Source organism: Streptococcus sp. HMSC066F10 (assembly GCF_001813805.1).
In the GTDB taxonomy this organism is placed as follows: Bacteria; Bacillota; Bacilli; order Lactobacillales; family Streptococcaceae; genus Streptococcus; species Streptococcus vaginalis.
This window is the reverse complement of the sequence record NZ_KV813957.1, coordinates 1-57,671: the sequence shown is the minus strand read 5'-3', so window position 1 is coordinate 57,671 and position 57,671 is coordinate 1. Positions and strand designations below refer to the sequence as shown.

40 protein-coding genes and 2 pseudogenes (1 of these 42 running past the window's edge) are annotated in these 57,671 nt (G+C 35.3%); 39 read left to right on the top strand and 3 right to left on the bottom strand.

The genetic code is table 11. The features are described 5' to 3' along the window. The 9 genes from HMPREF2933_RS01365 to HMPREF2933_RS01325 form a co-directional block, all read left to right on the top strand. Nucleotides 1–305, top strand: partial view of a DNA cytosine methyltransferase gene (locus HMPREF2933_RS01365; RefSeq protein ID WP_198429532.1) — the 3' end only. 643 nt of this gene lie to the left of the window's left edge; only the last 305 of its 948 coding nucleotides appear in the window; its start codon lies beyond the left edge, outside the window; its stop codon occupies nt 303–305. Nucleotides 306–314: 9 nt separating this feature from the next. Next, nucleotides 315–8,666 carry a helicase-related protein gene (locus HMPREF2933_RS01360; protein WP_070672351.1) on the top strand — a complete coding sequence of 2,784 codons (8,352 nt, stop codon included), beginning with the start codon at nt 315–317 and terminating at the stop codon, nt 8,664–8,666. Nucleotides 8,667–8,718: 52 nt separating this feature from the next. After that, a complete protein-coding gene (locus tag HMPREF2933_RS01355) occupies nt 8,719–9,378 on the top strand; it encodes a hypothetical protein (protein ID WP_003038737.1) in 660 nt (219 codons plus the stop codon). 128 nt (nt 9,379–9,506) lie between these two features. After that, nucleotides 9,507–9,725 (top strand): helix-turn-helix domain-containing protein, encoded by a 219-nt coding sequence (locus HMPREF2933_RS01350; protein ID WP_003038755.1) that lies wholly within the window; start codon nt 9,507–9,509, stop codon nt 9,723–9,725. After that, a complete protein-coding gene (locus HMPREF2933_RS01345) occupies nt 9,726–11,903 on the top strand; it encodes a type I restriction-modification system subunit M (protein ID WP_070672348.1) in 2,178 nt (725 codons plus the stop codon). Continuing rightward, complete coding sequence (locus HMPREF2933_RS01340; RefSeq protein WP_003038758.1) at nt 11,896–13,257, top strand: restriction endonuclease subunit S; 1,362 nt, start codon at nt 11,896–11,898, stop codon at nt 13,255–13,257. The genes HMPREF2933_RS01345 and HMPREF2933_RS01340 overlap by 8 nt, the downstream gene beginning before the upstream one ends. Further along, nucleotides 13,247–16,165 (top strand): type I restriction endonuclease subunit R, encoded by a 2,919-nt coding sequence (locus HMPREF2933_RS01335; RefSeq protein WP_003038777.1) that lies wholly within the window; start codon nt 13,247–13,249, stop codon nt 16,163–16,165. Before HMPREF2933_RS01340 ends, HMPREF2933_RS01335 begins: the two co-directional genes overlap by 11 nt. A gap of 14 nt (nt 16,166–16,179) precedes the next feature. Next, nucleotides 16,180–17,454 carry an AbiJ-related protein gene (locus HMPREF2933_RS01330; protein ID WP_003038725.1) on the top strand — a complete coding sequence of 425 codons (1,275 nt, stop codon included), beginning with the start codon at nt 16,180–16,182 and terminating at the stop codon, nt 17,452–17,454. Between the two features lie 17 nt (nt 17,455–17,471). After that, the gene (locus tag HMPREF2933_RS01325) at nt 17,472–20,009 is read left to right on the top strand and encodes a DEAD/DEAH box helicase (RefSeq protein ID WP_003038719.1); all 2,538 of its coding nucleotides are present in this window, start codon (nt 17,472–17,474) and stop codon (nt 20,007–20,009) included. 16 nt (nt 20,010–20,025) lie between these two features. Here HMPREF2933_RS01325 and HMPREF2933_RS01320 read toward each other — a convergent pair whose 3' ends face one another. After that, on the bottom strand, nt 20,026–21,357 hold the full coding sequence (locus tag HMPREF2933_RS01320) for a relaxase/mobilization nuclease domain-containing protein (RefSeq protein WP_003038708.1): 1,332 nt from the start codon (nt 21,355–21,357) through the stop codon (nt 20,026–20,028). Further along, entirely contained in the window at nt 21,358–21,717 is a 360-nt protein-coding gene (locus HMPREF2933_RS01315; RefSeq protein WP_000013548.1) for a plasmid mobilization protein, read from the bottom strand. Nucleotides 21,718–22,015: 298 nt separating this feature from the next. Here HMPREF2933_RS01315 and HMPREF2933_RS01310 point away from each other — a divergent pair, with 298 nt between their 5' ends. The 29 genes and pseudogenes from HMPREF2933_RS01310 to HMPREF2933_RS01170 all read left to right on the top strand — a co-directional run bounded on the left by HMPREF2933_RS01310 (nt 22,016) and on the right by HMPREF2933_RS01170 (nt 53,829). Next, the gene (locus HMPREF2933_RS01310) at nt 22,016–22,588 is read left to right on the top strand and encodes a TetR/AcrR family transcriptional regulator (RefSeq protein ID WP_000079884.1); all 573 of its coding nucleotides are present in this window, start codon (nt 22,016–22,018) and stop codon (nt 22,586–22,588) included. Between the two features lie 50 nt (nt 22,589–22,638). After that, a complete protein-coding gene (locus tag HMPREF2933_RS01305) occupies nt 22,639–23,157 on the top strand; it encodes a ClbS/DfsB family four-helix bundle protein (protein WP_000708365.1) in 519 nt (172 codons plus the stop codon). Between the two features lie 140 nt (nt 23,158–23,297). Beyond that, nucleotides 23,298–25,037 carry an ABC transporter ATP-binding protein gene (locus tag HMPREF2933_RS01300; RefSeq protein ID WP_001114254.1) on the top strand — a complete coding sequence of 580 codons (1,740 nt, stop codon included), beginning with the start codon at nt 23,298–23,300 and terminating at the stop codon, nt 25,035–25,037. Beyond that, entirely contained in the window at nt 25,030–26,739 is a 1,710-nt protein-coding gene (locus HMPREF2933_RS01295) for an ABC transporter ATP-binding protein (RefSeq protein ID WP_070672344.1), read from the top strand. The genes HMPREF2933_RS01300 and HMPREF2933_RS01295 overlap by 8 nt, the downstream gene beginning before the upstream one ends. Before the next feature lie 2 nt (nt 26,740–26,741). Next, the gene (locus HMPREF2933_RS01290; RefSeq protein WP_070672341.1) at nt 26,742–28,247 is read left to right on the top strand and encodes an ABC transporter ATP-binding protein; all 1,506 of its coding nucleotides are present in this window, start codon (nt 26,742–26,744) and stop codon (nt 28,245–28,247) included. A 1-nt stretch (nt 28,248) separates the two neighbouring features. Then, the gene (locus HMPREF2933_RS01285; protein ID WP_025194627.1) at nt 28,249–28,953 is read left to right on the top strand and encodes an energy-coupling factor transporter transmembrane component T; all 705 of its coding nucleotides are present in this window, start codon (nt 28,249–28,251) and stop codon (nt 28,951–28,953) included. A 10-nt stretch (nt 28,954–28,963) separates the two neighbouring features. Beyond that, entirely contained in the window at nt 28,964–29,548 is a 585-nt protein-coding gene (locus HMPREF2933_RS01280) for an MptD family putative ECF transporter S component (RefSeq protein ID WP_000791747.1), read from the top strand. 250 nt (nt 29,549–29,798) lie between these two features. Then, nucleotides 29,799–30,215 (top strand): sigma factor-like helix-turn-helix DNA-binding protein, encoded by a 417-nt coding sequence (locus tag HMPREF2933_RS01275; RefSeq protein WP_070672338.1) that lies wholly within the window; start codon nt 29,799–29,801, stop codon nt 30,213–30,215. A gap of 452 nt (nt 30,216–30,667) precedes the next feature. Next, complete coding sequence (locus tag HMPREF2933_RS10065) at nt 30,668–30,823, top strand: hypothetical protein (RefSeq protein ID WP_001044199.1); 156 nt, start codon at nt 30,668–30,670, stop codon at nt 30,821–30,823. Between the two features lie 98 nt (nt 30,824–30,921). Further along, entirely contained in the window at nt 30,922–32,586 is a 1,665-nt protein-coding gene (locus HMPREF2933_RS01270; RefSeq protein WP_001246228.1) for a recombinase family protein, read from the top strand. Then, nucleotides 32,586–34,253, top strand: coding sequence for a recombinase family protein (locus tag HMPREF2933_RS01265; RefSeq protein WP_000124684.1), 1,668 nt, complete (start codon nt 32,586–32,588; stop codon nt 34,251–34,253). The genes HMPREF2933_RS01270 and HMPREF2933_RS01265 overlap by 1 nt, the downstream gene beginning before the upstream one ends. Continuing rightward, nucleotides 34,246–35,739 (top strand): recombinase family protein, encoded by a 1,494-nt coding sequence (locus tag HMPREF2933_RS01260; protein ID WP_000034166.1) that lies wholly within the window; start codon nt 34,246–34,248, stop codon nt 35,737–35,739. Before HMPREF2933_RS01265 ends, HMPREF2933_RS01260 begins: the two co-directional genes overlap by 8 nt. 72 nt (nt 35,740–35,811) lie before the next feature. Beyond that, nucleotides 35,812–40,518 carry an SNF2-related protein gene (locus tag HMPREF2933_RS01255; protein WP_236002977.1) on the top strand — a complete coding sequence of 1,569 codons (4,707 nt, stop codon included), beginning with the start codon at nt 35,812–35,814 and terminating at the stop codon, nt 40,516–40,518. A 69-nt stretch (nt 40,519–40,587) separates the two neighbouring features. Beyond that, the gene (locus HMPREF2933_RS01250; protein ID WP_024052552.1) at nt 40,588–40,887 is read left to right on the top strand and encodes a DUF5962 family protein; all 300 of its coding nucleotides are present in this window, start codon (nt 40,588–40,590) and stop codon (nt 40,885–40,887) included. Between the two features lie 15 nt (nt 40,888–40,902). Next, on the top strand, nt 40,903–41,193 hold the full coding sequence (locus HMPREF2933_RS01245) for a DUF5966 family protein (RefSeq protein ID WP_024052551.1): 291 nt from the start codon (nt 40,903–40,905) through the stop codon (nt 41,191–41,193). A 95-nt stretch (nt 41,194–41,288) separates the two neighbouring features. Continuing rightward, nucleotides 41,289–41,927, top strand: coding sequence for a hypothetical protein (locus HMPREF2933_RS01240; protein WP_024052550.1), 639 nt, complete (start codon nt 41,289–41,291; stop codon nt 41,925–41,927). Nucleotides 41,928–41,965: 38 nt separating this feature from the next. After that, a pseudogene (locus tag HMPREF2933_RS01235) lies at nt 41,966–42,382 on the top strand (DNA primase); the annotation flags it as partial. Nucleotides 42,383–42,695: 313 nt separating this feature from the next. Next, nucleotides 42,696–43,451, top strand: a complete 756-nt coding sequence (locus tag HMPREF2933_RS01230) for a DeoR/GlpR family DNA-binding transcription regulator (protein WP_024052547.1) — start codon at nt 42,696–42,698, stop codon at nt 43,449–43,451. A gap of 199 nt (nt 43,452–43,650) precedes the next feature. After that, the gene (lacA, locus tag HMPREF2933_RS01225; RefSeq protein WP_024052546.1) at nt 43,651–44,076 is read left to right on the top strand and encodes a galactose-6-phosphate isomerase subunit LacA; all 426 of its coding nucleotides are present in this window, start codon (nt 43,651–43,653) and stop codon (nt 44,074–44,076) included. Nucleotides 44,077–44,094: 18 nt separating this feature from the next. Further along, entirely contained in the window at nt 44,095–44,610 is a 516-nt protein-coding gene (gene lacB / locus HMPREF2933_RS01220; protein ID WP_024052545.1) for a galactose-6-phosphate isomerase subunit LacB, read from the top strand. Nucleotides 44,611–44,622: 12 nt separating this feature from the next. Then, nucleotides 44,623–45,552, top strand: a complete 930-nt coding sequence (locus HMPREF2933_RS01215; RefSeq protein WP_024052544.1) for a tagatose-6-phosphate kinase — start codon at nt 44,623–44,625, stop codon at nt 45,550–45,552. Nucleotides 45,553–45,555: 3 nt separating this feature from the next. Next, nucleotides 45,556–46,536, top strand: a complete 981-nt coding sequence (lacD, locus tag HMPREF2933_RS01210) for a tagatose-bisphosphate aldolase (RefSeq protein WP_024052543.1) — start codon at nt 45,556–45,558, stop codon at nt 46,534–46,536. A gap of 391 nt (nt 46,537–46,927) precedes the next feature. Further along, nucleotides 46,928–47,761: a PRD domain-containing protein gene (locus HMPREF2933_RS01205; RefSeq protein ID WP_024052542.1), complete on the top strand. Its 834-nt coding sequence runs from the start codon at nt 46,928–46,930 to the stop codon at nt 47,759–47,761. Nucleotides 47,762–47,781: 20 nt separating this feature from the next. Continuing rightward, complete coding sequence (locus HMPREF2933_RS01200) at nt 47,782–48,099, top strand: PTS lactose/cellobiose transporter subunit IIA (protein WP_024052541.1); 318 nt, start codon at nt 47,782–47,784, stop codon at nt 48,097–48,099. Next, nucleotides 48,099–49,805, top strand: coding sequence for a lactose-specific PTS transporter subunit EIIC (locus tag HMPREF2933_RS01195; RefSeq protein ID WP_024052540.1), 1,707 nt, complete (start codon nt 48,099–48,101; stop codon nt 49,803–49,805). Before HMPREF2933_RS01200 ends, HMPREF2933_RS01195 begins: the two co-directional genes overlap by 1 nt. A gap of 95 nt (nt 49,806–49,900) precedes the next feature. Beyond that, nucleotides 49,901–51,307: a 6-phospho-beta-galactosidase gene (gene lacG, locus HMPREF2933_RS01190; protein ID WP_003068615.1), complete on the top strand. Its 1,407-nt coding sequence runs from the start codon at nt 49,901–49,903 to the stop codon at nt 51,305–51,307. 96 nt (nt 51,308–51,403) lie between these two features. Beyond that, nucleotides 51,404–52,297 (top strand): aldose 1-epimerase family protein, encoded by an 894-nt coding sequence (locus tag HMPREF2933_RS01185; protein WP_024052539.1) that lies wholly within the window; start codon nt 51,404–51,406, stop codon nt 52,295–52,297. A 224-nt stretch (nt 52,298–52,521) separates the two neighbouring features. Next, a pseudogene (locus HMPREF2933_RS01180) lies at nt 52,522–52,665 on the top strand (helix-turn-helix domain-containing protein); the annotation flags it as partial. 58 nt (nt 52,666–52,723) lie between these two features. Beyond that, nucleotides 52,724–53,829 (top strand): IS3 family transposase gene (locus HMPREF2933_RS01170; RefSeq protein ID WP_118138810.1). Its coding sequence is split into 2 segments (ribosomal slippage): nt 52,724–53,000 and nt 53,000–53,829, totalling 1,107 coding nucleotides; the frame shifts between segments, so codons are not numbered across the junction. 42 nt (nt 53,830–53,871) lie between these two features. Here HMPREF2933_RS01170 and HMPREF2933_RS10545 read toward each other — a convergent pair. Further along, complete coding sequence (locus tag HMPREF2933_RS10545) at nt 53,872–54,210, bottom strand: N-6 DNA methylase (protein ID WP_286048960.1); 339 nt, start codon at nt 54,208–54,210, stop codon at nt 53,872–53,874. A 367-nt stretch (nt 54,211–54,577) separates the two neighbouring features. Between HMPREF2933_RS10545 and HMPREF2933_RS01160 the strand changes: the two genes are divergently transcribed. Further along, complete coding sequence (locus HMPREF2933_RS01160; protein WP_070672332.1) at nt 54,578–57,556, top strand: SHIRT domain-containing protein; 2,979 nt, start codon at nt 54,578–54,580, stop codon at nt 57,554–57,556. The last annotated feature ends 115 nt before the right edge of the window (nt 57,557–57,671 follow it).

The following is a 57,671-nucleotide window of genomic DNA, read 5'->3' as shown; positions in this document are numbered from 1 at the left end:
AGCCTAAGAATAATAATTTTAGAGGAAGACTTAAAGTGATAGATAAGTTTGCCTACACAATTTCCACCAAGCAAGTGCGTATTCCTAATTCAGGAATTATTGATTTAAGTAATGGCAAATATAGATATTTAACTGAGCGAGAATGCTTTAGACTTATGGGTTTTGATGATGAAGACTTTAATAAACTCAAAGCTATATATCCAGGAAGAAAAGGTAAATTATCGTCAATACTTTATAAACAAGCTGGAAATAGCATTGTCGTAAATGTGTTAGAAGCAATATTAAAAGAAATTTTGAAGAACTAGGAGGTAAAGATGAGAACAAATGATTTTTACAATATTATCGAGCTTGTAAAAAGAGATGTTTTAGATAGTGAAAATGAGTATCTGAAACTCTTAAAAGTCATTGGAAATAACCAAAGATACGACTTTTTAAGTCAACTTAGTATCTATGATAAAAATCCCAATGCAACTGCTTGTGCAAGCTTTGATATGTGGAGGGAAAGATTTAATCGCACCGTTATGCGAGGACAAAAGGGTATTCCAATCCTAAGTGAAACCTATCCATTTCAAAAGGTTGGATATATCTTTGATATTAGTCAGACAGTATCTATGGATAGAGGCGTAAATGAGGTAAAACTATGGGCGTTTGATAGAGAAAAACATGAAGAAGCACTAAAAGATATGCTTACTCTTCGTGGCTTTGAAGCAAGTGATAAGTTATCTGAAAATATCTACTCACTTAGCAGAGTTTATGCAGATGACAGCATCTATGAGCTTTGTAATAACTTGAGAATTTCTGATGAAGATAGAAACTCATTTGTAAACTTTATGAGAAATTCTATTAGCTTTGCAATTTCAAATAGATTTAACATGGATTATCCTATTCCAATGGATAACTTACAAGAAAATTTTAAGTACTTAGATAGAATTTCTTTAATGAGTGTTGGTAACTGTATTTCCAATGCTTGTAGTAATATTATTGAAGCTACAATTGTAAGAACAAGAAATTTATCTGTCAATCAAGACCTGACAAAGAGTATAGGTGCCGATTATAATAAGATTAACGAAAATAATAATGAATTAGGAGGTATAAAAAATGCTATTCGATCAAATGACCAAAGAGATGATGATACAAGAAACCGAGTTCTTGGAAATGGAAAATACGGACGAGATAATTTCAAAAATCAAGGAGAAGACCTTGAACAATCTGGAAAACGAGAAGAGCTTCATGGAAAAATTTCCAAATCCGACTTACGCAGTGATGAGACTGGACTTTCTTACAGAAACGAGCGAGGAGAAACACTATCAAATGCTAATAGACCTTTACAAAGAGAAGAAATTACTAATGCATCTAATGGAAGTACAGAAAAGAGCAATCCACTTTATGAGAGAGGAAAAACCGAAGATGATGGAAGCTTGGAAGATAACGGACGAGAATCATCCAGAGTACAAGGCGATGATTTCAGCCCTAAAAGAGATGGTGATAAAGGAAATAGTAGAAGCATAGAAAACAGCATAGAAGATATGAATGAGGAAGCAGAAAATGCTTCCTTTTTCTATTCTAAGGAAGATCCATATAATCTAATGACTGATGAAATGCTTGAGCGTGTTCCTGAACTTTATGAACAGGAAAAAATAAGCCTTGCCGAAAAAGAAGTTCATGCAGCATATATTATTCCATTTAGAAGTAACTGGACTTGGTATATGACAGAGTATGATAGAGAAAGTGGCGATGCCTTTGGGCTTGTTTTAGGAATAGAGCCTGAATGGGGATATTTTAATATCAATGAGCTTAAAGAGCTAAATGCTCAAAGACTAATTTTAGAGGATTTTCCAAAAACTTTTAGAGAACTTAAATACACAGAACTTAAAAAACAGATGGATGAACAAGAGCTTCAGATGGTTTTTAATGGTGAACTTAGCTTTGAAGATGATGTAATTCATAAAGAAATTAACAACGAAGTTATAGAGGAATTTGAAGAAGAATTAAGCCCTAATTTTGCCGAAGAAGTCGGATCTATAATGGAAGAGTACGAGGTATCAAGAGATATTGCAATCAGTAGACTTACCACAAGCAAATTAGAAGAAGCACTTCAAGGCACAAATATTAAGCTAAGCGATTTTAATTCTGAACAGTTAGAAGAGATTATGAGTGCCATTAAAGAATATGACTTTTATGGAAATGAGATTACAGAAATTGCAGATCCAAAGCTTCCTGTTTGGAAGATGGAACAGTTAAAATGGCTGATTGATGACTGGAACAAAGATACAAACGGTGTTACATCAGAAAAGATAAAGTATCTAAAAGACCTAGATATTAAACTTGCAAAATTCAATGTACTAAAAGGTTATCTAATAAATGACGATGTAAGCATAAGTCAAATTGAAGAATTTAAGGACAATATCGACTTTGTTACGATGAGCGAGTTTGTTGATAGCCTTAAAGAATATTCATATAACAATCAAAATGAAAAAGTGGCAATTAAGGTGGGTAACGAATTTATCCTTGCAAGTAAACAAGATAGCTTAGAGATTAGCCTTGAGGATACTGGAAGAAAAGTAGTAGTTGATGGAGTAGAATATTCACTTAATCGAGGAGTAGATTTTGAAGAAAGCACAAAGGTTGATACTTTGATTGATAGTGGAAAATATGAAGCATATAAGATTGCTGATTATGTTGTGGAAGCTACTCAAGTTGAAGCAAAACAAGAGACACTTTTTGATTACCTTAATCCAGAAGAAGATAAAGAAAAATCATTAGACTTATCTGTTGGGAAAATGGTCTACATAGATCATGAGGCATATAAGATTGATGATGAAGTGAGCTTTAATGAGATTCTAAAAAAGAATGATTTAAGACTTGCACCACTTAGAAAAGGTAACTTTATGATGCCGATTGTGAGTTTTGCTGATGATAAGGAGCTTTTAGAAAAAATCTCTTTTGATAGACCAAAACTTATGGTTGGAGATGAAGTTCAATATAAGAATAAGGATTTTACCATTACAAGATTTGATGACATGGGAAAGGGTCTAAAGACAGTAACCATAAAGGATAATGTGGAATATCTTGGAGGAATGATTACGGGTTCAGAAGTTATTCCGTATAGATTAGAAAGTGATTTAGAAAGACTTTTTGGACTTGAGGAAAAGAAACAAGAGAAAGTATCAAACTTTAGAATTAAAGAAGATATTCTCCCTGATAAACTTGCTCCAAGTGAAAGGTTAAACAATAATCTTGAAGCCATTGCAATGCTCAACAGGATAGAAAAAGGTGAAAGGGATTTAGATGTTACAGCACAGGAAACTTTGGCTAAATATGTTGGGTGGGGTGGACTTGCTGATGTCTTTGATGAAAGTAAAGACGGTCAATGGAAAGAAGCAAGAGCTTTCTTAAAAGAAAATTTATCCTCATCAGAATATGAGGCTGCTAAGGAATCTACCTTAACAGCTTTTTATACGCCTAAAATTGTAATTGATGGAGTATATAGTACGCTTTCAGAAATGGGATTTAAGAATGGAAATATTTTAGAACCATCGATGGGCGTAGGTAATTTTATCGGTAATCTTCCAGATGAAATGAGCAAGTCAAAGTTTTATGGAGTTGAGCTTGATTCTGTTAGTGGTAGAATTGCAAAACTTCTTTATCCTGAAAGTGATGTGCAAGTGAAAGGATTTGAAGAGACAAGTTTTTCAAATAACTTCTTTGATGTGGCAATTGGTAATGTTCCGTTTGGCGAATTTAAGGTTAATGATAGGGAATACAATCGTAATAACTTTCTAATTCATGACTATTTCTTTGCTAAATCTATTGATAAGGTGAGAAATGGTGGTGTTATAGCCTTCATCACATCATCTGGAACAATGGACAAGAAAGACGAAAGTATCCGTAAATATATAAATGCAAGAGCAGAGTTTTTAGGTGCAATAAGACTTCCTAACGATACCTTTAAGGGTGTTGCCGGAACTGAGGTGACAAGCGATATTATTTTCCTGAAGAAAAGAGATAGTGTACTTGAGCGTGACGATGACTGGGTTCATTTAGCAGAAGATGAAAATGGCTTAACTTACAATAAATACTTTGTAGACCATCCTGAACAAGTATTAGGTTCTATGCGTGAAGTTAGTGGTAGATTTGGAAAGACTTTAACTTGTGAGCCGATAGCCTTTTTAGGACAAGAGAATAATATGGAGTCTCTTAAAGACCGTATTGAAATAGCAGGTGAAAGAATATCAAAAGATGCGAAGTATGAAGAGATAGAGCTACTAGATGATGAAGTAACCTCAATACCCGCAACCGATGATGTAAAAAACTTCTCTTATACCTTGATTGATGATGAGGTATATTACAGAGAAAATTCACTTTTCATTAAGAGAGAAGTATCAGACAAAAACAAGGAAAAGATTAAGAATTATCTCGAATTAAATGACGCACTAAAGGATGTGATATACAAGCAAAAAGAAGACTTTAGTGAAGCTGAAATCAAAGAATCTCAGGATAAATTAAACGCTGTTTATGATAACTTTTCTAAGAAACATGGTTTTGTTAATAATTTAAGTAACACCAGAGCTTTAAGAGAGGATAGTAACTTCCCACTGGTATCTTCTATCGAGATACTTGATGAAGAAGAAAACTTCAAGGCAAAAGGCGATATTTTTTCTAAACGAACTATCACAAAAGCGAAAGTTATTGACCATGTAGATAATTCACTTGAAGCATTGGTACTATCTATTTCACAAAAAGGTTATGTAGATTTTGATTACATGACAAATCTTACGGATAAGGATAGAAACACTCTTATAGAAGAACTTAGAGGAGAAATCTTTTTAAACATTAGGGAAGAGAATGTTAGTTTTAATCAGAAGCTTTCTTTTGACTTGGAAGATGGTGATTTACCATTTGCTTGTAGCGAAGAGACTAACTCCTTTAAGTATACCTATGTAACGAAAGATGAATACTTAAGTGGCAACATTAGAGAAAAGATTGAAATTGTAGATAGTTATATCAATAGGTTGCGACAAGCAGAACGAATGCTTCCAGAAGAAAGTGAAAACGAAAGGGAAACACTTGTAAATGAACTAAGCAGACTGGAATATCAAAAAGCAGAACTTCAAAGAGTAATGCCAAAGGAACTTGAAGCAAGTGAAATTAATGTAAGGCTTGGTGCAACATGGATTCCAACTAAGGATATTGAAAGATTCATATTTGAAACATTAAAGACTCCAGGATATGCAAGATGGGATATTAAAGTTAAATTTTCACATTTAACCAGTGAATGGAATGTTGAGGGAAAGAGCAAAGATAGAGGAAATGACCTTGCTGAAATGACCTATGGAACAAGTAGAGTGAGTGCCTACAAGCTGATTGAAGATGCTCTAAACCTAAAAGAAACAAAAGTCTTTGACCAATTAGTAAATCCAGATGGTTCAAAGACTTCGGTACTAAATAAAAAAGAAACCATGCTTGCAGGACAGAAACAAGAGCTTATCAAGGAAGAGTTTAAGAACTGGATATTTAACGATGTAGATAGAAGAACAAGACTTGTTAAAGTATATAACGAGAGATTTAATTCTATTCGTAATCGTGAGTATGACGGTTCTAACTTAAGCTTTGATGGAATGAGTACAGATATTACACTTCGTAATCATCAAAAAAATGCCATTGCAAGAATTTTATATGGTGGCAACAGCTTACTTGCCCATGTAGTAGGAGCCGGCAAAACCTTTGAAATGGTAGCAAGCTCTATGGAAGCAAAAAAACTTGGAATGTGTACTAAGTCCTTATTTGTAGTTCCTAATCACTTAACAGGACAAATTGGTAGAGAGTTTATGCAGCTATATCCGTCAGCAAATATTATGGTTGCTGATAAAAAAGACTTTGAACCGAAAAACAGAAAGAGATTTATTGGAAAGATTGCCACAGGCGAATACGATGCTGTCATTATTGGTCATAGTCAGTTTGAAAAAATTCCAATGTCTAAGGAATATCAACAAAAGCACATTCAAGACCAAATCGATGAGATTATCAATTATGTAGAAGAGTATAAGCATGACAGAAATCAAAACTTTACAGTAAAGGAACTTCAAAAGACGAGAAAAAAATTAGAAGCAAGACTTGAAAAATTAAACGATGATTTTAAGAAAGATGATGTTATTACTTTTGAAGAGCTAGGAGTAGATAAGCTGATCGTTGATGAGGCACATAACTATAAGAACCTATATCTTTATACAAAAATGAGAAATGTTGCAGGTATCGGACAATCTGAAGCTTTTAAGTCCTCAGATATGTTTATGAAATGCCGATACATGGATGAAATGACTGGTGGAAAAGGAATTGTCTTTGCGACAGGCACTCCAGTATCAAACTCAATGACAGAGCTTTATACTATGCAAAGATATTTACAGTACGACACTTTAAAAAAGAATGGACTAGAGCATTTTGATTCCTGGGCTTCAACTTTTGGAGAAACACAATCTGCTTTTGAATTATCTCCTGAGGGGACAGGCTACAGAGTAAAAACAAGATTTTCAAAATTCTATAACCTACCTGAGCTTATGAGTATGTTTAAGGAAGTAGCGGATATTCAAACTGCAGATATGCTCAATCTTCCTGTTCCAGAAGCTCATTTTAAAGTCATTAAAACTGAACCAAGTGAAGAGCAAAAAGAAATACTAAAGAGTTTATCTGAAAGGGCAGATAAGGTGCGTAATAAGTCCGTAGAGCCTGAAGAAGATAATATGCTTAAAATCACTAATGATGGTAAGAAACTTGCATTAGATCAGCGTTTAATCAATCCATTACTTCCAGATGATGAAAACTCAAAGGTGAATGTATGTGTTAAAAATGTATTTTCTATTTGGGATAAGACAAAAGAAGAAAAATCAACACAGCTTCTATTTTCAGATATGTCTACACCAAAAGGTGATGGCAGCTTTAATATCTATGATGATATTAGAGATAAACTTGTAGATTTAGGAATACCAAAGGAAGAAATTGCTTTTATCCATGAAGCTAATACCGATAAGCAAAAAGATGAACTCTTTGCAAAGGTAAGAAAAGGAGAAATTCGTATTTTAATGGGTTCTACTCAGAAAATGGGTGCTGGTACAAATGTGCAAAATAAACTAATTGCAATGCATGATTTAGACGTACCATGGAGACCTGCTGACCTTGAACAGAGAAGTGGTAGAATTGTTCGTCAAGGTAATGAAAACAAGGAAGTTAGTATCTATCGTTATGTTACGGAGAATACATTTGATTCGTACCTTTGGCAGACAATAGAGAATAAGCAAAAATTTATTTCACAGATTATGACTTCAAAGACACCTGTTCGTGTGGCGGAAGATGTGGACGAAAGCTCCCTTAACTATGCTGAGATTAAGGCACTTGCTACTGGTGATCCAAAGATAAAAGAAAAGATGGATTTGGATAATGAAGTCACGAAACTTAAAATGCTTGAAGCAAACTATAAGTCCAATCGATATAGATTAGAGGATAAGGTTGCAAAGACATATCCTGAAGAAATAGCAAGGACTGAAAATCTAATTGAAGCAGTGAAAAAGGATATAGAAAATGCCCAGCCACAAGGAAGTGGTGAAAATAAATTCACCTCTATCACGATTAATGGCGAGATAATTCAAGATAAAAAGATAGCTGGAGAAAAGCTCTTAGAAGCGATTAAAGGTGTAAAAATTAATGAAAGTAAGGTTATAGGACAGTACCGAAATATGGACTTAGAGGTAAGTTATAACTTCTTTACAAATGAGCATAATTTCACTTTAAAAGGGGCTACAAACCATTCAGGAGAACTAGGTACAAGTGCAGATGGTAATATCACAAGACTTGATAATGCTATTGATAAAATGCCAGAAAGGTTAAATCGTCTTGAAGAAAAACTCATTAGCACAAAGGAACAACTGGAAAATGCAAAAGAAGAATTAACAAAGCCTTTTGAAAAAGCAGATGAGCTAAAGACAAAAGTATTAAGACTTGCAGAATTAAACAAGCTACTTGATATGGGAGAAGTAGAAGAAAAAGAAAATCCTAATCCATTACTTGAAGATGTAAAAAGGGCTATTGTAGATTTTTGCAAAAGGGAATATGAAGATGATAGTTATACCTATGAAAATTTTAATAATCTCTTTCCTGACCTTGCTCATATTGGAATTGCATATACTACTACACCAGATGAAAAGCATGAAATTCAATATGAAATTAGCTTAGAAGACTTTACAGCTACTCAATATATCAATGGAGAACCAGTTACAAAGATTGATTATCTCAAAGACCTTGGAAGTGAAGAAAAGGCATTGGAATTTCTAAAACAAGAAATGGAATATGGAGACTTTGGAGAGTTTGTATCTATTGATGATAATGACCTTAAAAAAGCATTAGGTCTTGAAAGAGATGACAATGGTAATATATATGATCCGCTTGCAAAAGATTTGGACAATGATGGTGTGCCAGATAGATACGATAATGACTTTAGAGATAGTGACTATTTTGAAACTACTTATGATGTAGAGGATAATATTCACACAAGGGCAGAAAGTAAAGAAAATGTATCTGAAAAGCCGTCTATCTTAGGGCAAATTAAGTCATATCAGTCACAAGAAAAACAAGCAGAAACACGAGAAAATAAATCAAAAGAGCATGATGAACGTTAAGGGGCTTATTACAAGCTCCTTTTTACTTTTGTAGAAACTATGGAGGTATATTATGAACTACAAAGAAATGAGAAATACACTAGAACAAATGGCAAACGAAAATCACGAAGATTTTGCAAAGGCACTAATTAGTTTTGAGAAAGGAATCAATGATAAAGATGCCTTGGACAAGTTATACCAGGAGTATATGGATAATGACAGCATGAGCTTACTTAATGATGAGTTTGATTATTTGATTGATGAACTTAGAGAAAATGGACAGATTAAAGATACTGCAGCAATCGAAAAAGAAGATAATGACCTTGTAAACATTGTTGGAAATATCGTAGGTGAAGTAGATGTTGTAGAAAGAGAAAATAAGAATGGCGAAGTCTTTAAAGTAGTTAATTTCTCTGTTGCATCTAAAGATGATGATGGAAGCAAGACGTACACAAACTGCTCGGCTTATGGAGATAAAGTAGAAATTCCAAAGGACTTTAAACAAGGCGATTTCGTAAAACTATTTGGTCAGCTTAGAACTTCTATTGATGATAATGGCAAGGAATATAGCAATGTTAGAATCCTATCTTCAAAGCTCTTAAAAGCAAAAGAACAGATGAAGAACCAGGAAGAAAAGAAAGAATCTGTTCTTGGAGCGATTAAGAAATATAAGGCTGAAGAGAAGGCTAAGCCAACAGAGAAAAAAGAAACTTTAAAAGAAACTGAAAGATAAGATGTGTCGGTGTGGTCTTCGGACTGCACCGATTATTTTTTTGTCTTTTTGTGTATAGCAACAGTTTGTTATTTGTGATATAATTTATGTATAAAAAATCCAAGTTTATGGAATAAGGAGAAATAATAATGAAATTTAACTACAATGGTCTTTGGAAAGTATTGATAGATAAGAATATGAAGAAAAAAGATTTAATTGATAGAACAGGTATATCTCCAACGACAATATCTAAGATGGTTAGAGGAGAAGCAGTTTCGTTATCTGTAATAGGAAAAATTTGTGAAGAGCTTGGAACAGATATTGGAGATTTAATTCATATTGAAAAAGGTATCGAGGAGGATAAATAAATGCAAAGTACATATAATGCACTTGAATATAATAAGTTAATTAGTTTTATTTGGTCTGTAGCAGATGATTGCCTTAGAGATGTTTATGTAAGAGGAAAGTATAGAGATGTAATCCTTCCGATGACTGTAATAAGACGATTCGATTCTATCATTGAGCCAGAAAAAGCAAATATAATGAAAGTTAAGGAAATGGCGGAGAAACAAGGCTGGGATGTTGCAAAAACATTAGATACAGCAGTGGGGTTGCCATTTTATAATACATCTAATTTTTGCTTAAAAGACTTGAAGCATGAGACTAACAGACAGAATTTGAAAAAGAATTTCGAAGAATATTTAAATGGCTTTTCAGAGAATGTAAAAGAGATTCTTCAAAAGTTTGATTTTAATAACCAGCTAACTAAGATGACTGATGCTGGTATTTTGGGCTCTGTAATCGAAAAATTTACATCAAGTGAATTGAATTTAAGTCCTTATGATGAGAAAAACTCGAACGGTGAAATAATCAAAAAAGGCTTAGATAATCATGCTATGGGAACACTGTTTGAAGAGATTATTAGAAAATTTAATGAAGAAAATAATGAAGAAGCGGGAGAACACTTCACGCCTCGTGATGTAATTGAGTTGATGGCGGATATTACTATGTATCCTATAATGGATAAGATTAAGGATGGGACTTACTCAATCTATGATGGTGCATGTGGTACTCTTGGTATGGGAACTGTAGCAGAGGAAAGATTGAAAGACTTCGCAAAAGAAAACGGAAAAGAAGTATCTATCCATTTAATTGGACAAGAAGTCAATCCTGAAACATACGCAATTTCTAAGGCAGATTTGCTTATTAAAGGTGGAGATACAGACTCAAATAATGTTCATTATGGTTCAACTCTATCTGAAGACAAGACATCTGGTCAGCATTTTGATTTTATGCTATCCAATCCTCCATATGGCAAATCATGGAAAACGGATTTAGCAATTTTGGGAATTGGAGAAGACAAGGATTTAAAGAAAAATATAATTGATAAGCGATTTGTTAGAAATTATAAGGAACAAAATGATTTTAGAATGATTCCTGATGTAAGTGACGGGCAATTGCTTTTCTTATTGAACAATATTTCGAAGATGAAAGAAACTGAATTAGGCTCACGCATTGTTGAAGTTCATAATGGTTCGGCTCTTTTTACTGGTGATGCAGGAAATGGTGCAAGTAATGCTAGAAGATTTATGATTGAAGAAGATCTCATAGAAGCTATTATCCAGTTACCAGAAAATATGTTTTATAACACAGGAATAACTACTTATATATGGGTGTTGTCTAATAGGAAAGAAGAAAGAAGAAAAGGCAAAATCCAATTAATTAATGCTAATGGTATAAAAACATCATTAAGAAAAAATATGGGAAAGAAAAACTGTGAGTTCTCTGAGGCTGATAGAAGATTCATTCTAAATGAATATCTAAAGTTTGAAGAAAATGAGTATTCCAAAATATTTTCTAATGAGGAATTTGGATATTTTAAAGTTACTGTTGAACGTCCATTAAGACAAGCAGTTTTATGCAATTATGAAAATATAAATGAAGTAGAGAAAGAACTTGAAAAAATTGGAGCAACTACAGGAAAAATAGATAAAAAGCTGATTGCTGAAAGTTTTGTAAAAGGAACTGCTGGTTCTATCAAAGAGCTTGAAAAGAAAGAAAATATAAAAGCATATTTAGAAGTACTTAGAGAAATGGAAAGTTCTGAAAAGTATTTAGATTATGAGGCTTTTGAAAAAGCTTTTAATAAGAATTTGAAAAACAAAAATATAAAAGGTGCTAGTTTTAGTAAACTTGTATCTACGGGACTATTAGCAAATATGATTATTAGAGATGAGGAAGCTGAAGTGCAAACTGATTCCAAAGGTAATTTAATTGTAGATCCTGAATTAAGAGACACGGAAAGCATCCCTATGACATTTGTAGGTGGAATTGATGAGTTTATAAGGCAAGAGGTCTTACCTTATCATGAAGATGCCTTTGTTGATGAAAGTAAGACGCAGATAGGATATGAAATTAACTTTACTAAGTACTTTTACAAAGCCAAGAAACTTGAAAGTGTGGAGGATATTGTTTGTCGCATTAAGGAATTAGAAAAAAGGTCAGACGGAATGATGGCAACTGTATTGGAGGGTCTCTATGAATAAGTATGAGAGATATAGAGATACTGGGCTAATATGGATAAATAAAGTTCCTAAAAAATGGAATCTACAAAAAATTAATGCAGTTTTTGATGAGAGAAGAGAAAAAGTATCAGATAAAGATTATGTAGCACTTTCTGTTACAAAAAATGGAATATTTAAGCAACTAGATAATGTAGCTAAAACAATAGACGGTGACAATAGAAAAAAAGTGAAAATTAATGATTTTGTTATAAATAGCAGGTCTGATAGGAAAGGATCATCAGGATTAAGCAGATTTGATGGGTCTGTTTCTTTAATAAATACTGTTTTAAAGATAAAGAAAGAGTATCCACGATATATGCACTATTTGTTGAAATCTGTTCCGTTCCAAGAAGAATTTTATAGAAATGGAAAGGGTATTGTAGCAGATTTATGGAGTACAAACTTTCAGTCAATGAAAAGTATTATTTTACCAATACCTCCAATTGAAGAACAAGTTCAAATTGCAAACTATCTTGATTGGAAAATCAATGAGATAAATAGGTTAATTCAAATAGAAAAGGAGAAGATAAAAGAGTTAGAAACATTAAGATTTAATGTTATTTCCGAATTTGTATTAAGAGGAATTGGTACGCAGAATTATAAAAAGAGTAGTATAAACTGGCTAGATGAAATCCCAAGTCATTGGAATGAGGTATCAATTAGATGGTGTGTAAATATTATTAGAGGTAATTCAACCTTTACAAAAGATGATTTGCAGAATAGAGGAAAATATGTTGGATTACAATATGGAAAAGTTTATAAAACCGAGATAATAGATTCAGAGTTTGATTTTTATGTTAGTGATAAATTTTATAAACCTGCTCAAGTTGTAAATAGGAATGACATTATCATAGTGTCCACTTCAGAGACAGTGGAAGACTTAGGACATACATCATTTTACGATAGAGATGATATTGGACTTATTGGTGGAGAACAAATATTATTAAAACCATCAAACAATATTAATTCTAAATATCTCTTCTATTTATCTAAAATTTTCCGAATGCAGTTGCAATTATGTGCTACAGGAATAAAGGTTTACAGATTTAAAATTAGCGATTTGAAACAAATATATGTACCTTTGCCACCAATGAAAGAACAAGAAAAAATAGTTTCAAATATAGAATTAAAGCTGGAACAAATAGATGAAAGAGTGAAGAATAATTATGCTTTTATTAAGGAGTTAGAGTTACTTAAACAGTCACTAATATCAGAAGTTGTAACAGGTAAAATTGATGTTAGAAATATTGATATTCCTGAATATGAAAAAGTAACTATTATAGAGGATGAAATAGAAGAATTTGATGAAGTAGGTGGTGAAGAAGATGGGAATTAGAGATACAAAGATGGAAGCTGAACTTGAAAATAATATCATTGAGTATCTTACGAGAGAGCAAAAGTATGGTGCTTATCAGTATATTACTCCAGATGAAATGAAACTTTCATATAATCGAAAGTATGCCTTTGATGAAATACGATTACTAACATTCATAAAGGAATCACAACCAGGAGAATTCGATATACTTAGATTAGATACAGAAGACGGAAAGGATAAGTTTTTTAAACAGCTTGATGTATCTATAAAGCAAAAGGGAATTGTGGCTGTTTTAAAAAATGGAATAAAATGTTATCCGTCTTCCGGAACAATTATCTTTTATCACGCTTTGGATCCCAAAAGACCGAGTTCGTATGATGAATTTAGGGAAAATATTTTTACAGTTACGAATCAACTGACATATTCTGATAAAAATAGAGGTTTAGAGCTTGATTTAGCTATTTTTGTAAATGGTCTGCCTATTGTAACAATGGAACTTAAGAGTAGAGCTTCCAGTACTGGTTGGACATATAAAGATGCTGAGGAACAATATAAGAATGATAGAGATCCAAAGGAAACGCTATTTAGCTTTAAGAGGTGCATTGCACATCTTGCCGTAGATGAAAATTTTATCTCATTTACAACAAGATTAGATGGTAAAAATACAAGATTTATGCCATTTAATAAAGGCACCATTGATGGTGGCTCTGGCAATCCTATTAATCCAGATGGAACAATGACGGATTATTTATGGAAAAACTTTTTAGACAAAGAAATTTTAACAAGCTTAATTAGGGATTTTGCTTATATTTCAGTAGATAAAGTTAAGAAAAGCGAGACATTAATTTTCCCTAGATATCATCAATATAGGGTTGTAACTAGGCTTGTAGATGATGTACAGAAAAATGGAGTTGGAAATAGATACCTAATTCAGCATAGTGCAGGTAGTGGTAAGAGTAATTCTATAACATGGCTTGCGTATCGCTTAGTTGAGGTGGATTATAATAACCAAAAGGCGTTTGATTCGGTAATAGTTGTTACGGATAGGTTGAATTTAGATAAACAGATAAATGACAATATCAGGAAGTTTATAGATGAGAAGAGCGTTGTAGGTCATGCTAATTCTTCAACAGATTTGAAGAACCTACTAGTTGATGGCAAGAAAATCATTATTACTACAGTACAGAAATTCCCTTATTTGCTTGAAAAAATAGGTACTGATTTAAAGGGTAAGAATTTTGCTATTATTATTGACGAAGCTCACTCTTCTCAAAGTGGTCGTGCAGCAGCTTCATTAAATATGGCGGTATCAGGAAGTCTGAGTAACGATGATGAATTTGAAATTGAAGATAAACTGAACGAATTTATTGAAGCTAGAAAGATGCCTGAAAATGCTAGTTTCTTTGCATTTACTGCTACACCTAAAGCGAAAACAATTCAAATGTTTGGAAATGTATTTGACCTGTATTCTATGAAACAAGCTATTGAAGAAGGGTTTATTCTTGATGTACTAAAGAATTATACACATTATGAAAACTACTATAAGATTTATAAAACTATAGAGGATAATCCAAACTTTGATAAAAAGAAGGCTCAAAAGAAAATTAGAAATTTTGTTGAAGGACAGGAATTTCCAATAAGAGAAAAAGCTGAGGTTATGGTAAATCATTTCCTTACAAATACAGTAAATAAGATCAATGGTAAAGCTAAAGCTATGATTATAACTCAAAGTATTTTAAGAGCTATTGAGTATTATTACATAGTTAGTGAATTATTAAATAACTCTAATACAGGGTATGAAGCTTTAGTTGCATTTTCTGGTGAGAAGGAATACAAGGGAAAAGTAGTGACAGAAGCCAGCTTGAATGGTTTTTCCGATAAAGAGACACCAGAAAAATTTAAGCAAGATAAATACAAGTTCTTAATTGTTGCTGACAAATATCAAACTGGATATGATGAACCACTTCTACATACTATGTATGTAGATAAAGTTTTGAATGATGTTAAAGCAGTACAAACATTGTCGAGACTAAATAGAAGTGCAAAATATAAGATCGATACTTGTGTAATTGATTTTGCTAATGAGCCAGAACATATACTAGAAGCATTCCAACCATACTACAAGGAAACAAAATTGGAAGGAGAAACAGATCCTAATAAATTAAACAATTTGCTTTCTATGCTTGATAGTAAGTATATATATGAAGAAGATGAGGTTGATAGGCTTGTTGATTTATTCTTAAAGAATAGTCCTAGAAGTTTTATAGACAGCATTGTCGATAAATCTGTAGAAAGATATAAAGTTTTAAGTGAGGAAGAACAAGTAGAGTTCAAGAGTGGAGTCAAATCCTTTATAAGGACATATAACTTCTTGGCTTCCATTTTACCTATTGGACAAGTTGATTGGGAAAAGAAAGTTATTTTCTTTGAACAGTTGATTCATAGATTGCCTACACCAGAAGGTGAGGATTTATCTGAGGGAATTCTAGAATCAGTGGATCTTGAAAGCTATAGGCTAGAAAAGAAAAATACAATAGATATTATCCTAGAAGATGAGGATGGCATTGTTGAAGGTCTTGGTATTAGTGCTGGTAAAAAGAATGAAGTTGAATTAGATTCTTTGGAAAATATTGTCTCTACTTTCAATGACATTTTTGGAAATATTGATTGGCAAGACAAAGACAATGTTGCAAGACAAATTAAAGAGTTGCCAGAGATGGTAATGAAGAACGAAAAGTTCAAAAATGCTCTAAAAAATTCAGATATTGAAAATATCAAGAGGGAATATCGCTCAGCACTGAAAGAAGTTTTCAGAATTATAATGGTCGATAACATGGAACTTTTTGGGCAATGGACAAATAATTCGAACTTTAGTAAATGGCTAAACGATACGATTTTTGATGAGATTATGAAGAAAAATAAAAGGTAAAGGTGGCGATTAATTTGGGTAGTATATCAGGAGTTACTAGAAGAGATATTATTGATTTGTTTAAAAACGGAATAACAGAAGATAATTGGCTAACAGAAGAAACTATATATTACCCTTATTATGGTCGCTTTGATATCGTAGATTTTCTCAAAAGATTGTATAAGCTAGATACTTGGAAAAGTGGAGATTCTAGACTAAAAAATGCAGAGCAAGAAATTACGATGCATACACGTAATGGCGATTATCCAGATGATTGGATTTTTGATGATGAAAGGTTTCACTTACTTGATGGTGAAGATAGTGTTTTATTGGGCTTTCTCTGTGAAGTTTTTCACCCTGAAGTAAGAGATGAAAATAAAGAATGGAAGAAATATTTAGAAAGAATAAATAGTCTGTTACGTGAAGATGGATACGAACTAATTGCTTCTAGTAGGCTTTCTGGGAGAGATGTCTTCACCTGGAGAGTATATATTAAGAAGCCAGATATGTATATTCCTTTTTCTGAAAGAAATAAGTCATTGATAGTAGGTAGAAAAATAAATTTTAAACTTCCTAATGCAGTGAGACATCAGCTTTTTAAGGTGATGGATGAGTATGATGAAATATTTTACTTAACTGATGAAACCAATTGGAATTATACAAAATATAGTAGTGATTATGTTTTAGAAGATATTAATAAATTTTATGTACCAAAACATTATGTTGATAGTAATCTTGCTGAAATAAAAAAGTTTAAGGATTTTCAAGAAGGCACTTCTCCATTCGTAATTTTTGATGTTATTGAAAGTTTTAATAGGCATACTACAAATTCAGAAGGATTTGAAAATGAAATTAATTCTATTTTTAATTTGAATAATATTAATGTAGAACTTAGAAGAGGTGAGATACATTCTTCTACTAATAAGACATTATCATTAGATCCTTCTGTAAAAATTAATGAAATAGGCATAGAAGAGTTAATTAGAGCTGCAGAAGATTTATATAGAAAAGGTAAATACTCGTATGCTGTTGAAAAGATTTGGGATGCTTTTGAAAGGATTAAAACGTACTATTATCCTGAATTAGATAAAAAGAAATCAGCAAATAAGATAATTGATGAACTAAGTAATGGGAATGACAGCATTAAAAGTATGTTTCAAGCTGAATTTAAATATTTAACAGATATTGGTAATTCGTATCGCATAAGACATCATGAAAAAAACAAAATAGATATTACCGAAGATTTACACTATGAATATTTTTATAAGAGGTGTTTAGCTTTAATATCAGTTTTAGTAAAAAAAATATAATAAACGTGAGGTAAAAGATGGTTGATTTCAAAAAGAAGGTTGCTTTAAAAAGTAAAGCGAAAGTTACAAATCCAATTGATTTATATAATACTCTTGATAGAAAGAGTATTGCTGGGCCGCTTCGACCTGTTCAAGAATATGTTTTAAATGAATGGTACGATAATAGAAGAAATGAAAGAGATTTAATTGTTAAACTTCATACAGGCGAAGGGAAAACCTTGATAGGTTTGCTAATATTACAATCATCAATTAACATAGGTGAAGGACCATGTATATATGTTTGCCCTAATATATATTTGGTACGACAAGTGTGTGCTGAAGCTAATAAATTTGGTATTCCCTTTTGTGAGATAGAACAAAATAATGTTTTACCAAATGAATTTTTATCGGGTGAGAAAATTTTAATAACACATGCACATAAAATATTTAATGGAAAGTCAATTTTTGGAATAGGAAATAAATGTGTTAATGCAGGAACGATTATTCTGGATGATTCTCATGCTTGTATAGATGTATTAAAAGATGCATTTACTATTACTATCGGGAAAAAAGAAAAAGAGAATGTATATAACAAGATATTAACATTATTTTCAGAAGATTTAATAGAGCAGGGGGAGGGAAGTTTCTTAGATATCAAATCTGGTGAATATGAAACATTCATGACTGTTCCATATTGGGCATGGATTAATAAAAAATCAGAAATTCTAAAAATACTTTCAGATGAGTCAGCAAGTGATGAAATCAAATTTGCTTGGCCGCTAATGAAAGATAAAATAATAGAGTATTCATGTTTTATATCTGGTAATAAAATTGAAATAACTCCATATAATGTTAGTGTAGAGCAATTTCGAACATTTTCATCAGCGAAACGAAGAATATTAATGTCTGCAACAACACAAGAAGATATATTTTTTGTAAAAGGGCTTGATTTCTCTACTAATGCTGTTGCAAATCCAATTAAATATCCAAAATCACGATGGTCTGGAGAAAAAATGGTTTTAATGCCGTCGTTGATAGATGAAGAATGTGATAGAGATTTAGTTGCCACACAATTTGCTGCACTGACGAATGCACCTTTTGGTGTTGTAGCAATCGTACCGAATACAAAAAGGGCAGTATATTATGAAAATATTGGGGCAATTTTCCCCAAAAATAATAAAGAATTATTCGAAGTTATTGATGACTTGAGAAAAGGAAAATTTAGTAATACTGTAGTTATAAATAACAGGTATGATGGTATTGATTTACCTGATGAAAGTTGTAGAGTTTTGGTAATAGATTCGTTGCCTTATTTGAATAGCTATTTTGATAAATACGAAGAGAAATGCTGCCCAAATAGTGAAATAATAAATAAAAAAATTGCTCAAAAAATAGAGCAAGGTATAGGTAGAGCGGTTCGTGGTGAAAAAGATTATTGTGCAATTATCGTAATTGGTTCAGATATTGAAAAATTTATGCGAGGTATTTTAACGAGAAAATATTTTTCGTCTCAAACACAAAAACAAATTGAAATTGGTTTTGAAGTTGCTAAAATGGCAAAAGAAGAGATTTTGCAGGATGATCCTTCAATGAAACAAATATTTTCTTTGATAAAGCAAATATTAAATAGAGATGAGGGTTGGAAAGAATATTATGCTAGCGAAATGAATGAAATCGAAGATGGGGTTTTAGATACTTCGATTTATGAAAGATATGCTGCAGAGACTAAATTAGAAAAACTATTTTCTGATGGAGAATATGAAAAAGCATCTGAAGAAACGCAGAAGTTTATTGATAAGTTTATACATGATGACTTAGAGAGAGGTTGGTATCTAGAACAGAAGGCAAGATACACTTTCATGTACTCTCAAGAAGAATCAGCTCATTTACAAAAAGTTGCATTCCAAAAAAACTCTCAATTGTTAAAACCTAACAGTGGAATAATTTATGATAAAGTTTCATTTTTAAATGAGAATCGACTAATTAGATTTAGAAAATATATTAGTAAATTTAACGATTTCGATGAGTTTAGTCTACATTTAAACGAAGTGTTAAATAACTTTTCATTTGGAATAGATGCCGATAAATTTGAATCTGCATTAAAAAGCATAGGAGAAATGCTAGGATACATTAGTCAACGTCCAGATCAAGAGATAAGAAAAGGACCAGATAACTTGTGGTGTGCCTCAAATAAAAAATATGCGATTTTTGAATGTAAAAGTGAAGTAGATGAAAATCGTGGTGCAATAAAAAAATCTGAGGCTGGGCAATTTAATAATCATTGTGGTTGGTTTAAAACGGAATATGATGAATATGTTGATGTATTGCGTGTTATTGTCATTCCTACAAAAAAACTTGCCCGTGATGCAGATTTTACAGATGAAGTTTTTGTTATGAGGAAGAATGGGGTGAAGAAGTTAAAAGATAACATTAAAAACTTTATGAAAGAGATAAAGAAATATGAAATCGAATCAATTACTGATACAAAATTGCAAAAATACTTTGATATGTACAATCTTAATATCGATAATTTTATTGGTAATTATGTTGAAGAGATTTATCATCTAGAAAAGTAAAGAGAGGTAGTTTTACTTATCTCTCCATCTCCTTACCCATATATTTCTCATAATTTTTTCTGATTTGATAAAGTTCTTTCATATCGGATTTTGTAGAAGAATACTCTTGCATAAGGGTATTCTTTTTTTCGTGTAGTGAATCCAACGTTGCTAAAATATCCTTAGAATTTGGAAGTTTAGAATAAGATTTTTTGAGGTCTGAAAGGGCGTTCTGGTACAAGGTAATCTCAGCTTTATGCTCGTCAAAAAATGCCTTATCAGATGGCTCTTTCTTATATTCCTGATAGATTTGGCGATAAATTTTGACAGTATGAACCTGCTCCATAGTTGAAGATAGAGCAGAAATCTTGCTATCTAAGATCTTGATTTCATCTTGCAGATTTTGCCTTTTATCAGCACTTTCCTTAATAAAATCATCAAGCTGAGAAATGGACTTAAAGCCTTTTTCACGCATTAAAACCACCATATTGGTAGCTACTTGAAGGTTGTGTTTAGTAGCCCAATATTCATATCCCTTGCTTGATTTGACCTTTTCATTATTAGCAATATCAATGATATTTCCTACACGCTTTTTGACAGTATAGGTTTTTTGATTAGCATTCTTTGTAATACGCTCTTTTAATTTATCTTCAGTATAATCATCTCCAATAGTCTTTGCTCTTGTAAATCTTTCTTTGTCCTTGTGCTTAAATGCAATGTGTTTTCCATATTTGATCTCATAATTAAGGGCAGCCATTCTCTTTATAAAATCATCCCAATCTTTGGATTTTTTAATAGCTCTATCTATATCAAATTGAAGCTTACTTTTCCAAGAAGTACCTTTCTTAAATTGGTCATTTTCATACCATGACTTACCATTTGTTTTATATTTCTTTCTATAAGTTTCATAGAACTCATCAATAACAGATAGATTATTTTCTTTGCATAGTTTATCGCTTTGATACCTAATTTGATGATAGCTTCTCTTGTTGGACTGGTAGCACTTGCCTGTAACCATATTTACATTATTGAATATGATGTGATTGTGGATATGCCCTTTATCTATATGAGTAGATAGTACAAATTCGTATTCGTCCTTTAATATCTTTTTACACAGTTCAAGACCGATTTGATGTGCCATTTCGGGCGTCGCTTCACCGGGTAGAAAAGATTGAATAAGGTGTCTTGCAAGTACAGAACCACTTACTTTGTTATCTTCTCTTGTCTTTAAAAAAGATGTATGAGCAGTAGAAGCAAAGCAGTTGTGAGTGCTTACTAAAATCTTTTCATCGGTTTTATCTTCGTTGGTAATATAATCAATAGCAAGATTAAGTGTAGATTTTATAGGATGAATTTTTGTAATTGCCACTTATATGCCATCTCCTTTGTTAGTAGTTTTATTAAGTAGTAGGGAATGTATTTGCCATATTTCTTTTGATAGATGTTCAATTTGGGATTGCATATCTTTGATGTCATCGCTATAGATAACACCAGTCGAATTAACTCGTTTAGCAATTTGGTTTACACTACTTGCGTATCGAAAAAGTAATCCTTGTATTTCCCTAAAGGGTTGTAAATCGACAACATAAATATCTGATTCAGATACCACTTTTCTTAGAAAATGGTTCATAGTTTTACACTTTGCCATCTTCATTTTCTTTTCAAAAAGAGCTTTTTCATCTTCTGTTAAGTTTATTTTCATCTGTACATTTCTAAGTCTATTTGCCATTCATATAACTTCCTTTCTTAAAGTATTTGGGGTCTTAGGGTTCTCCCTAACAAGTTAAAATTGATAAAAAAAGAAGCAACTCCACGAGGGGCTGCTTCATCGATTTTTCGTAAGTGGGTACACACTTACTGTGCTTGCTACATAAGAATAAATTAGATAGCAAGCGTTAAGCAAGTTTTGAATTTGTTATTAAATTATACCATAAGGACGCCATAATTTCCACATGTATCTTGACAAATATTGAATTTTGATTTATTATTAAATATATATTCAGTATTGGAATAGAAAGAGGTGTGCTATGGCACAAGTATTAAAAGAAGAAGTTAGAAATAGAATACTCGAAGCAGCAGAAAAAGTATTTTATAAAAAGGATTATAGAGGTGCCAAATTAACAGAAATTGCAAAAGAAGCAGATATTCCTGTGGCACTAATTTATACCTATTTCAAAAATAAGGCAGTTTTGTTTGATGCAGTAGTAAGTTCTGTTTATATAAACTTCGAGTCAGCTTTTAATGAGGAAGAATCTTTGGAAAAAGGTTCTGCTTCTGAAAGGTTTGATGAAGTTGGAGAAAATTATATTCATGAACTTTTAAAAGATCGTAAGAAGTTAATTATTTTAATGGATAAAAGCTCAGGTACAAAGCATACAGAAGCAAAACAAAAACTCATATCGCAAATGCAGGTTCATATTGAAGTAAGTTTAAAAAGACAATCGAAACAGGAATATGATCCAATGCTTGCCCATATTTTAGCCAGTAACTTTACAGAGGGACTTCTTGAAATAGCAAGGCATTATCAAAGTGAAAAGTGGGCAAAAGATATGCTAAAACTTATTGCAAAGTGTTATTACAAGGGAGTGGAATCATTGTAAGTTGATTTGATATTTAAATGCGATAAATTTAAATTTTTGGAGGAGATATTTTGAAGATATATAAAGATAAAGAAGAACTGAAATCTGAGATAAATAAAAGTTTTGAAAAGTATATTTCTGAATTTGATATTATTCCTGAATCTCTCAAAGATAAGAGAGTCCCTGAAGTTGACAGAACACCAGCAGAAAATCTTGCTTATCAACTCGGATGGACAACATTAGTTTTGAAATGGGAAAAAGATGAGAAAAACGGTTTTGAAGTAAAGACACCGTCGGATATGTTTAAATGGAATCAACTTGGAGAATTATATCAGTGGTTTACCGATACTTATGCTCATTTATCGATAGAAGAATTAAAGAAACGATTGAAAGAAAATATTATATCTATCTATACAATGATTGATACACTAAGTGAAGAAGAATTATTTCAACCGCATATGAGAAAATGGGCTGATGAAGCTACTAAAACAGCGACATGGGAAGTTTATAAGTTTATTCATGTTAATACGGTTGCCCCTTTTGGAACGTTTAGAACTAAGATTAGAAAATGGAAAAAGATTGTGCTATAATTTTTGATTTGCTGATACAGTAATTTAAAAAAATATAGTGATCGGATAAAATAGACTTTGCGTAATCAGCAAAGTCTTACTTTAAACCTTAATACTGAATTAAAATTCAATATTATTCAATTTTGAAAGGAGAGTTGTTCATGCCGGAAAAAGAATTAAGAAAAAAAGTGATTGGGAAAAACGGTTTATCCAATTCACTTCTTGCTTTAAAAATAGTATTTGATTTGATACCACAAATCTTACTCGTATATTTGATTAGTTCTTTAATTACAAACAATATTAACGAAGGTAATTTAAAGTATATATTTTTGGGAATCTTTATATCGTTTGTATTAAAAGGAGTGTTTTATTATTTTGCAACAAAGGTTGCCCATGAGAAAGCATACGAAAAATTAACAGAACTTAGGTTAGATATTATCGGTCATCTGAAAAAACTAAGTTTGGGATTCTTTAAAGAACATAATACAGGAGAGCTTACCAACATTGTCCAACATGATGTAGAACAAGTGGAAGTATATCTTGCTCATGGTCTCCCTGAAATAATGTCAGTTACACTTCTGCCTACCATTATTTTTGTAGCTATGATTTTTGTGGATTGGCGTCTTGCTCTTGGGATGATTGCCGGAGTTCCACTCATGTATTTGGTAAAAGTTCTTTCACAGAAAACAATGGATAAAAACTTTGCGATTTACTTCAATCATGAAAACAGAATGAGAGAAGAGCTAATGGAATATGTAAAAAATATTTCTGTGATTAAGGCTTTTGCTAAAGAAGAGGAAATTAGTGAAAGAACATTAAAAACGGCAAGAGAATATATTTACTGGGTTAAAAAGAGCATGGGGATGGTTACAATTCCAATGGGACTCATTGACATATTTATGGAAATTGGAGTGGTTATTGTCATGATTTTGGGAAGCATATTTCTTTATCATGGAAATATTACAACGCCTAATTTTATCCTTGCCATTATTTTATCGTCTGCTTTTACTGCTTCTATAAGTAAGACAGCTACATTGCAACATTTTTCTATTGTGTTTAAGGAAGCGTTAAAGGCGATAGGGAAAGTATTAACAGTTCCACTTCCAAACAAAAAGACAGAACAAGGTTTAGAATTTGGAAACATAGAATTTAAAGATGTGAATTTTGCATACGGAAAAGATAGCTTTGAGCTTAAAAATATCAATTTGAATTTTAAGAAAAATAGTTTGAATGCCTTTGTAGGAGCAAGCGGTTGTGGAAAGAGTACGGTATCTAATTTGCTTATGGGATTTTGGGATGCAGATGAAGGACAAATACTGATAAATGGAAAAGATATAAAAGAATATAGTCAAGAAAATATCTCAATGCTGATTGGTAGTGTGCAACAAGAAGTTATCCTTTTTGACTTAAGTATTTTTGAAAATATAGCAATTGGAAAACTAAATGCAACAAAAGAAGAAGTCATAGAAGCTGCTAAAAAAGCAAGATGCCATAATTTTATTTCAGCATTGCCAAATGGATATGAAACACGAGTAGGTGAAATGGGAGTTAAGTTATCCGGTGGAGAAAAACAAAGAATCTCTATAGCAAGAATGATACTGAAAAATGCACCGATTTTAATATTAGATGAAGCAATGGCGGCTGTTGATAGTGAAAATGAAAGACTTATCGGCGAAGCAATTGACGATTTAAGCAAGGATAAAACCATCATTACAATTGCTCATCATCTAAATACGATTAGAGATTCAGACCAAATTATTGTTATGGATAAGGGTGTTGTTCTTGATGCAGGAAGCCATGAAGAGCTGATGAAAAGATGTGATTTTTATAAGGATATGGTTGAAGCACAGAACAAGGTAGATAGATGGAATTTGAAAGAGGTGGTAACAGAAAATGTTTAGAGAAATGTTAAAACTACTTACAAAAACTGGCAAGAGAGATTTGATTATATCGAGTGTATTCTTTGCCCTTTATGGACTAAGCTCCATAGCTATGATTGTGATCGTATTTTCTATACTGTTCCAAATATTCGATGGAACGAGCTTAGCAAGTCTATATAAATATTTTATTGCGATTGGATTACTTGTAGTGTTCAAAGGTATTTGTAATATGGTTGCAGATATGAAAAAGCATAGTGCAGGTTTTGATATTGTTCAGCAAATCAGAGAACGCATGATTATCAAATTAAAAAAATTCAGCTTAGGATTTTATACCAACGAAAGACTGGGCGAGATCAATACAATTTTACACAAAGATGTTGATAATATGTCCCTTGTTGTAGGACACATGTGGTCAAGAATGTTTGGTGATTTTTTGATAGGTGCAGTCGTATTTGTTGGTCTTGCAAGTATTGATTTCAAACTTGCTATTATTATGGCTGTATCTGTTCCGATTGCACTTATCTTTCTATATCTGACAATTAAGCAATCTGAAAAAATAGAAAATCAGAACAACTCAGCACTTCTTGATATGGTTAGCTTATTTGTTGAATATGTTAGAGGAATTCCTGTACTAAAGAGTTTTTCAAACAATAAGAGCTTAGATAATGAGCTTATGAACAAAACGAAAAAGTTCGGAGAAACAAGTAAAGCAGCTTCAAGATTCAAGGCAAAACAGTTATCTATATTTGGTTTTTTACTGGATATTGGATATTTAGTTCTTTTAATTGTAGGAGCAATACTTGTTATAAAGGGAAATCTCGATGTGCTTAATTTTATTATCTTTGCGGTAATTTCAAAAGAGTTTTATAAGCCGTTCGCTTCTATGGAACAACACTATATGTACTATGTTTCGGCGGTAGATAGTTACGAAAGACTTTCAAGAATTTTATATGCAGATGTAATCCCGGATAAAGTGAATGGAATTGTTCCGAAAGATAATGATATAGCTTTTGAAAACATAGATTTTTCCTATGAAAAAGATGAATTTAAAATGGAAAAATTGAGTTTTTCTATTGCTGAAAAAACAATGACAGCCTTAGTTGGAGAATCAGGTAGTGGAAAGACTACTATAACAAACTTACTTCTAAGATTTTATGATGTGCATAAAGGGAAAATTACACTCGGAGGAACTGATATAAGGGATATTCCTTATGATGAGCTTTTGGATCGTATCAGTATTGTCATGCAAAATGTTCAACTATTCGATAACACGATTGAAGAAAATATTAGAGTAGGTAAAAAAGGAGCTACAAAAGAGGAAATCATTAAAGCTGCAAAGAAGGCAAGGATACATGATTTCATTATGAGCTTACCAAAAGGTTATGAAACTGATATTGGCGAAAATGGAGGAATTTTATCAGGTGGACAAAGACAAAGAATATCTATTGCAAGAGCTTTTCTAAAAGATGCACCGATTTTAATTCTTGATGAAATGACAAGTAATGTTGATCCTGTAAACGAATCTTTGATACAGGATGCTATTACAGAACTTGCAAAGAATAGAACTGTACTTGTAGTGGCTCATCATTTAAAAACAATTCAAAAAGCTGACCAAATTCTCGTATTTCAAAAAGGAAATTTACTTGAAAAAGGAAAGCATGGCGAACTTCTTGCAAAAAATGGTTACTACACAAAATTATGGAAAGCTCAGTATGAGGTATAACCATGATTTTGCTAAAAAATGTTTATTATGAATGGGAAGATGGACGAACTGCTTTAAAAAATGTCAATCTTGAAATTAGAAAAGGTGAATTTGTTTTAATTTCAGGGAAAAGTGGAAGTGGTAAAAGTACTCTTGGAAGTGTGATGAATGGTCTTATTCCACATTATTACAAAGGCAAAATGAAAGGGGAAGCCTTTGCGTCCGGAAAAGATATAAGCAAATTATCGCTTCATGAAATAGGGCATATTGTAGGGACTGTATTTCAAGATCCAAGAAGTCAATTTTTTACGACAACGACAGATGAAGAAATAGCTTTTGGGCTTCAAACCATTTGCAAATCAAGAGATGAAATAAAACAGAGAGTAGAAGAAGTATATGCAGAACTGGATATTGAGGAACTGAAAGGAAAATCTGTTTTTGAATTATCAAGCGGACAGAAACAAAAGATAGCTATTGCAAGTATCTATGCGATGAATCCGAAAGTTTTAATTTTAGATGAACCTTCAGCAAATTTGGATATGAAAGCAACATTTGACCTATTTTTAATTTTGGAAAAATTAAAGAAAAAAGGAACAACAGTTGTTCTAATTGAACATCGTTTGTACTATGTAAAATCTTTATTTGACCGTTTTCTTTTGGTGAAAGATGGAGAAATTGCACTGGACTTGAGTCGGGAAGAAGTTATTCATCTTGAAGGGGAGTTTTGGGATGAGAATGGACTAAGAACTCTTGAATTAGAAGAATATAGAATAAGTGAGAAGAAAGACTCATATCAATTAAATGATGAAAGTATAAACGGAAAAGGCTTGAGATTTTGCTATCCGAATGTAGCTAAGGATGTAAAGAAGCAAAAACAGTACATTTTAAATCATCTTGATTTTAATATGGAGTGCGGAATAGCCATTGGTCTTATCGGCTTAAATGGTACCGGAAAAACTACCTTTGCAAGAGTGATTTCAGGACTTGAGAAGATAAAAGAGGGGAAGATATGGACGGGGAAAGATAATTCGCTTAATCATAAAGATTTAATGGATATGTCATATTTTGTCTTTCAAGATTCAGACTATCAGTTGTTTTCGGAAAGTGTACTTGATGAAATGCTGCTTGGTATTTCAAGTAAAGATAAAAAAGAAAATACTCAAAAGGCAAAGTCTATTTTGAATGTACTTGGCTTAGATAAATACATTGATAAGCATCCGTTTGCTTTATCAAGAGGAGAAAAACAAAGACTCACAATAGCTTGTGGAATGATGAAACAGGCAAAAGTTTTTATCTATGATGAACCAACATCAGGTTGTGATAAAGACTCAATGCTTTCAGTGGCAAAATTAATTGAAGAACAATTAAAAAATGGAACAACAGTTTTGGTGATAAGTCATGATTTTGAGTTTTTAGCGAACACAGTGAGTAAGCTCTGGGTAATGGGAGATGGAAAAATAGAAAGTGTTTTGAATATGAGTGAAAGTAATAAAATTCTCATATTGGACAAGATGAGAGGAGGTAGATAACTTGATGGATAGAAAAACAGTCGATCCGAGAATAAAACTTACTCTACTTCCAATTGTTGGATTTACGAGCTTTTTTATAAGCGATACAATTCTACTTTTCGGACTGATTCTCTTTGCCTTTTTTCTGTATGTATACAGCAGTATGTGGAAAAGAGCATTACGCTTTATTTTGTTTTTTGTGATTTTATACTGCATAGAGTTATGGCTTGGAAAGTTTTGTGAAGCAAGTATCGTATTTGCAATATATATGTTTATTTACTTTGCATCAAGGATGACCTTAATTGCTATGTTTGGTGGATATATAACAAAGACTACAAGTGTAAGTGAAATGCTTGAAGCATTAAATAGAATGAAAGTACCAAGAAGCATTGGTATACCTTTTAGTGTTTTGCTTAGGTTTGTACCAACTATAAAAATAGAACTCAAGGCATTAAAAGAGAATATGAAGATTCGAGGAATCGTAACAAGTAGATTTTTCCCCTTGCTACATCCAATTAAATATATTGAATATACGCTTGTTCCGCTTTTAATGAGAATGATTAAGATTTCAGATGAACTGTCAGCTTCAGCACTCATTAGAGGACTTGATAGTGATGAGAACAGGGTTACATTAACAAAATTGAGGTTTAGAACAACGGATTTGTTGATTGGACTATTAGGAGCTTTGATGATTGCTCTTGTGATAGTAATACAGAAAATTTATTAGGAGGACTTTTATGAAAAACAAATTAAATGGTCGTGATTTTATTACAATCGGAATCTTTAATGCAATTGGAATTGTCATATACATGGCGGTTGCATTTGCTATGGCAACAACAGTGATTGGAGGATTTATTGCTTCAGGAGTTAGCTTTATGGTAGCTGCTACCGTTTATATCCTTATGGCTTTGAAAGTTAAAAAGAAGGGCGTATTTACAATATCAGGAACGCTTCTTGGTTTAATTGCATTGTCAGGAGGACATTTGCCTCATGCAGTCTTTGCTGTAATCGGTGGAATTATATGTGATTTGATTATAGGAAATTATGAGAGCAAGGGACGAATGATTATTGGATATGGGATATTTGCATTAGCGGATTTTTTAGGGACAGTAATTCCTGTGATTTTATTCGGAACAGCTTCTTTTGTGGAAAGAGCATCAAAATGGAAAATGAGTGAAGCACAAATAAATGAAGCATTATCTTATTTCAAAGTTTCATGGGCAGTAGGCTTTGCCTTGATAACATTTGTTCTTGCTTGCATAGGAGCATTCGTTGCAACAAAGATACTCAAAAAGCATTTTGAAAAAGCAGGAGTGATTTAATCAATCTTTATTTGTGAGGGAAAAATGGATTAAATAATGGAGGTAATTGCTATGTATTATTTAGGGTCTGTTATTCATATAGAAAAAAACAATAGACCTTTTTGATACTGGTAATTATCATAAAAAATCAAATTTAAAATATAGAGAAAGAGCAAGTTTCTTTCATTTCAGAGGACTTATTATGCCTATGTGCAGGAGTCCTCCTTTTTTGTCTAAAAACGCAGACAAAAAAAGAAATGGAGGGAATAAAATGCCAAAAGAATATTACCTTTATGTCAACGGACAAAGGGTTAAAGTCAGCGAGCAGATATATAAAGTCTACTGGCGAGAAAAAGAACACGAAAAGTATTTAGAGCAGGTGGACAAGAAAAACCACTTGCTCTTTTTTTCATCATTGGATCATGACGGACACTTTGTAGATAATATTATTGATGAAAATGTTGATGTAGAAAAGATTGTTGAAACACAGATGATGATTGAAGCAGTCAGAAATGCTATATCAAGGCTCAATGCAGAAGAAAGAGATATTATTGAACGCTTGTATTTCAATGATGAAACTTTATCAAGTGTCGCAACTGAAAAGAAAGTGAGCTATCAAGCTATACAGTGGAGAAAAAACAATATCTTGAAGAAGTTAAAGAAACTTTTGGAAGAGCTATTGGGTTAAGTACCTTGTAGTATGGGGCAGATTTTCCTTTATAAAGTGAAGGGAGATCTGTCCTCTTTAATTTTTTAGAAGATAGGAAATAAAATTCAAGATATTTAAAAGGAATTCTCTCTCTTACAGCCATTAGGCAATCGTTCTTTGACAACTGAATAGACCAAGGTGGGACGTTATCCATTTGTGGAGAATTATGACCTACGCCAAGACTTTTCTGCTGAGAAATTGGTTTAAATGAATACTGGTAAGTGCCAAGGATAAAAGAAAAAGAGCGATAAATAGGAATACATAAAGGATAGGTGTGGCAATCTATCTCTGTGATGCAAATGGTGATAATGATACTTCAATAGTTTAAGCCGGCTCGTCTTAATAAGGGGCGGTGGTGAGATTCCAATGTAGCAGCCAATGCACCTACCAATGTCAAAAAACTTATTACAAAAAATAGTGAGGTTAAGACTATGAATAAAACAAAAGAAGTTAAACAAGATAAGGATAAAAAGCAAATAGCAGATGATTATTCTAAGAAAATAACCTACTCTACAAGCGAAAATGAAAAGCTTGATTTACTTGATATTGTTGAGATGTATCTATGTAAAGCCTGTGTCAGGATTTGAGGGGCTGACAAAGAGAAATAGGGTGCGGTAAAATATAGGTGGTAGAAGTAATCTTCCGAAATGACTATTTGCCAAAATATCATTTTAGGAGGATTGTTATGAGAAATACTGCGTGTATGTATCTTCGTCTTTCAAGAGAAGATGGAGATAGTAATGAAAGCAACTCTATTTCAAATCAAAGACAAATAATCAAATCTTACGCTAAAGAAAAGGACATTGAATTATCCTATGAATATGTAGATGATGGATATAGTGGTTCTAATTTTGAGCGACCAAATTTTAAGAATATGATTGATGACCTGAATAAAGGAAAGTTTTCTATCATTATGGTAAAAGACTTATCTCGTTTTGGCAGAGATTATATTGAGTCTGGGAAGTATCTGCAAAAGATATTTCCTGAAAAAGGTATTCGCTTCATATCTGTAAATGATAACTATGATAGTGATAATGCGGATGTTAGCGATACACATTTAATACTTCCGATTAGAAATTTTATCAATGACAGTTACTGTCGAGATATTTCTATGAAAGTGAAATCATCAAAAGAGGTGAAAAGGAAGAATGGCGAGTTTATTGGGTCATTTGCTCCTTTTGGATATAAGAAAGATGATAAGAATAAACATCAGCTTGTAGTTGATACAGAAGTCGCTCATATTATTGAGCGAATATTTAATATGAAAATAGAGGGTTATTCCTCAAAGGCTATAGCCGACTTTCTAAACAGTATTGGAACAGTTACACCATCAAAGCACAAAGAAAATAATGGTGATAATTTCAATACTGGTTTTGTTGTGAAAAAAGCAAAGTGGGATGCTAAGATGGTAAACCGTATTATTTCAAATAAGGTTTATATTGGTGTCCTGGAACAAGGGAAAACCACAAAGTTAAATTATAAATCAAAGCATGAAGTAGATGTTTCAAAAGAAGACTGGATTGCAATAGAAAATGCTCATGAAAGCATAGTATCAAAATCCATTTTTGCACTTGCAAACAAAATGCTACTTCGTGATGTGAAACAATCTAAAGATAAGCCATATATATTATCAGGTATGCTTTATTGTAAAGACTGTGGAAGTCCTATGATCAGGAGAAAAGTAAGAGATAAGATTTTCTACATTTGCTCTGAATATAATAATGCTGGAGAGTGTTCAAGGCATAGCATAAAAGAAGATTATGTTACCCACGCAACTATTCATGCATTAAATGAATATCTATCTAAGTACAATGAGCTACTTAAAAAAGTTAGCGAAATAGATGTTTCAAAGTTTACATTAAAGGTTGATTTTGAGTCATTAAATGCAGAAAAAATGAAGTATGAAAGACTTAGACAATCTCTTTACATGGATTTAGAAGAAGAACTTATTACGACTGAAGAATTTGAACGATTTAGAAAAAATTATCTTATCAAGATTAGAGAAATTGAGAAACAAATTATTACAAAGCAAAATATCGTAGATGAACTGAAAATGAAGATAAACGATAAAGGTAGTTTCGTTTCTGAGATAGTTCCTAATCCTGGAAGCGATGAATTGAATCGATTGTCTTTAGTGTCTTTTATAGATCGTATTGAGATAGGAGAGGATAATGCAATTAACTTTGTCTTCAACAATATTGAAACAGTAAATCTACTTCAAGCAATTGTGTATAGTGATAAGGCTAAAGCTAAGGATACACATAAGGCAAGATTAATATCAATGGGCAAGTTATTTGGTGAGCAGTTAGAAAGAGTTGAACCTAAGCTTGCAGTTGGAGGTGTTTGTTAATGGCAAGGACTTCCAAAAGATATATAAGAAAAAACGAAGAACAAGCACAAAAAGTATTTTATAAAGCTGGAGTATATACAAGATTATCCAGTGAAAGAAAAGAAGAATGGCGTGAGAAATCATCGTCTATCGAAACACAGGTGCTTTGTTGTAAAGAGTATGCTTTAAAGGAAAATATCAAAGTCGTAAATATCTACACAGACTATGAATACAGTGGAACAAATTTTGAAAGACCACAGTTTCAGGAGATGATGCAAGATATTCGTGAAAGAAGAATTAATTGTATTATCATAAGGGACTTATCGAGACTTGGAAGAGAATATCTTGAGATGGGAAGACTCATAGACAAGGTATTTCCATTCTTGGGAGTAAGATTTATTTCTGTTAATGATAAGGTTGATACTGTTAAGGATTTAGATTCTAAGAAATCATTTGAAGTAACTCTAAAGAATATCGTCAATGATATGTATGCTAAAGATATTTCGGTGAAGATAAAGACAAGTAAGCACAATAGGGCAAGAAACGGATACTTTATTGGTTCTGTTCCGCCTTATGGATATAAGGTAGTAAAATTAAAAGAGGGACAGAAATTAGAAGTTGATGAGAATGTTAGATTCATCGTTGAAGAAATGTTCCGATTGACACTTGAGGGAAAAAGCCAATATGAGGTTGCAAAACACTTTAATACAAAGGGTTATGCGACGGGAATGGTCTATTACAAAACAGGTAGAATTTATAGACAAGATGGCGATCCACAGTGGAATAAAGCTACTATTTCAAAAATGCTTACTAATAGAGCATACACAGGAACTTTAGTGCAAGGTGTTAAGCAACAAAATCTTGCAAAAGGAATGAAGCAACAATATGTAGATAAAAGTCAGCATATTATATATGAAAATGCTCATGAACCTATTATCTCAAAAGAGGACTTTGAAAAAGTGCTACAAAGGCGAGCAGATAGATTAAAGAATAATGCTTTTGGTGCAGAAATGCATAACTTTGAAAGAGATTATGAGAACAGATATAAAGGACTGATTTTCAATAATGCAACAGGCAAGGAGCTTTATCGAAGAACCAGAATTTACGGGATAAACCATGATAGGCTTCACTACTCTTTTCAAAATGATACTTGTACAGGCAAGATAGATAACGAAGTAAGAGTATTTATTATGGAAAGAGACTTAGATAAAGCAATGTCAGAAAAGGTAGCAGAGTTTATTACTAAGGCTACAAGCAAGACAAAGCTAATAGAAAGAGTTTCCATAAAGTTTGACGAAAATATTGATGAATTAAACAAGGATATTTTCAAATTGAAAGCCAAGATTGAAAAAGAGGAGATTCTAATTCAAAAAGCTTATGAAGAATATAGCTTAGGCAAGATTGATAGGGAAATATATAGCCTTAAAAGAGAGATTGCTCTTAGCCATATTGCAACAATCAATAATGAAGTTATTGCCATTGAAAAGGTTGTAAAAGACCTTGAAAGGGATAAGAAAACATCTATTAAGTGGATTAAGGATGTGTTTACGGCAAAAAAGGTTGAAAAATTACCAGCTGATTTAATTCATAGCTTAGTGGAAAAGATAATTGTCTATGGCAATCATAACTTTGAAATAATCTTTAAATTTAATATGGATAGTTTGATGGGAGGTGTGGAAGATGAGTAAAATTGCACTCTATATCAGATTATCTGTAGAAGATCAGATGAAGAAAGATGAGAGCGAAAGTATTATAAATCAAAGGTATTTCCTGAACGATTTTCTTGATAGAAATGACGAATTTAAAAGCTTCAAAAGAGAAGAATATGTTGACGATGGATATACAGGGACAAATGAGAAAAGACCATCTTTTCAAAGAATGCTTGAAGAAGTTAAGCATGGTAAAATCAATGCCATAATTGTAAAAGACTTGTCGAGGTTTATGAGAGATTATATTACCCTTGGTGATTATCTGGAGAATATATTCCCGTTTCTTGGTATTAGGTTTATTGCGATTAATGATGGCTATGATAGTGATAAGGAAAAAGGAAATGGAACAGATCTTGATATTCAGTTTAAGGGTTTGTTATATGACTTCTATACAAAAGATATTTCGCAAAAAGTAAAGACAGTTACTACTGAACTTAAAAAGCAAGGAAAGTTTCTTGCTTGGAGTCCACCATTTGGTTATATGAAAGATCCAGATGATAAGCACAACATCATTATTGATAATAAGACAGCTTGGATTGTGAGGAAGGTATATGACTTAGCACTTACAGGACTTGCATCAAGAAAGATTGCAGCAGTTATGAATGAAGAGAATATACCAACACCAAACGAGCGTAAAAAAGAACTTACCAACATGGATTATGAATATAACATAGTGTCATCAGATACAAGAGATGCACCAACATGGACAAATGGTACAGTGGTAGATATTTTATCCAATGAAAATTACACAGGCACTTATGTCTTCAATATGCAAGAAAAATCGGTATTAAATCCAAGTAGTTTTAAATTTAATCCTAAAGAAGAATGGGGTAGAGTTTATGACCACCACGAAGCTATCATTTCAAGAGAAGAATTCAATAAGGTTCAAGAAATTAAAGAAAAAAATAGCTTTCTAAAAGGGAAAAATACTGACTATCCTTGGAGGACAAAATCGCCATTACAAGGATTTGCAAGATGTCCTACTTGTAATCATATTTTAGGATTTACCCAAACGAAACATAAAAGACTTGATGGAAGCATAAGGGTGCATAAGTATTTTTCTTGCAGGATATGTAAATGCAACAATGTAGAACATAAAAATTCAAGAGTAAATGACCTTGAAGAACAAGTCCTTGTACTTATTAAAGAAAAATATGGTGAAGTAGAAGTAAAACCCAAAGAAAAAATAAGTATTAAAGATATAGAGAAGAAGATAGAAAAGCTTCAGGCAAAGAAGATGTCTGATTTTGAAAAATATAAACTTGGTAAAATGACGAAAGTTAAGTTTGTAGAAAGTAAAAACCAGATAGATAAGGAAATTGACAGGCTGGAAGAAAAGATAAAACTATCTTCTAACGAAACAGAAGTAGTAACAGATAATGAGCTTACACGAGAACTTATGGAAAAGTATGTTGAGTCAGTTATCTGTGAAGGTAGTATAGTTCAAAAAATCATATGGAAATAGACAGGGGGAGGGAGTGAGAAATCACTCTCTTTTTGCTGTCTAAAAATAGACAATATATTTTGTGTCAGTCGCTTGACACGAGAGGGAACAGGGAATTTCTTTGCGGCTATGCCCAAACATTTGAGAGAAAAAAGTGAGTTATACGGTGTGGAGTTAGATACCATTACAGGAGCTATTGCCAAACACCTTCATCCAAATGCGCATATAGAAGTCAAAGGCTTTGAGACAGTTGCTTTTAATGATAATAGCTTTGATTTGGTAATTTCAAATGTACCGTTTGCTAATATTCGGATTGCAGATAACAAGTACGATAAGCCTTATATGATTCATGACTATTTTGTGAAGAAGTCGCTTGATTTGGTGCATGATGGTGGGCAAGTGACTATTATCTCCTCCACAGGAACCATGGATAAACGGACGGAGAATATTCTTCAAGATATTCGTGAGACAACCGAGTTTCTTGGTGGTGTGCGTTTACCAGATACTGCTTTTAAGGCCATTGCAGGAACCAATGTTACAACAGATATGTTGTTCTTCCAGAAGCACTTCGACAAAGGATATGTGGCAGCTGACCTAGCCTTTTCAGGTTCCGTTCGTTATGACAAGGATGACCGCATTTGGCTCAATCCTTACTTTGATGGAGAATACAATCGCCAAGTCCTAGGAACCTATGAAGTCAGAAACTTTAACGGTGGAACTCTTTCTGTTAAGGGCAGTTCTGATAACCTGATAGGAGATGTTCAGACTGCTATGGAACAGGTCAAGGCACCAAGAATGGTAGATGCTTCTGAAATCATCATCAACCCAGATGTACTGGCCAAACTAGTTATTGATACCTCCATTCCACCTGAAATGAGAGAGAATCTTGGTCAATACAGTTTTGGCTATCAGGATTCTACGGTTTACTATCGAGATAACAAAGGTATTCGAGTGGGAACCAAGACGGAAGAAATCAGCTATTATGTCGATGAAGATGGAAACTTTAAAGCCTGGGACAGCAAGCATTCCCAAAAGCAGATTGACCGCTTTAATGCTTTAGAGGTGACGGATAGTACGGCTCTTGATGTCTATGTGACCGAGGAAACAGCAAAACGAGGACAATTTAAGGGATATTTCAAAAAAACGGTCTTTTATGAAGCACCGCTATCAGATAAGGAAGTGGCACGGATTAAGGGAATGGTGGACATTCGTAATACTTATCAAGAAGTCATTGCCATTCAACGCTATTATGACTACGATAAGGAGAAATTTAATCAATTGTTAGGCAAACTCAATCATGTTTATGATAGCTTTGTCAAACGCTATGGTTATTTGAATAGTGCTGTAAACCGCAATCTTTTTGATAGTGATGATAAGTATTCGCTCCTTGCTAGTTTAGAAGATGAAAGTCTTGACCCAAATGGAAAAACGATTATCTATACTAAGTCGCTTGCCTTTGAAAAAGCTCTGGTTCGTCCTGAAAGAGAAGTGACAGAAGTTACCTCAGCACTTGATGCTCTCAATTCCAGCCTAGCAGATGGGCGTGGAGTGGATTTGGATTACATGATGTCTATTTATCACACAGATTCCAAAGCTACTTTGATTGAAGAACTGGGAGATGCCATTATTCCTGACCCAGAACGCTATCTCCAAAACGGAGAAGTGGTCTATGTGTCTCGTCAGGATTTCTTATCAGGGGATGTGGTGACCAAGTTAGAAATTGTGGACTTACTCATTAAGCAAGAAAATTCTGATTTTCCTTGGCAACACTATCAAGCTCTCTTAGAAGAGGTTAGACCACAACGTGTCACTCTAGCAGATATTGATTATCGGATTGGCTCACGTTGGATTCATCTAGCCGTTTATGGAAAATTTGCCCAAGAAACCTTTATGGGGAAAGCCTATGAACTCTCTGGCCAAGAAGTAGCGACAGTCCTTGAAGTCAGTCCTCTTGATGGAACAATTTCCTACCAGTCTAAGTTTGCCTATACCTATTCTACGGCAACGGATAGAAGTCTGGGTGTTTCAGGTTCTCGTTATGATAGTGGTCGAAAAATCTTTGAAAACCTCCTTAATTCCAATCAACCGACCGTCACAAAACAAATTGTTGAAGGAGACAAGAAAAAGAATGTGACAGATGTGGAGAAAACAACAGTTCTTCGTGCCAAGGAAAACCAAATTCAAGAGTTGTTTCAAGACTTTGTGGCAAGGTACCCAGAAGTGCAGCAGATGATTGAAGACACCTATAACGGCCTCTATAATCGAACAGTGTCCAAGGTCTATGATGGCAGTCATTTAGCCATCGATGGGCTTGCCCAGAATATCTCCTTACGTCCTCACCAAAAGAATGCCATTCAACGGATTGTGGAAGAAAAACGTGCCCTACTAGCTCACGAAGTCGGTTCTGGAAAGACCTTAACCATGCTGGGAGCAGGCTTTAAACTGAAAGAACTTGGTATGGTGCATAAACCTCTCTATGTGGTTCCTTCTAGTTTGACCGCCCAGTTTGGTCAAGAAATCATGAAGTTCTTTCCAACGAAAAAGGTCTATGTGACGACCAAGAAAGACTTTGCCAAAGCCAAACGCAAGCAGTTTGTCTCTCGCATTATCACAGGGGACTACGATGCTATTGTCATTGGGGATTCCCAGTTTGAAAAAATACCGATGAGTCGTGAGAAACAGGTCACTTATATTCACGATAAGCTAGAGCAACTCCGAGAAATCAAGCTAGAAAGTGATAGTGACTATACGGTTAAAGAAGCAGAGCGCTCCATCAAGGGCTTGGAACATCAATTGGAAGAACTCCAAAAACTGGAACGAGATACCTTTATTGAATTTGAAAATCTAGGTATTGATTTCGTCTTTGTGGACGAGGCTCACCATTTCAAAAATATTAGACCGATTACTGGACTTGGCAATGTCGCAGGAATCACCAATACCACTTCTAAGAAGAATGTGGATATGGAGATGAAGGTGAGACAGGTTCAGGCAGAGCATGGAGATAGAAATGTCGTTTTTGCGACAGGAACACCTGTATCCAACTCCATTAGTGAACTTTACACCATGATGAATTATATTCAGCCAGATGTCTTAGAACGTTATCAGGTATCCAATTTTGACTCGTGGGTTGGAGCTTTCGGAAATATCGAGAACTCTATGGAGTTAGCCCCCACAGGAGATAAGTATCAACCCAAGAAACGGTTTAAGAAATTTGTCAATCTTCCTGAACTTATGCGAATCTACAAGGAAACTGCCGATATTCAAACTTCTGATATGTTGGATTTACCTGTACCAGAAGTTAAGATAATTGCGGTGGAAAGCGAGTTAACGCAAGCTCAGAAATACTATTTAGAAGAACTGGTAGAGCGTTCAGACGCTATCAAATCAGGCGGCGTTGACCCTAGTGTTGATAACATGCTTAAGATCACTGGGGAAGCCAGAAAATTAGCCATTGATATGCGGTTGATTGACCCAGCTTATACTTTATCGGACAATCAGAAAATTCTTCAAGTGGTTGATAATGTCGAGCGGATTTACCGTGAAGGAGCTGGAGACAAAGCCACTCAGATGATTTTCTCGGATATTGGAACCCCTAAAAGTAAGGAAGAAGGCTTTGATGTTTACAATGAACTCAAAGACTTGCTTGTGGATCGAGGGATTCCAAAAGACCAGATTGCCTTTGTCCATGACGCCAATACTGATGAAAAGAAAAACTCACTGTCTAGAAAGGTCAATAGCGGAGAAGTACGGATTCTCATGGCTTCAACGGAAAAGGGCGGAACTGGTTTAAACGTGCAATCACGAATGAAAGCTGTCCACCATTTGGATGTTCCTTGGCGTCCCTCGGACATCCAGCAACGCAATGGACGTTTGATTAGACAAGGTAATCTGCACCAAAATGTAGAGATTTATCATTATATTACGAAAGGTTCTTTTGATAATTATTTGTGGGCAACACAGGAAAATAAGTTGCGTTATATTAAACAAATTATGACATCTAAAGAACCTATTCGAGCAGCAGAAGATATAGACGAACAAACCATGACGGCTTCTGACTTTAAGGCTTTAGCGACTGGTAATCCCTATCTCAAACTCAAAATGGAGTTGGAAAATGAACTAACGGTGTTAGAAAATCAAAAACGAGCCTTTAACCGCTCCAAAGATGAATACCGCCATACCGTTTCCTATTGCGAGAAGTACCTCCCTATCATGGAAAAACGATTGAGTCAATATGATAAGGATATTGCTCAATCCCTCGCAACTAAGCACTTAGACTTTGTCATGCGATTTGACAATCAAGCAATGGACAATCGTGCTGAAGCAGGGGACTATCTCCGAAAACTCATTACCTATAACCGTTCAGAGACCAAGGAAGTCAGAACACTTGCCACATTTAGAGGATTTGATTTAAAAATGACAACTCGAGGTCCTAGTGAGCCCTTACCAGAGACTATTTCTTTGATGATTGTAGGAGATAATCAATATACAGTCGCCCTTGATTTGAAATCAGACGTGGGAACTATTCAACGGATTAATAATGCCATTGACCATATTATTGATGACCAAGAAAAGACAGAAGAGATGGTAAAGAACCTAAAAGATAAGTTACAAGTAGCGAAAGTTGAAGTTGAGAAAGTCTTTCCAAAAGAAGAGGATTATCAGCTTGTAAAGGCTAAGTATGATGTTTTGGCACCCTTGGTAGAACAAGAAGCTGAAATCGAGGAAATTGATGTAGCACTGGCCAAGTTTAATGAAGGCACACAACATCAAAAACAGCAACAAATAGCTCTTGAGATTTAAGAAAAAGGCTGACAAAAATTTTTGAACGCGGTAAAATGAAGTCAAGAAATCACAAAAGGAGACTAGATCATGGCCCAAACGATAGAAGAAATGCGTTATCAACTAGAAGAATGGTTGGTACAAGGTTTCACAAGTCCAGAGGATAGAGCTGACTACCAAGCTTTAAAGGAACAGTATGAAGATGAAACCCTTGATGTTAGCTTTTCAAAACGAGAAATCATCAGTCAATTAGAGGTCATCATCACGACCCGTGAGAATGACTTTCCGGACTTGGATGAGGTTACAAAAGAAGACTACCTTGATTTAGTTAGTCAATTAGATGAACTCGACAAGGAACAAGCTGATTATTACCGTAAGCAATTGACTTAGGAAGAGGTGCAAGATATGATGGAACAGATATTACAAAGCTCTCTTCTTATTACCGCATTAGGATTAATCTTTATTGTTTTATTTCAGATTGTAAAGGCTGCAACAGGGTTAGTTCTTATCGGCCTCATTGGAAGCTTGGCCTTTATGGAAATTTTTGGGATTTACCTCTTCTTCACAGAACGAAATCTCTATACAGAAGATTTAGCCACCAATGGTATTTGGAGTTTTACAGGATTTTATATTGCATCGAACTTTTTATTCTTCCTTACTCTGATGATTAGATTATGGAGAAAAAGGGTAGCTTAATACTTAGGATTACCAATTGGTAGTCCTTTTTCTTGTGATAAAATCTCCAAGTTAATCTTGATATGATGTGGCTATCACTTATAAAGGAGAAAGCCATGTTAAATAAAGTAAAGGCTAGATTTCTGATTGGAGTAGGAGGTTTAGTCGCAGTAAGTTTTATGGTCATGATTGGCTATACGATTGGCTCACAATCCGTTTCAAAGCAAACTGAGCACCAAATACGAGCAGAAGCAAATAAGCTAGTGACAAAGGAAAGGCAGGAAGAAAAAGCAACGATCTTATCAGATGAGCTTGTTAAAGAGTTTTTGACACGGTATTATACCAAAGTTCAGCTAGGTGAAAATAACACTCGTATTAAGCCCTACATGACTGATTCGGCATTTTCAGAAGAAGAAGCAAATCAGAAAGAAGCCATCAATCAAGTTTATAAAGATTACATGCTTGACTACCGATTTGAATCAGCTAGTATCTACGTCGATACAGAAGAAAATGAAGCACTTGCAGAAGTATCCTATCAAGTGACCTATGTATCTGATTTGAGTAAGCAGCAACAACGAACTACTCAGACAGAAACTAAGACGATTAAGTTGTCCTACTCCAAGGTTTCAGACAAGCTCCTGGTTAATCATCTAACCATTTGTAATGGAAAACTAGAGAACTTAAAAGAAGCTACCGATGGGGCTAACTCTAGTATTCCAAACATTCAAGGAGATACCACACATGAGACAAACTAGCAGGAGAGATTCTTCTGCTTTTTTGATAGGGAGATGAGATGACAATAATTAAAGCAGTAAAACAAAAGTCCATTTTAGATGTGGCTGAGAGTCTGGGTTATTCCTTTAGATGTTTATCAGGACAAGTTTATGAACACCCAGAACATGATTCCTTTCGGATTTTTGCCGATACCAATACATTCAAATGGTTTTCAAGAGACATACAAGGGGATGTGATTGACTTTGTTCAGCTGGTGACAGGTGTTTCTTTCAAAGAAGCTGTATCTTATCTTGAAACTGGAGATTTTAAACAGACTAAAACGATAGAAGAAATTTATAAACCTTTTCGTTATTACCTCACTGAAGAACCTTTTCAGCAAGCACGAACCTACTTGACCCAGATTCGTGGATTAAGTGATGAGGTTATTAATGCCTTCGGCAGAAAAGGAATCTTGGCTCAAGCGTGTTACCAGACATCTTTAAACTTCAAAAACAATTAGATAAATATCTAGAAAATTATGAAGATGTAGCAAGGAGATTGGAAAACTTTGTAGAAATCTTGAATAAAGAATATACAGAAGCCTCCAAATTCAAGTATCAAGAATCATTAGATCAACCTGAAATATAGAAATTTTCAGAGGTACTAATGCAAGTCGAAAGTGTTTGAATTAAACATGAAATGTTGAAATGTTAAACAGAAAGAGTTATAATGAATACTAGAATCTTTCTGTATAAAATATCAGAATAAACAATGAACAATTGGTAACAATGTAGATAAGGGGATAAAGGATGAACAAACATCAACGACTGGATGAATTAGTCAAACTAGTTGATAGAGCGGGAACAGTCACTGTTTCTGAGATTATGGACAGTTTGAAAGTTTCAGATATGACGGTGCGGCGTGATTTAACAGAGTTAGAAAGTCAAGGAAAACTGACTCGAATTTTTGGTGGAGCCAAAAGTAATAAATCCCAATTCTATCGTGAACTCCCCCATGAAGAAAAGCTATTAAAGAACATAGAAGAAAAGAAGAAAGTAGCCAAGAAGGCTGTAGAATTAATTAAGGATGGGGACACCATTTTTCTTGGCCCAGGAACTTCTGTCGAGGTTCTTGTTGATGAGATTACGAATGAAAATCTTCGGGTGATTACTAATTGTCTACCAATCTTTAATGATCTACAGAAAAAGAAATCTGATACGTTTAAAGTATTTCTCTTAGGTGGAGAAATGAGAGATGCCACTCAGGCTTTTGTTGGAGAGATGACAAATGCCATTATGGATCGGATGTATTTCTCCAAGATGTTTTTTAGTGGGAATGGAATTAAGAATGGTCAGATTATGACTTCGTCTTTTGAAGAAGCTTACACTCAAAAGCTAGCCCTGGAACGATCCACTGAAAGCTATCTTTTGATAGATTCCTCTAAAATCGGGAAGGAAGATTTTACTTCTATCTGTTCCTTATCAGATATCACCGCTGTAATCACTGATCAATCTTTAGATAAGGTACAAGAAAAGGTAGAGGAGTATACAAAAGTGATTTTATAACTTACTCTGATTATATTGTCTAAAAGCTCTTTTTAGGGCTTTTTTTGTTTGACTTAATCAGATTAATAAAAATATTGATTGAATTAAACAAAAAGTGTTGACAATAAACTAAAAAAGGAGTATATTATGATTATGAAAATCAGATTGTGTTGGTTAAAAACAACAATCTGTTCAAATAAATCAAAAAAGGAGAATGCTCATGGCAATTATTATTGGAGCAAATGCTGCAGGAAGCAAGCTGAAAGATGTGGTCAAAGATTATCTCGTTGGAGAAAGCTTTGAAGTAGTCGATGTGACAAAGGAAGGCCAGGATTTCATTGATGTGACACTAGCGGTTGCCACTGAAGTGAATGAGCAAGAAGATAATCTTGGTATTGTCATTGATGCATACGGAGCAGGTCCGTTCATGGTTGCGACAAAAATTAAGGGTATGGTTGCAGCAGAAGTTTCAGATGAACGCTCTGCTTATATGACTCGCGGCCACAACAACTCTCGTATGATTACGATGGGATCAGAAATTGTTGGTGAAGGCCTTGCTAAGAATATTGCAAAAGGATTCGTCAATGGGAAATATGACGGAGGTCGCCACCAAATCCGTGTTGATATGCTCAACAAGATGTGCTAAGGAGAGAGGAGAATTTAAATGAAAATTGCAATTGGATGTGACCATATCGTAACTAACGAAAAGATGGCTGTTGTTGATTTTTTGAAATCAAAAGGCTATGAAGTTCAAGACTACGGAACATACGACCATGTACGGACTCATTATCCAATCTATGGTAAAAAAGTCGGAGAAGCAGTGGCCAGCAGAAAAGCAGATCTAGGAATCTGTATCTGCGGTACAGGGGTCGGCATTAATAATGCGGTTAACAAGGTTCCGGGAATCCGTTCAGCCTTGGTCCGTGATATGACTTCAGCTCTCTACGCTAAAGAAGAATTAAATGCTAATGTTATCGGGTTTGGTGGCAAGATTACCGGAGAACTTCTCATGTGTGATATCATTGAAGCTTTCATTCATGCAGAATATAAACCAACGGAAGAAAACAAAAAGTTGATTGCAAAAATTGAGCATGTCGAAACTCACAACGCTCATCAAGCTGATGAGAACTTTTTCACAGAATTTTTGGAAAAGTGGGATCGCGGAGAATACCACGATTAGTGAGGTAACCAGATGATTCTTACAGTTACAATGAATCCTTCCATTGATATCTCTTATCCGTTGGAAGAGTTTAAGCTAGACACTGTTAATCGTGTTGCAGAAGTCAGTAAAACAGCTGGCGGAAAAGGTTTAAACGTAACAAGGGTTCTAGCAGAAATTGGCGATCATGTCGCCGCAACAGGATTAATTGGTGGAACAAATGGAAAATTCTTGCTTCAGAATCTCCATCAGAATGTGCAGCAGTCTTTTTATGAAATTTCTGGGGATACCAGGAATTGTATCGCCATTCTGCACGAGGGTAAGCAAACGGAAATCCTGGAAGCTGGGCCAAGAATTTCTGCATCAGAGGCAAATGGCTTCTTGCATCATTTCAAGCACTTGATGGAATCGGCTGATGTAGTCAGCATCTCAGGTAGTTTACCGGCGGGTCTACCAGTTGAGTATTATATTCAGCTTATTGAAATTGCCAATCAATTTGATAATAAAGTCGTCCTGGACTGTTCAGGTGCTGCCTTGGAAGCCGTTTTGAAATCGAATGTAAAGCCAACTGCAATCAAACCAAATAATGAGGAGTTATCCCAATTATTAGGTAGAGAAGTTTCAAAGGATATTGGCGAACTCAAATCTGTTTTGTCTGATCCTTTATTTGAAGGAGTCGAATGGATTATCGTATCACTTGGTGCAGATGGTGCCTTTGCCAAGCACTGGGATACTTTCTACAAGGTAGATATCCCTAAAATTGAAGTAGTCAATCCAGTTGGATCTGGGGACTCGACTGTTGCAGGAATTTCTTCAGCTCTGAGTCATCATGTAGATGATGTCTCTCTATTGAAAAAAGCAAATGTTCTTGGCATGTTAAATGCTCAAGAAAAGATGACTGGACATGTCAATGTTTATCATTATGACGGTCTTTATGAACAAATAAACGTAAAAGAGGTATAAACAATGGTATTAACTGAGCAAAAACGTAAATATATGGAAAAACTTTCTGATGAAAATGGTATCATCTCTGCCCTGGCCTTTGACCAACGTGGAGCCTTGAAACGATTGATGGCTCAATACCAAGAGGCAGAACCAACAGTTGCGCAAATGGAAGAACTGAAAGTTCTGGTAGCTGAAGAACTGACCCCATACGCTTCCTCCATGCTGCTGGATCCAGAATATGGCCTTCCAGCTACAAAAGCCCTGGACAAAAATGCCGGTTTGCTGCTGGCTTATGAAAAAACAGGTTATGACACCTCCAGCACTAAGCGTCTACCGGACTGTCTGGATGTTTGGTCCGCAAAACGTATCAAAGAACAAGGTGCAGATGCTGTTAAGTTTTTGCTCTACTATGATGTAGATAGCTCTGATGAACTCAACCAACAAAAGCAAGCCTATATTGAACGTGTGGGTTCTGAGTGTGTGGCAGAAGATATTCCATTCTTCCTTGAAATCTTGGCTTATGATGAAAAAATTGCGGATGCTTCCAGTGCCGAGTATGCCAAGGTGAAGCCTCGCAAAGTTATTGAAGCCATGAAAGTTTTCTCTGATTCACGTTTCAATATTGATGTTTTGAAGGTTGAAGTACCAGTCAATGTGAAATATGTAGAAGGCTTTGGGGATGGTGAAGTGGTGCATACGAAAGAAGAAGCAGCTGCCTTCTTCAAACAACAGGATGAAGCAACTGATCTTCCTTATATCTATCTGAGCGCTGGTGTAGCAGCTAAGCTTTTCCAAGAAACTCTGGTCTTTGCCCACGAATCTGGTGCTAACTTCAACGGAGTGCTTTGCGGCCGTGCAACTTGGGCCGGCAGTGTCAAAGACTATATTGAGCAAGGGGAAGAAGCAGCTCGTCAATGGCTCCGGACAAGCGGTTTTCAAAATATTGATGAGCTCAATCAAGTGCTTAAGCAAACAGCGACTTCTTGGAAAGAAAGAGTCTAATTCTGCTATTTTATAATGAAATTTTTAACAGCTCTGATTTAAAATAGAAGGGGGAAATAAAAATCCAACGTAAGCGTTTCTGCATAAAATAGAGCTTCTGAAAATTTCCTAAAATAGGATCAGTCATTGGTATCCATTTAGGGAGAGTTATCAATGACTGATTTTCGTTTAAAATCACCAAAAAAAGAAAAAAATGTTTAAAAAGCTCAAAGAAAGGGTTTACAAATTATTAACCTTATGATATACTATAGTCACAAGTTAATAAAAGGTGAATGTTAGTAACTAAGATTACGCATGATCACAGACGAATTAGAGGTAAAAAACTTTCTAAGGGTGTTTGTGGTCATTTTTTATTTTCACAATTCTTGAATATTCAAGTAAGGAGGTTACCATGTATCGGATTCTAAATCCAATGAACCACAATGTCGCTCTTGTCAGAAATGAAAAGGGGAAAGAGTTGGTCATTGTTGGGAAGGGAATCATTTTTGGTAAAAAGAAGGGTGATTTTATCCCAAAAGAAAAGGCTGAGAAAGTCTTTCGGATGAAAACGGAGGAATCGAGAGAAAACTTTGTGAGTCTTCTCAAAGATGTTCCGCTGGATTTCATCACTGTGACCTACGAAGTGATTGACAGTCTTTCAAGGAAGTACAGCTATCCGGTTCAAGATTATATCTATGTCACTTTGACGGACCATATCTACTGTTCTTATCAAGCAGTACAACAGGGACGCTACAAGGACAGCGCTCTTCCAGATGCTAGAGAGAAATATCCAGTTCCTTATCAAATCGCTCAAGAAGCAGTTACTATCTACAGAGAGCGCTTGTTAGATACTTTCCCTGATGATGAGGTAAACCGAATAGCCTATCACTTTATCAATGCCGAGGGCAATTCTGATCCTGAGGGGCAAAGCCATCTGGATAAGCGAAAGGAAATCCTGGGAGCTGTGGAAGCTGAGTTAAGGAAGAATGATATTAGAAGAACGGCTGAAAACAGCAACTTCTATGACCGCTTCATGATTCACTTAAATTATTTCTTAGACTATTTAGATAGGAGTCGGGATGATAATGTGTCACTCCTTGAAATGGAAAGTCAGATAAAGCTGACTTATCCAGAAGCCTATCAAATTGGAAGTACCATTTACGAGATTGTCGCTCAACAAACTGGAGTAGATGTATACAACAGTGAGCGAGTCTACCTTGTTTTACATATTCAACGATTACTTTAACTAAAAAAGGAGGTTCTGTCATGAACAGAGAAGAAGTAACATTACTTGGTTTTGAAATTGTAGCCTATGCAGGCGATGCCCGTTCCAAACTGTTGGAAGCCTTAAAGGCTGCAGAAGCGGGAGATTTTGCTAAGGCAGATGCCTTGGTGGAAGAAACCAATGGCTGCATCGCTGAAGCTCATCATGCTCAGACCAGTCTCTTGACAAAAGAAGCTGCTGGCGAAGACTTGGCTTACAGTGTGACCATGATGCACGGCCAGGATCACCTAATGACTACTATCTTGCTAAAAGACATGATGCACCATTTGATTGAACTATACAAAAGAGGAGTAAAATAATGAACAAACTCATCGGACTTATTGAGAAAGGGAAGCCTTTCTTTGAGAAGATTTCTCGGAATATCTATCTCCGTGCTATTCGGGATGGCTTTATCGCTGGTATGCCAGTCATCCTCTTTTCATCTATCTTTATCTTGATTGCCTATGTGCCAAATGCTTGGGGCTTCCACTGGTCTAAGGACATTGAAACTTTCCTTATGACTCCTTATAGCTATTCGATGGGGATTCTGGCATTCTTTGTAGGCGGAACAACCGCTAAGGCTCTGACAGACTCTGTCAATCGTGATCTGCCAGCGACAAACCAGATTAACTTCTTGTCTACGATGCTGGCTTCCATGGTCGGCTTCCTCCTGATGGCTGCTGAACCTGCTAAGGAAGGTGGCTTCCTGACTGCCTTTATGGGAACCAAAGGTCTTTTGACAGCTTTCATCGCAGCCTTTGTAACGGTTAATGTCTACAAGGTTTGTGTGAAAAATAATGTCACCATTCGTATGCCAGAAGAAGTTCCACCAAATATTTCCCAAGTATTTAAGGACTTGATTCCATTCACTTTGTCAGTGGTTATCCTTTATGCCTTTGAACTGATTGTTAAAGCATCTCTTGGTGTAACTGTTGCAGAATCTATTGGTACGCTTCTGGCTCCTCTCTTCTCTGCAGCTGATGGTTATCTCGGAATTACCCTTATCTTTGGTGCTTATGCTTTCTTCTGGTTTGTGGGTATCCATGGTCCATCAATCGTTGAACCAGCTATTGCAGCCATTACTTATGCCAATATCGATGCCAACCTGCACTTGATTCAAGCTGGTCAACATGCGGATAAGGTCATCACCTCTGGTACACAAATGTTCATCGTTACCATGGGTGGTACTGGTGCAACCTTGATTGTTCCATTCCTCTTCATGTGGCTCTGTAAATCAGAACGAAACAGGGCTATCGGACGTGCCTCTGTTGTTCCTACCTTCTTTGGAGTTAACGAACCAATCCTCTTTGGAGCTCCTATCGTATTGAATCCAATCTTCTTCATTCCATTCATCTTTGCCCCAATTGCCAATGTCTGGATTTTCAAATTCTTTGTCGATACCTTGAACATGAACTCCTTCTCAGCTAACCTTCCATGGGTAACCCCTGGACCTCTGGGAATTGTTCTTGGTACCAACTTCCAACTCTTGTCATTCGTCCTTGCGGCTCTTCTGGTTGTAGTGGATATTATCATCTACTACCCATTCGTCAAGGTTTATGATGAACAAATTCTGGAAGAAGAACGTTCTGGTAAATCAAACGATGCTCTGAAAGAAAAGGTTGCGGCTAACTTCAATACAGCTAAAGCAGATGCGATTCTTGAAAAAGCAGGTGCTGCAGAAGAAGCTCCAGCTCAAAATAATATTACAGAAGAAACAAATGTCCTTGTTCTTTGTGCTGGTGGTGGGACCAGTGGTCTCTTGGCTAACGCTCTCAATAAAGCGGCAGCCGAGTACAATGTCCCTGTTAAAGCAGCAGCTGGTGGCTACGGAGCTCACCGTGAAATGCTTCCTGAGTTTGACCTTGTTATCCTGGCTCCTCAAGTCGCTTCTAACTTTGAAGATATGAAGGCCGAGACAGATAAATTAGGCATCAAATTAGCTAAGACAGAAGGAGCACAATATATTAAGCTCACTCGTGATGGACAAGGCGCTCTGAAATTTGTTCAGGAACAGTTTGAAGACTAAATCAGTTAGCTTATTTGAGATGAAGCAAAATAAGTACTTTCCCTGTTTCCTTTCCAATGCTTCATCTCAAATACTATTATAAAGAGGAGAAAAAGATGGCAAAAACGCTCCCAAAAGATTTTATTTTCGGTGGGGCTACGGCAGCTTATCAGGCTGAAGGAGCTACTCACACAGATGGTAAAGGTCCCGTTGCTTGGGATAAATACTTAGAAGATAATTATTGGTATACGGCAGAACCTGCCAGTGACTTTTATCATAAATATCCAGTTGACCTGGCATTGGCTGAGGAGTACGGTGTGAATGGTATCCGTATTTCGATTGCTTGGTCTCGCATATTCCCAACTGGATATGGTCAAGTCAACCAAAAAGGTGTCGAGTTCTACCACAATTTGTTTGCGGAATGTCATAAACGGCATGTGGAACCATTTGTGACCCTTCATCACTTTGATACTCCGGAAGCCTTGCATTCAAATGGTGATTTTCTCAATCGTGAGAATATCGAACATTTTGTGGACTATGCAGCTTTCTGTTTTGAAGAATTCCCAGAAGTTCGCTATTGGACGACCTTTAATGAGATTGGGCCGATTGGAGACGGCCAGTATCTCGTTGGAAAATTTCCGCCGGGCATCCAATATGACCTAGCCAAGGTCTTCCAATCCCATCACAATATGATGGTCTCTCACGCTCGTGCAGTAAAGCTCTATAAGGATAAGGGCTACAAGGGTGAAATCGGAGTTGTTCATGCACTCCCTACCAAGTATCCTCTTGATCCGGAAAATCCGGATGATGTGGTTGCAGCAGAGTTGGAAGACATTATCCATAACAAATTTATCTTGGATGCGACTTATCTGGGATATTATTCCGAAAAAACCATGGCTGGAGTCAATCATATTCTGACTGCCAATGGTGGTACTTTGGATTTACGAGATGAAGATTTTGAAGCACTTGAAGCGGCTAAAGATCTCAATGACTTCCTCGGAATCAACTACTATATGAGTGACTGGATGCAAGCTTTTGATGGCGAGACTGAAATTATTCACAATGGTAAGGGCGAAAAAGGAAGTTCTAAATACCAAATAAAAGGTGTTGGTAGACGGGTTGCTCCAGACTATGTTCCAAGAACAGACTGGGATTGGATTATATATCCGCAGGGCCTGTATGACCAAATCATGCGGGTGAAACAAGATTATCCAAACTACAAAAAAATCTATATTACCGAGAATGGATTAGGTTATAAAGATGAGTTTGTGAACAATACGGTCTATGATGATGGACGGATTGACTATGTTAAACAACACTTAGAAGTCTTATCTGATGCCATTGCTGATGGAGCAAATGTCAAAGGTTACTTTATTTGGTCGCTGATGGATGTCTTTTCTTGGTCTAATGGTTATGAAAAACGTTATGGGCTTTTCTATGTGGATTTTGATACGCAAGAACGCTATCCAAAGAAGAGTGCTCACTGGTATAAACAAGTAGCTAAAACACAAATTATTGAGTAGGTTTTAAAGATACTTCTTTATTATAATTTCTAATATAAAACGAGAATGTGAGTCTTTGAACTGATATCCTCGTTTTCTTTTGTTTTGGAGGAAAAAATGGTTATTGAATTAAGAAATAATGAATTAACTGTACAGTTTAAGGAGTTTGGAGGTGCTTTATCATCAATTAAAGATGAAGATGGAATAGAATATCTTTGGCAAGGGAATCCACAATATTGGAGTGGCCAGGCCCCTGTTTTATTCCCCATTTGTGGAAGTGTTCGTGACGATAAAGTTAGTTTTGATTCTGACAACAAAGATATTCTAAGGATTATTCCTAGACACGGTTTAGTTAGAAAAGAAAATTTTTTATTTAGACAGATTGATGAGCAAACGATAGCTTTTACTTTTAAGTCCACAGAAGTTACTTTGAAAAATTATCCTTTTAACTTTGGATTAAAAATTATTTATCGCTTACACGAGTCAACGATAACGACTCAATATCAAGTGACGAATACTGAAAATAATAGGATATTACCCTATTTTATTGGAGGACATCCAGGTTTTAATTGCCCGTTAATAGATAGCGATATTTACGAAGATTATTATTTGGAATTTTCTGAAGAAGAGACTTGTAGTATCCCTAAAAGTTTCCCAGAGATAGGATTGCTTGATTTACAAAATCGTACACCGTTTCTCATGAATGAAAGAAAGATTGATTTAGTACATTCACTGTTTTCTCATGACGCCATTACATTTGACAAACTTAAGTCTCGTAGTGTCAGTTTGAAATCTAAGAAAAGTAATAAAGGACTGAGAGTGGATTTTAAAGATTTTTCTAACTTAATTATTTGGTCAACAACTAATAATGGTCCGTTTATTGCTTTAGAACCATGGAGTGGTTTATCTACTTCACTTGAAGAAAGTGATATTTTTGAAGAGAAACGACAAGTGACATTTGTGGAACCAGGAGAAACAAGTATTAAATCATTCGATATTACAATTTTGTAATCACAAGAAGATCAATATGTCCAGAAAAGTTAAAAACTAGTTTCAAAAAACATGCATCTGTCTTATGAGAAAAGGAAAAATATTATACCATTTTTTGATAGCTAACAGCATTAGAAACCTCAAATGGCATTCAGATAAGGATGATATAAATTTTGCTGTCATAACATGACAATTTCCCAGCTTTTTTCTGAAAGTGACATATACTTTTCTTAGGAGAAAGCTAGATGTACCAACGTATAAGAGATTTGAGGGAAGATTATGATTTCGCTCAAAGATATGTTGCAGAAGTGCTTTCCTTTTCTCATACTAACTATGCAAAAATTGAGAGAGGGGAGGTGGTTTTAACAGCCGATGTTCTGAACAGGTTACACTAAACTAGACAGAATTTATAAAGTGTTCTACACTAAAGAAAATAGGAGAAAAACTATGTCTAGAAAAATTCGCCGTTACTTCACAGATGACTTCAAACAACAAATCGTTGACTTGCACAATGCAGGTAGAAAACGCAGTGAACTGATCAAAGAATATGATTTAACGCCCTCAACCTTCGATAAGTGGGTTAAACAAGCAAGAACAACTGGTTCCTTTAAAACTGTCGATAATCTGACAGATGAACAACGTGAGTTGATAGAACTCAGAAAACGAAATAAAGAGCTCGAAATGCAATTAGACATTCTAAAGCAAGCGGCAGTGATTATGGCACGAAAAGGGATATAATCACTGCTAACAAGGATAAATACAGCATTTCAGCCATGTGTCGTTGGTTGAAGATTCCTCGCTCTAGCTATTACTACAAAGCTGTAGAGCCAGTACCTGAAGCAGAACTTGGAGAAAAAATCAAATCTATCTTCCTCGAAAGTAAGTCTAGGTACGGAGCCGGGAAGATAAAAAAATGTCTGGAAGTACAAGGAATCAACTTGTCTCGCCGTCGGATTCGTCGCATCATGAAGAGATTGAATTTGGTTTCTGTTTACCAGAAGGCTGCCTTCAAACCGCATGCTAAAGGGAAGAATGAAGCACCAGTTACGAATTTCTTAGAGAGACAGTTTAACCAACAAAAACCATTGGAAACCCTTGTGACGGACTTAACCTATGTTCGTGTTGCCAATCGTTGGGCTTACGTTTGCTTGATCATTGACCTCTTCAATCGTGAAATCATTGGCCTATCCCTTGGTTGGCACAAGACTGCTGACTTAGTCAAAGAAGCCATTCAAAGCATTCCCTACGCTCTGACCAAGGTCAAACTCTTCCATTCTGATCGTGGTAAGGAGTTTGATAATGCCTTGATTGATGAGATGTTAGAAGCCTTTGGCATCACACGTTCACTGAGTCAAGCGGGTTGTCCTTATGACAATGCGGTAGCTGAGAGTACCTATCGCTCCTTTAAACTGGAGTTTATCAACCAAGAAAACTTCCGCTCTCTGGAAGAATTAACCCTTAAAACTAAGGATTATGTCCACTGGTGGAATCACCATCGCATCCACAGCACTCTTAATTACCAAACACCCATGACTAAAAGAGCAATCGTTTAACAAAAACACTTTATAAATTCTGTCTAGTTTAGTGTAACCTGTTCAAGCTATAAGTGTGCGACCCCAGAGGTTCGTATCGGTTGCAAAGTTTTGAAAATCTTTCATGTAGCCACTCGCACGGAAACGTTCCAGTGGATAGTTGTAAATGATTTTATTGTAGATAGTGATGTTCTTGCGTCCGGCCAGGTGCCACGAAACTATCTCGCTCATGAGCATGGACACCTCGTGCGGCGTGTAGAACTCGCCTGCTTTCTTGCCTGCGTTGGCGGCGAAGTTGCTGATAAGGTGCTCGTAGATGAAGCCCAGGATGTAGTCCTTGTATTCGTTTGCCTCGATTTTCGAGCGCATCTTGTTGGCGGATTCCCATATCTTTGATGCCAATTGCTGCTTGTTCGTCTATTAATCCTCGCTTCTGTAAACTTGGCTGATCGTTTCACCGTCCTGTTCTTGACGGAACACGCACAGCCGTAGCTCACCTGGAGGCCGTCGTGGACAGTTTCGATACCAAGCTTCGGTTTAAAGGCAATGTTGGATGCTCCAGAAGAACCACCGCAGCCCCAAATGTCAATAAGAGCCAAAATGGCAAAGAATCAAGTGCACTATTGTGGTAAAAAAAGTTGCGGTTACAATTGAGATGTGGTATAATATAATTATGAATTGCAAGATTTGGGTGACTTATTCACCCGTAATGAAAGATGTAAACAATTCAAATTGATAGGGGACGTCAAAGAAAGGAGAATCCAACGCCATGCGTAGATGGATAAAAATTATGAAAATAAAAAAGCAGATAAAACATAAAAATGTTATTAGGTTTTTTTCGCTCGCGTTGGCGTCCTTGATGATTTTATCTATGTCATGGACACCAATTACGTATGCCGAAAACTTGCAATACGGACCTCAATCTGAACCGCAAGTTGTCACTCCTGTAAAGGAAGAACCATCAAGTATCAAATCCAACGAGGAACAGGGCGGGGATTTAGAGATCGGACCAGAGATTGTTGATCAACCCGTGGGTGCTGCTATACCGGCACCGACCATTAACAAAGTCTTTTGCGACGCCACAACCATTTCCGGCGGTAAGGTACACAAAGATAAGGTTAATAAAAAGACTGTAGTAGCAACAGTCCATGTAACATTAAAGGCTAAAGACGGCACTGTTAAAGCCACTCTTTCCTATACCCCTAAAAGAGGAAATACCTGGAAAGTAGATTTACCTGCTGGAACAAAAGTTGAAGAAGGAGATACAGTTACTGTCTATCAACAATTAGATGAAAACAAATCACCAGAAGTAACTGCAAATGCTGAGCTATCAATAGCAGGTCAGACAACGCTCACAATGCCCGTCGGCGAAATCTGGATTGAACACACGAACTCCAACCAAGTAAATGACGATGAGAAAGCAGAAGCTACTGAACTGTTGAAGAATGCCAATCCGGAAATTGCGAATAAAATTAAGAGTGTTACATTTTCTATCGATGGCACGGATCATGCCTACTATGAAGTGACCTATACCGATAGATCAATCTCCGGAAAAATTGAAGCTCCGGACCTAAAAATCAAAACGGTAACGGAAACATCTGCTGCTCCGACAATACAAAAAGTCCAGGTAACAGATGGACAGATTATCGTTACATTTGCTGAAGAGGTTGCCGCAGGTACGAAATTTTATTTTGTCAACAATTTCACGGATAACGAGGACAATAGTTTCTGTGAAGATGGAAAATGTATAGTGGACAAATCGACTTGGCGAGAGATGTCTCAAACAGTATCCGTTGACGGCACAAAAGTTACGTTCCCAATCAATGATGATGATTTAAAACTCGGAAAAAAGTTCGGTATTATTGTCAAAGAGCCACATAAATTCCGTTCTTGCGCGAAGTCTGAGCCGGTAATAACAACTCCCCAAAAAGTCGCCGTGAGAGATCCCAAAAAACTAACTGATGACGATAAAAAAGCCATCGATAAAGCTATTCGAGATGCCAATACGGTACATAGCGTATCTAAACTCCCCGATGGAACTGGATTTATAAACGATCCTGCGTTTATCGAGTTTGATAAAGACGGAAACGTTACAATAATCAGTCCTAATGATGTGGAAGTTGATTGGGATGACGACGGCAATCCGGTATATCAAAAAAATGCCGATGGAACCTATAAACTAAACGATGGGGCCAAAGTCACTAAATTCCCTGCTAAAGATCTGGTGAAAAATATCGCACCTAAATCTCCGGTGATTGCAGTAGACACGGATAAGGGTGAAGTAACTATTACCCCACCGGCTTATAAAGATCCCGGTTATGATACCGACTTGGCGTCCTACACGATTACGTATAAGGACGAATCGGGCGCGGAGAAAACCGTCACTGCAACGCGAACCGTAGACGCTACCACAGGTAAGACCACGTGGACATCGGATGGTGCGACCGTTGATGCAAATACTGGGGTAGTAACCCTGGAGATTAAAGAGTTAGCAGTTGGAGCCACCATCACGGCAAAAGCAAAAGATAATGGTGGATTAATTCCTGAAGAAGCTCCGCTTGAATCGGATCTGGCAAGCAAGGCTCTCGAAACTGCCACTGTTAGCTACGACGGTAACGGCGGCACCGGCGAAATGAAAGACAAGAAGCTAAACAAGGGCTCAAAGTACAAGATTTTGAGTAATGCTTTCACTGCTCCTGAAAATAAGGAATTTGACACTTGGGAAGTGAATGGCAAAAAACTAGCGCCAGGCACTGAGATTATGGTTGACAAAGATACGCAAGTCACAGCAATTTGGAAGGAGAGCCGGGTCAAGCTAAAAATCACTACATCCGTAACAAACGGAACCATTGATCCGAGCTGCGATGCATATAAGGGAGACAATAAGACCATAAACTATGCACCAAAGGATGGTTACAAGCTAAAGAGCGTAACCGTTGATGCCAAGGAAATGGATATATCTAAATATCCAAATAGCTATACCTTTACGAACCTCGATAAAAACCATGAAATAGCCGTTGTGTATGAACTCCATACATACACAGTGACCTACGACTGGGGTGGAGATGCACCAGAGGGAAAGGCTGTTCCGAAAGATACAGGCAGCTACCACAAGGGTGATCGCTACACCGTAGATACCACCTACAAGAAGAACGACACGGTAAAAGGTGAGAAGGACGGTAAGAAAGGTACGTGGACCTTCAGCGGTTGGACCGATCCGAATAACGGCACCATGGGTGACAAGAACGCAAGCATTACAGGTTCTTGGACCTTCACCGAAGCTAACAAGTATCAGGTTGTCTACAACTGGGGTAAGGACGCACCGGCAGGAAAAGAGCTCCCGAAGAATAGTGATAGTTACTATGCTGGTGATCACTACACCGTAGATACCACCTACAAGAAGAACGACACGGTAAAAGGTGAGAAGGACGGTAAGAAAGGTACGTGGACCTTCAGCGGTTGGACCGATCCGAATAACGGCACCATGGGTGACAAGAACGCAAGCATTACAGGTTCTTGGACCTTCACCGAAGAACCGGCCAAACCGGAGCATCCAATGAACCCAGGAACAGCACAGCCTGGTTCTATAAATGGAAATACAGGAAATAAAGGGACAAATTCTTCTGCAAATGTTCTACCAAAAACTGGCGATGCAACGAGCGCACCATTCTATGTAGGTGTCATGACACTGATTGGATCTGCTCTTTCAGCACTAGCACTGGGGCTTAAGAAAAATAACAACCAATAGGTTAGGCAATGCAACATAGGGAGTTTGTAATCCCGAACATTACGGTATAGTCGTGAAATACGGCTATACCGTTTTTTCGGGCTCATTGTCAACTGTAGTGGGTTGAAGAAAAGCT

Excerpts from the sequence above, each read along its gene's own strand:
- lacB (WP_024052545.1), top strand. The coding sequence starts at position 44,095 with ATGAAAATTGCAATTGGATGTGACCATATCGTAACTAACGAAAAGATG.
- HMPREF2933_RS01245 (WP_024052551.1), top strand. The coding sequence starts at position 40,903 with ATGATGGAACAGATATTACAAAGCTCTCTTCTTATTACCGCATTAGGA.
- HMPREF2933_RS01240 (WP_024052550.1), top strand. The coding sequence starts at position 41,289 with ATGTTAAATAAAGTAAAGGCTAGATTTCTGATTGGAGTAGGAGGTTTA.
- HMPREF2933_RS01290 (WP_070672341.1), top strand. The coding sequence starts at position 26,742 with ATGATTTTGCTAAAAAATGTTTATTATGAATGGGAAGATGGACGAACT.
- HMPREF2933_RS01250 (WP_024052552.1), top strand. The coding sequence starts at position 40,588 with ATGGCCCAAACGATAGAAGAAATGCGTTATCAACTAGAAGAATGGTTG.
- HMPREF2933_RS01360 (WP_070672351.1), top strand. The coding sequence starts at position 315 with ATGAGAACAAATGATTTTTACAATATTATCGAGCTTGTAAAAAGAGAT.
- HMPREF2933_RS01335 (WP_003038777.1), top strand. The coding sequence starts at position 13,247 with ATGGGAATTAGAGATACAAAGATGGAAGCTGAACTTGAAAATAATATC.
- HMPREF2933_RS10065 (WP_001044199.1), top strand. The coding sequence starts at position 30,668 with ATGAATAAAACAAAAGAAGTTAAACAAGATAAGGATAAAAAGCAAATA.
- HMPREF2933_RS01205 (WP_024052542.1), top strand. The coding sequence starts at position 46,928 with ATGTATCGGATTCTAAATCCAATGAACCACAATGTCGCTCTTGTCAGA.
- HMPREF2933_RS01350 (WP_003038755.1), top strand. The coding sequence starts at position 9,507 with ATGAAATTTAACTACAATGGTCTTTGGAAAGTATTGATAGATAAGAAT.
- HMPREF2933_RS01230 (WP_024052547.1), top strand. The coding sequence starts at position 42,696 with ATGAACAAACATCAACGACTGGATGAATTAGTCAAACTAGTTGATAGA.
- lacA (WP_024052546.1), top strand. The coding sequence starts at position 43,651 with ATGGCAATTATTATTGGAGCAAATGCTGCAGGAAGCAAGCTGAAAGAT.
- HMPREF2933_RS01185 (WP_024052539.1), top strand. The coding sequence starts at position 51,404 with ATGGTTATTGAATTAAGAAATAATGAATTAACTGTACAGTTTAAGGAG.
- HMPREF2933_RS01355 (WP_003038737.1), top strand. The coding sequence starts at position 8,719 with ATGAACTACAAAGAAATGAGAAATACACTAGAACAAATGGCAAACGAA.
- HMPREF2933_RS01280 (WP_000791747.1), top strand. The coding sequence starts at position 28,964 with ATGAAAAACAAATTAAATGGTCGTGATTTTATTACAATCGGAATCTTT.
- HMPREF2933_RS01200 (WP_024052541.1), top strand. The coding sequence starts at position 47,782 with ATGAACAGAGAAGAAGTAACATTACTTGGTTTTGAAATTGTAGCCTAT.
- HMPREF2933_RS01295 (WP_070672344.1), top strand. The coding sequence starts at position 25,030 with ATGTTTAGAGAAATGTTAAAACTACTTACAAAAACTGGCAAGAGAGAT.
- HMPREF2933_RS01340 (WP_003038758.1), top strand. The coding sequence starts at position 11,896 with ATGAATAAGTATGAGAGATATAGAGATACTGGGCTAATATGGATAAAT.
- HMPREF2933_RS01160 (WP_070672332.1), top strand. The coding sequence starts at position 54,578 with ATGCGTAGATGGATAAAAATTATGAAAATAAAAAAGCAGATAAAACAT.
- HMPREF2933_RS01270 (WP_001246228.1), top strand. The coding sequence starts at position 30,922 with ATGAGAAATACTGCGTGTATGTATCTTCGTCTTTCAAGAGAAGATGGA.
- HMPREF2933_RS01300 (WP_001114254.1), top strand. The coding sequence starts at position 23,298 with ATGCCGGAAAAAGAATTAAGAAAAAAAGTGATTGGGAAAAACGGTTTA.
- HMPREF2933_RS01315 (WP_000013548.1), bottom strand. The coding sequence starts at position 21,717 with ATGGCAAATAGACTTAGAAATGTACAGATGAAAATAAACTTAACAGAA.
- HMPREF2933_RS01260 (WP_000034166.1), top strand. The coding sequence starts at position 34,246 with ATGAGTAAAATTGCACTCTATATCAGATTATCTGTAGAAGATCAGATG.
- HMPREF2933_RS01310 (WP_000079884.1), top strand. The coding sequence starts at position 22,016 with ATGGCACAAGTATTAAAAGAAGAAGTTAGAAATAGAATACTCGAAGCA.
- HMPREF2933_RS01215 (WP_024052544.1), top strand. The coding sequence starts at position 44,623 with ATGATTCTTACAGTTACAATGAATCCTTCCATTGATATCTCTTATCCG.
- lacG (WP_003068615.1), top strand. The coding sequence starts at position 49,901 with ATGGCAAAAACGCTCCCAAAAGATTTTATTTTCGGTGGGGCTACGGCA.
- HMPREF2933_RS01325 (WP_003038719.1), top strand. The coding sequence starts at position 17,472 with ATGGTTGATTTCAAAAAGAAGGTTGCTTTAAAAAGTAAAGCGAAAGTT.
- HMPREF2933_RS01265 (WP_000124684.1), top strand. The coding sequence starts at position 32,586 with ATGGCAAGGACTTCCAAAAGATATATAAGAAAAAACGAAGAACAAGCA.
- HMPREF2933_RS01195 (WP_024052540.1), top strand. The coding sequence starts at position 48,099 with ATGAACAAACTCATCGGACTTATTGAGAAAGGGAAGCCTTTCTTTGAG.
- HMPREF2933_RS01345 (WP_070672348.1), top strand. The coding sequence starts at position 9,726 with ATGCAAAGTACATATAATGCACTTGAATATAATAAGTTAATTAGTTTT.
- HMPREF2933_RS01275 (WP_070672338.1), top strand. The coding sequence starts at position 29,799 with ATGCCAAAAGAATATTACCTTTATGTCAACGGACAAAGGGTTAAAGTC.
- lacD (WP_024052543.1), top strand. The coding sequence starts at position 45,556 with ATGGTATTAACTGAGCAAAAACGTAAATATATGGAAAAACTTTCTGAT.